Annotated in this window: 45 protein-coding genes and 2 tRNA genes (1 of these 47 running past the window's edge); 22 read left to right on the top strand and 25 right to left on the bottom strand. The window is 37.7% G+C overall.

What is annotated here, in order from left to right; all coding sequences use genetic code 11:
• A partial coding sequence (locus tag I5515_RS12315) for an aminotransferase class III-fold pyridoxal phosphate-dependent enzyme (protein ID WP_199967297.1) occupies positions 1 to 252 on the bottom strand: 252 nt, incomplete at its 3' end.
• A gap of 135 nt (positions 253 to 387) precedes the next feature.
• Between I5515_RS12315 and I5515_RS12310 the strand changes: the two genes are divergently transcribed.
• From I5515_RS12310 to I5515_RS12265, 10 genes are all read left to right on the top strand, one after another.
• Complete coding sequence (locus I5515_RS12310) at positions 388 to 810, top strand: Lrp/AsnC family transcriptional regulator (protein ID WP_199967296.1); 423 nt, start codon at positions 388 to 390, stop codon at positions 808 to 810.
• A gap of 269 nt (positions 811 to 1,079) precedes the next feature.
• Positions 1,080 to 2,513: a gamma-aminobutyraldehyde dehydrogenase gene (locus I5515_RS12305; protein WP_199967294.1), complete on the top strand. Its 1,434-nt coding sequence runs from the start codon at positions 1,080 to 1,082 to the stop codon at positions 2,511 to 2,513.
• Positions 2,514 to 2,538: 25 nt separating this feature from the next.
• On the top strand, positions 2,539 to 3,309 hold the full coding sequence (locus I5515_RS12300) for a nuclear transport factor 2 family protein (protein ID WP_199967292.1): 771 nt from the start codon (positions 2,539 to 2,541) through the stop codon (positions 3,307 to 3,309).
• A 58-nt stretch (positions 3,310 to 3,367) separates the two neighbouring features.
• Positions 3,368 to 4,087 carry a FadR/GntR family transcriptional regulator gene (locus I5515_RS12295; protein WP_199967290.1) on the top strand — a complete coding sequence of 240 codons (720 nt, stop codon included), beginning with the start codon at positions 3,368 to 3,370 and terminating at the stop codon, positions 4,085 to 4,087.
• A 65-nt stretch (positions 4,088 to 4,152) separates the two neighbouring features.
• Positions 4,153 to 4,860 carry a cache domain-containing protein gene (locus tag I5515_RS12290; protein WP_199967288.1) on the top strand — a complete coding sequence of 236 codons (708 nt, stop codon included), beginning with the start codon at positions 4,153 to 4,155 and terminating at the stop codon, positions 4,858 to 4,860.
• 196 nt (positions 4,861 to 5,056) lie between these two features.
• Positions 5,057 to 6,388, top strand: a complete 1,332-nt coding sequence (locus I5515_RS12285) for an APC family permease (protein WP_199967286.1) — start codon at positions 5,057 to 5,059, stop codon at positions 6,386 to 6,388.
• Positions 6,389 to 6,406: 18 nt separating this feature from the next.
• Entirely contained in the window at positions 6,407 to 7,852 is a 1,446-nt protein-coding gene (locus I5515_RS12280) for an NAD(P)/FAD-dependent oxidoreductase (RefSeq protein ID WP_199967284.1), read from the top strand.
• Between the two features lie 146 nt (positions 7,853 to 7,998).
• The gene (locus tag I5515_RS12275) at positions 7,999 to 9,357 is read left to right on the top strand and encodes an amino acid permease (RefSeq protein ID WP_199967282.1); all 1,359 of its coding nucleotides are present in this window, start codon (positions 7,999 to 8,001) and stop codon (positions 9,355 to 9,357) included.
• 381 nt (positions 9,358 to 9,738) lie between these two features.
• Positions 9,739 to 10,098 (top strand): hypothetical protein, encoded by a 360-nt coding sequence (locus I5515_RS12270; RefSeq protein ID WP_199967279.1) that lies wholly within the window; start codon positions 9,739 to 9,741, stop codon positions 10,096 to 10,098.
• 294 nt (positions 10,099 to 10,392) lie between these two features.
• Positions 10,393 to 10,863, top strand: a complete 471-nt coding sequence (locus I5515_RS12265; protein ID WP_199967277.1) for a hypothetical protein — start codon at positions 10,393 to 10,395, stop codon at positions 10,861 to 10,863.
• Between the two features lie 127 nt (positions 10,864 to 10,990).
• Here I5515_RS12265 and I5515_RS12260 read toward each other — a convergent pair whose 3' ends face one another.
• Positions 10,991 to 11,545 (bottom strand): TetR/AcrR family transcriptional regulator, encoded by a 555-nt coding sequence (locus I5515_RS12260; protein ID WP_199967275.1) that lies wholly within the window; start codon positions 11,543 to 11,545, stop codon positions 10,991 to 10,993.
• A 50-nt stretch (positions 11,546 to 11,595) separates the two neighbouring features.
• Here I5515_RS12260 and I5515_RS17605 point away from each other — a divergent pair, with 50 nt between their 5' ends.
• Complete coding sequence (locus I5515_RS17605; protein WP_265092294.1) at positions 11,596 to 11,718, top strand: hypothetical protein; 123 nt, start codon at positions 11,596 to 11,598, stop codon at positions 11,716 to 11,718.
• Between the two features lie 604 nt (positions 11,719 to 12,322).
• On the opposite strand, the gene I5515_RS12255 is transcribed toward I5515_RS17605, so the two are convergent.
• The 7 genes from I5515_RS12255 to I5515_RS12225 form a co-directional block, all read right to left on the bottom strand.
• On the bottom strand, positions 12,323 to 13,582 hold the full coding sequence (locus tag I5515_RS12255; protein WP_199967273.1) for a ParB/Srx family N-terminal domain-containing protein: 1,260 nt from the start codon (positions 13,580 to 13,582) through the stop codon (positions 12,323 to 12,325).
• 95 nt (positions 13,583 to 13,677) lie between these two features.
• Positions 13,678 to 13,953 (bottom strand): hypothetical protein, encoded by a 276-nt coding sequence (locus I5515_RS12250; protein ID WP_199967271.1) that lies wholly within the window; start codon positions 13,951 to 13,953, stop codon positions 13,678 to 13,680.
• A gap of 39 nt (positions 13,954 to 13,992) precedes the next feature.
• On the bottom strand, positions 13,993 to 14,325 hold the full coding sequence (locus tag I5515_RS12245; protein ID WP_199967269.1) for a hypothetical protein: 333 nt from the start codon (positions 14,323 to 14,325) through the stop codon (positions 13,993 to 13,995).
• A 245-nt stretch (positions 14,326 to 14,570) separates the two neighbouring features.
• Positions 14,571 to 14,768, bottom strand: coding sequence for a hypothetical protein (locus tag I5515_RS12240; RefSeq protein ID WP_199967267.1), 198 nt, complete (start codon positions 14,766 to 14,768; stop codon positions 14,571 to 14,573).
• Positions 14,750 to 14,857 carry a toxin C-terminal domain-containing protein gene (locus I5515_RS12235; protein ID WP_199967265.1) on the bottom strand — a complete coding sequence of 36 codons (108 nt, stop codon included), beginning with the start codon at positions 14,855 to 14,857 and terminating at the stop codon, positions 14,750 to 14,752. Before I5515_RS12235 ends, I5515_RS12240 begins: the two co-directional genes overlap by 19 nt.
• 166 nt (positions 14,858 to 15,023) lie before the next feature.
• The gene (locus I5515_RS12230) at positions 15,024 to 15,488 is read right to left on the bottom strand and encodes a DUF6334 family protein (RefSeq protein ID WP_199967263.1); all 465 of its coding nucleotides are present in this window, start codon (positions 15,486 to 15,488) and stop codon (positions 15,024 to 15,026) included.
• A 583-nt stretch (positions 15,489 to 16,071) separates the two neighbouring features.
• Positions 16,072 to 16,512 (bottom strand): DUF6334 family protein, encoded by a 441-nt coding sequence (locus I5515_RS12225; protein WP_199967261.1) that lies wholly within the window; start codon positions 16,510 to 16,512, stop codon positions 16,072 to 16,074.
• 218 nt (positions 16,513 to 16,730) lie between these two features.
• Here I5515_RS12225 and I5515_RS12220 point away from each other — a divergent pair, with 218 nt between their 5' ends.
• Positions 16,731 to 17,342, top strand: a complete 612-nt coding sequence (locus tag I5515_RS12220) for a hypothetical protein (protein WP_199967259.1) — start codon at positions 16,731 to 16,733, stop codon at positions 17,340 to 17,342.
• A gap of 143 nt (positions 17,343 to 17,485) precedes the next feature.
• Here the strand turns inward: I5515_RS12220 and I5515_RS12215 are convergent, their stop codons facing one another.
• Together I5515_RS12215 and I5515_RS12210 are read right to left on the bottom strand one after the other, a co-directional pair.
• A complete protein-coding gene (locus I5515_RS12215; RefSeq protein ID WP_199967257.1) occupies positions 17,486 to 18,364 on the bottom strand; it encodes a MetQ/NlpA family ABC transporter substrate-binding protein in 879 nt (292 codons plus the stop codon).
• 512 nt (positions 18,365 to 18,876) lie between these two features.
• Complete coding sequence (locus tag I5515_RS12210) at positions 18,877 to 20,625, bottom strand: FAD-dependent oxidoreductase (RefSeq protein ID WP_199967255.1); 1,749 nt, start codon at positions 20,623 to 20,625, stop codon at positions 18,877 to 18,879.
• 1,099 nt (positions 20,626 to 21,724) lie between these two features.
• Here I5515_RS12210 and I5515_RS12205 point away from each other — a divergent pair.
• Together I5515_RS12205 and I5515_RS12200 are read left to right on the top strand one after the other, a co-directional pair.
• Positions 21,725 to 22,042: a cupin domain-containing protein gene (locus tag I5515_RS12205; RefSeq protein ID WP_199967254.1), complete on the top strand. Its 318-nt coding sequence runs from the start codon at positions 21,725 to 21,727 to the stop codon at positions 22,040 to 22,042.
• Between the two features lie 4 nt (positions 22,043 to 22,046).
• On the top strand, positions 22,047 to 22,646 hold the full coding sequence (locus I5515_RS12200; protein WP_199967252.1) for a TetR/AcrR family transcriptional regulator: 600 nt from the start codon (positions 22,047 to 22,049) through the stop codon (positions 22,644 to 22,646).
• A gap of 333 nt (positions 22,647 to 22,979) precedes the next feature.
• Here the strand turns inward: I5515_RS12200 and I5515_RS12195 are convergent.
• The 3 genes from I5515_RS12195 to I5515_RS12185 all read right to left on the bottom strand — a co-directional run bounded on the left by I5515_RS12195 (position 22,980) and on the right by I5515_RS12185 (position 25,651).
• Positions 22,980 to 23,069, bottom strand: a tRNA-Ser gene (locus tag I5515_RS12195).
• A gap of 86 nt (positions 23,070 to 23,155) precedes the next feature.
• Positions 23,156 to 25,186, bottom strand: a complete 2,031-nt coding sequence (locus tag I5515_RS12190) for an NADPH-dependent 2,4-dienoyl-CoA reductase (RefSeq protein WP_199967249.1) — start codon at positions 25,184 to 25,186, stop codon at positions 23,156 to 23,158.
• 99 nt (positions 25,187 to 25,285) lie between these two features.
• Positions 25,286 to 25,651, bottom strand: a complete 366-nt coding sequence (locus I5515_RS12185) for a hypothetical protein (protein ID WP_199967247.1) — start codon at positions 25,649 to 25,651, stop codon at positions 25,286 to 25,288.
• Positions 25,652 to 25,878: 227 nt separating this feature from the next.
• Between I5515_RS12185 and argG the strand changes: the two genes are divergently transcribed.
• Positions 25,879 to 27,222, top strand: a complete 1,344-nt coding sequence (gene argG / locus I5515_RS12180) for an argininosuccinate synthase (protein WP_199967245.1) — start codon at positions 25,879 to 25,881, stop codon at positions 27,220 to 27,222.
• Positions 27,223 to 27,283: 61 nt separating this feature from the next.
• Here the strand turns inward: argG and I5515_RS12175 are convergent, their stop codons facing one another.
• Positions 27,284 to 28,546 carry a GGDEF domain-containing protein gene (locus I5515_RS12175; protein WP_199967242.1) on the bottom strand — a complete coding sequence of 421 codons (1,263 nt, stop codon included), beginning with the start codon at positions 28,544 to 28,546 and terminating at the stop codon, positions 27,284 to 27,286.
• Between the two features lie 149 nt (positions 28,547 to 28,695).
• On the opposite strand from I5515_RS12175, the gene pyrC reads away from it, so the two are divergent.
• The 3 genes from pyrC to I5515_RS12160 all read left to right on the top strand — a co-directional run bounded on the left by pyrC (position 28,696) and on the right by I5515_RS12160 (position 30,471).
• On the top strand, positions 28,696 to 29,730 hold the full coding sequence (pyrC, locus tag I5515_RS12170; RefSeq protein WP_199967240.1) for a dihydroorotase: 1,035 nt from the start codon (positions 28,696 to 28,698) through the stop codon (positions 29,728 to 29,730).
• Positions 29,715 to 30,377, top strand: a complete 663-nt coding sequence (gene rnt, locus I5515_RS12165; protein ID WP_199967238.1) for a ribonuclease T — start codon at positions 29,715 to 29,717, stop codon at positions 30,375 to 30,377. The genes pyrC and rnt overlap by 16 nt, the downstream gene beginning before the upstream one ends.
• Before the next feature lie 18 nt (positions 30,378 to 30,395).
• Positions 30,396 to 30,471: transfer RNA gene (locus I5515_RS12160), tRNA-Glu, on the top strand.
• A gap of 84 nt (positions 30,472 to 30,555) precedes the next feature.
• Here I5515_RS12160 and I5515_RS12155 read toward each other — a convergent pair.
• Positions 30,556 to 31,143, bottom strand: coding sequence for a DUF2726 domain-containing protein (locus I5515_RS12155; protein WP_199967236.1), 588 nt, complete (start codon positions 31,141 to 31,143; stop codon positions 30,556 to 30,558).
• A 295-nt stretch (positions 31,144 to 31,438) separates the two neighbouring features.
• Here I5515_RS12155 and I5515_RS12150 point away from each other — a divergent pair, with 295 nt between their 5' ends.
• Positions 31,439 to 33,553: a TonB-dependent siderophore receptor gene (locus I5515_RS12150; RefSeq protein WP_199967233.1), complete on the top strand. Its 2,115-nt coding sequence runs from the start codon at positions 31,439 to 31,441 to the stop codon at positions 33,551 to 33,553.
• 41 nt (positions 33,554 to 33,594) lie between these two features.
• Here the strand turns inward: I5515_RS12150 and I5515_RS12145 are convergent, their stop codons facing one another.
• From I5515_RS12145 to I5515_RS12120, 6 genes are all read right to left on the bottom strand, one after another.
• Positions 33,595 to 34,839 carry an NADH:flavin oxidoreductase/NADH oxidase family protein gene (locus tag I5515_RS12145; RefSeq protein WP_199967231.1) on the bottom strand — a complete coding sequence of 415 codons (1,245 nt, stop codon included), beginning with the start codon at positions 34,837 to 34,839 and terminating at the stop codon, positions 33,595 to 33,597.
• Between the two features lie 184 nt (positions 34,840 to 35,023).
• A complete protein-coding gene (locus I5515_RS12140; RefSeq protein WP_199967229.1) occupies positions 35,024 to 36,619 on the bottom strand; it encodes an ABC transporter ATP-binding protein in 1,596 nt (531 codons plus the stop codon).
• Complete coding sequence (locus tag I5515_RS12135) at positions 36,594 to 37,604, bottom strand: ABC transporter permease (RefSeq protein ID WP_199967227.1); 1,011 nt, start codon at positions 37,602 to 37,604, stop codon at positions 36,594 to 36,596. The genes I5515_RS12140 and I5515_RS12135 overlap by 26 nt, the downstream gene beginning before the upstream one ends.
• Entirely contained in the window at positions 37,604 to 38,656 is a 1,053-nt protein-coding gene (locus I5515_RS12130; protein WP_199967225.1) for an ABC transporter permease subunit, read from the bottom strand. Before I5515_RS12130 ends, I5515_RS12135 begins: the two co-directional genes overlap by 1 nt.
• A 31-nt stretch (positions 38,657 to 38,687) precedes the next feature.
• A complete protein-coding gene (locus I5515_RS12125) occupies positions 38,688 to 40,523 on the bottom strand; it encodes an extracellular solute-binding protein (protein ID WP_199967222.1) in 1,836 nt (611 codons plus the stop codon).
• A 15-nt stretch (positions 40,524 to 40,538) separates the two neighbouring features.
• Positions 40,539 to 43,754, bottom strand: coding sequence for a lytic transglycosylase (locus I5515_RS12120; RefSeq protein WP_199967220.1), 3,216 nt, complete (start codon positions 43,752 to 43,754; stop codon positions 40,539 to 40,541).
• A gap of 232 nt (positions 43,755 to 43,986) precedes the next feature.
• Here I5515_RS12120 and dnaQ point away from each other — a divergent pair, with 232 nt between their 5' ends.
• The 3 genes from dnaQ to nudC all read left to right on the top strand — a co-directional run bounded on the left by dnaQ (position 43,987) and on the right by nudC (position 47,881).
• Positions 43,987 to 45,363: a DNA polymerase III subunit epsilon gene (gene dnaQ / locus I5515_RS12115; protein WP_199967210.1), complete on the top strand. Its 1,377-nt coding sequence runs from the start codon at positions 43,987 to 43,989 to the stop codon at positions 45,361 to 45,363.
• 131 nt (positions 45,364 to 45,494) lie between these two features.
• Positions 45,495 to 47,138 (top strand): chemotaxis protein, encoded by a 1,644-nt coding sequence (locus I5515_RS12110; RefSeq protein WP_199967208.1) that lies wholly within the window; start codon positions 45,495 to 45,497, stop codon positions 47,136 to 47,138.
• Positions 47,138 to 47,881, top strand: coding sequence for an NAD(+) diphosphatase (gene nudC / locus I5515_RS12105; RefSeq protein ID WP_199967206.1), 744 nt, complete (start codon positions 47,138 to 47,140; stop codon positions 47,879 to 47,881). The genes I5515_RS12110 and nudC overlap by 1 nt, the downstream gene beginning before the upstream one ends.
• A gap of 28 nt (positions 47,882 to 47,909) precedes the next feature.
• Here nudC and I5515_RS12100 read toward each other — a convergent pair whose 3' ends face one another.
• From I5515_RS12100 to I5515_RS12090, 3 genes are all read right to left on the bottom strand, one after another.
• The gene (locus tag I5515_RS12100) at positions 47,910 to 48,773 is read right to left on the bottom strand and encodes an alpha/beta hydrolase (protein ID WP_199967204.1); all 864 of its coding nucleotides are present in this window, start codon (positions 48,771 to 48,773) and stop codon (positions 47,910 to 47,912) included.
• Between the two features lie 3 nt (positions 48,774 to 48,776).
• Positions 48,777 to 49,484: a BON domain-containing protein gene (locus tag I5515_RS12095; protein WP_199967202.1), complete on the bottom strand. Its 708-nt coding sequence runs from the start codon at positions 49,482 to 49,484 to the stop codon at positions 48,777 to 48,779.
• An 82-nt stretch (positions 49,485 to 49,566) separates the two neighbouring features.
• Positions 49,567 to 49,958: the 3' portion of a YraN family protein gene (locus tag I5515_RS12090; RefSeq protein WP_199967201.1), read on the bottom strand. The gene runs 10 nt beyond the window's last position; only the last 392 of its 402 coding nucleotides appear in the window; the start codon falls outside the window, past its right edge; its stop codon occupies positions 49,567 to 49,569.

The raw sequence follows: 49,958 nt of genomic DNA, 5'->3' as shown, positions 1-49,958 counted from the left end.
AACTGGTTCATTGGTATAACCATTGCCTACATGCCAAAGTTTTGTTGCTTGTTCTGTTAAAGCATTTACTGCCACTGGATGCGCATGACCTAATGCGTTTACTGCAATCCCGCCTGCAAAATCGATATATTCTTTATTTTCTTGATCCCAAATACGTGAACCTTCGCCGCGTACCGGAATGAAATTTGCCGGTGCAAAAACTGGAACCATCCACTCATTAAAGTCACTACGTGAAACTGCAAAATTATTCATCTTATCTAGTCCATTAAATTGAATTATTAGGCTTAATTGATGACCCTATTATTCAAAATCAAATTGATTCAAAAAATTTGTAATTTAGTAAAAAATGAATTATTTTTTACCAATTTGATAATTGACAATTACAATATGGATAACATTGATCAAATTATTTTAGGTTTACTTAAAGATAACGCACGAATGTCTGTTACCGAGCTAGCCGAAAAAGTTCACGTTTCACGAGCAACAGTTAAAAAAAGAATCGAATATTTAGAGTCTTCAGGCATCATTACAGGCTACACAGTGCGTTTTAAACCCAGTGCAGAGCGCAATGTAATTCGTGCATGGATGAGCATTATGGTTGAAGGCACCAAAGCACAATCTGTAATTAAAGAACTACGTCTAGAAAGTGCTGTTGAATGTTTGCATAAAACCAATGGTAAATGGGACATTCTGGTCGAGCTACGATCAGATACATTAGAAAACTTCGATAAAGTTTTAGAAAGAATTAGGAACATTTCAGGTATTTATAACAGTGAAACTAGCATTTTGCTTGCGAGTCATAAGACCTGATGATTCACTTTAATTTCAAATAATAAGAACGAAAAATTGATGAGCTAAGGACGAAACTTGGCTCATCTAGCTACTCTCGATTAGAAAATTATTCTCTAAATTTTTTAATTTTTTTAAATAATCAAATCAAAAACTTAAAATCCAATTTTGTTCAAACCGAAACTTTTTTCGCTCACTCCCCTCATTAAAGTATTTGACAGGAAAATTAAAACATAATACATATAGTTTTATATGTTATATGTTAAAAACCTAAGGACAAGGTATAAAAAATGGCTAAAACTCAACTCAAACACTTTATTAACGGCGAATATGTTGCTAGCAAAGGAAATGATTATTTCGACTTGGTAAGTCCGGTGACTGGTGAAGTTTATGCACAATCACCGAATGCAACTGAAGCTGAAGTAGACGCAGCTTATGCGGCTGCAAAAGAAGCATTTAAAATTTGGGGACGCAGCACACCTTCAACTCGTCAAAAAGCATTACTTAATTTGGCAGATGCAATTGAAGCAAATGCTGAACGTTTGATTGAAGCTCAAAGCCGTAATACGGGTCAGTTAAAACACTTAATCGCATCTGAAGAAGTGGGTGCATCGGCAGATCAAGTTCGCTTCTTTGCAGGCGCTGCCCGTTTACTCAATGGCACAGCTTCAGGTGAATATTTAGAAGGTTTAACATCTTCTATTCGCAGAGAACCAGTTGGTGTTGTGGGTCAAGTAACACCTTGGAACTATCCACTCATGATGGCTGTCTGGAAAATTGCTCCTGCTCTGGCTGCTGGTAACACTGTGGTACTAAAACCAAGTGACACAACACCAGAAAGTACGCTTTTACTTGCAGAAATTGCTGCGCCATTTTTCCCTAAAGGTGCATTTAACGTGGTGTTAGGACAAGCTCAGGTCGGTTCAAAAGTTGTATCGCATAAAACACCTGCGTTAGTTTCTATTACGGGTTCAGTCCGTGCAGGCTTACAAGTTGCCGCTTCTGCCGCAGCAAATTTAGCCAAAGCACACCTAGAGCTTGGCGGTAAAGCACCTGTGGTCGTTTTTGAAGATGCCGATATCGATAAAGCGGTTGAAATGATTGCTTTAACAGGCTATTTCAACGCAGGACAAGACTGTACTGCTGCAACACGTGTGATTGTGGCTGAAGCCGTTCACGATGAATTTTTAGCTAAATTAATTGAAGCTGCAAAAAATACACGTTTTGGTGAGCCAGATGATCAAGATGCACTTTATGGTCCACTCAACAATGCCAATCAATTAAAGAATGTTAAAGCATTTATCGACAACTTACCTGCTCATGCCAAAGTTGAAACAGGTGGAAAACAAGCGGACCGTCCGGGCTTCTATTTTGAACCGACGATCATTAGTGGCTTAAAACAACACGACGAAGCAATTCAAAATGAAATTTTCGGACCTGTAATTACTGTTCAAAAATTTACAGATGAAAATGATGCAATTGAAAAAGCCAACGATATTGAATACGGCTTAGCTTCGAGTATTTGGACCAAAGACCATGCGCGTGCAACTCGCCTGTCTCGTGAACTCGACTTCGGTACAGTTTGGATTAATACCCATATTCCGCTCACCGCAGAAATGCCACACGGCGGCTTCAAAAAATCAGGTTATGGTAAAGATTTATCAGGCTATGGTTTTGAAGAATATACCCGTGTTAAGCATGTAATGAGTTCAAATGAAGAATAAAAAAGAAATTTGAAAGGAGTTCAAAATGAATAAACAAGAAATGAAAGACTTTGTGAGTAAAGCGCACCACGAGTTATTTAATTTACACGACACCACTGCTCTGGATCGTTATTTTTCGGAAGACTTTATAGAACATTCACCGTTGGTTGCAAATGGTATTTCAGGCCTTCGCCAACTGGTAGAAGAATGTCCCGAAATGCAACATGAAGCCGTGCGCGTATTGGCAGATGGCGACTTGGTTGCAATTCATGGACGTTTTCAAGGCTTAGATGAAAACCCATTAGTGGGCTTTGATATTTACCGTATTAAAGATGGAAAAATTGTAGAACATTGGGATGGTCTTGTTGCAGAAGCAGCGCCAAATGTGAGCGGTAGAACACAATTAGATGGTCCAACCGAAATCGTGACGCATCATGATTCAGAGGAAAATCGTGAGATTGTGACTTCTTTCTTTAAGAAGTCATTAATTGATGGAAATTACGAAGCATTTGAAGAATACACCCATGGCGATCAGTTCATTCAGCATAGCCCTGACATTGGAGATGGTGTTAAGGCAGTGATTGATTTTTTGAACAATATCCGTAATGAAGGACAAGGTTTGGTATACTCCAAAACTCATCGCTCCATTGCTGATGGTCAATTTGTGTTGACACATTCCGAAGGAAGTATTGCTGGAAATCGACATGCCTATTTTGAACTCTGGCGTGTAGATAACGGCAAAATTGTTGAACTTTGGGATGCAATACCAGCTGTGCCTGAAGATGAACAGGCAGTCCATCGTTATGGCGTGTTTTAATTATTATTTATCCGCTTCATTAAGCTAAGTCTCTGACTTAGCTTTTAGAGAATTCGCCATGTCAGCATATACGATAATTTTTGCACCTATCGCTCAGGCAACTCGATCGGAACAAGTTGTAGAACGCTTGGAAAATGCAATTATCTCTGGATTGCTCAAAAGCAATGAACAACTCCCTAACGAGGCGGATTTAGCTCGCTTAATGGGTGTGTCACCCATTACCGTTCGTGAAGCTCTCAATACTTTACGCGTAAAAGGTCTTATTGATACAAAGCGCGGGCGAAACGGCGGAAGTTTTGTTTGTGAATTGCCTTCGGACTTACTCTTAAACAAACATCCCTTGCGTCAAGCTTCTAATGAATATCTGGCTGATCTAGGTGAGTTTCATAGTGCAATTTTAAGCCATAGTGCGTATTTGGCGGCTCAAAGAACCACTGAATACGAACTTAACAAAATCAAAGAACTGATCGAACAATTTGAACAAGCAGTTGAAGCCGACACGCGTGCTCAACTTGATTTACGCTGTTTGTTAACCCTCACCTCTTTTGCACAATCTGCGCGACTGGCAAATCAGGAATTAACGATACAAGCGGAATGGGCACCACTCATTGCAGTACTTTATCAAGATAATGATTTTCATCAACAGATCGTCAATCAATACCACCAACTTTTTTCATCATTCGTTCAAAGCAACGAAGATGAAGCTGTTACACAAGCAAGAAAAATTGTTTCGATGCTAACGGATCAAATGCTTCGATATAAGTTATCTAGCGAATAAAAATAATAAATCAGAGCACTTATAAAATATCGAGTTAGAAATATGGAATTTTAGGAGTTATAGGAATGACCCAACATCTAGATATAGAAGAGCTTCAAAATTTGTTAAAGACGGTGGTTGAGGAAACGACAGCCATTACAGAAAAACTGGCAGCTAAAGCGAGCAAAATTCTCTCTAAACATGAACCTGAAAAGACTAAAGATATTAAGCTTTCAGGTTCAGAACGTGCAGCTTTGCAAAAAGAAATTAAAAATGCACTAAATGAAAGCCATTACAGTCAAGGAATAGGCTTCGCAAGTTATAGTCCAGCAACGCAAGATGAACAAGATTATTGGACACTTGAATGGTGGTATAAAAAAGAAGACCAGTTACAGCAAGCAAAGCTTGAAAACTACCAAAATGCACAACGTTTTTTAGATTTTCGCTCATTTGAGTGGTTCCACAAACCCGCTCAAAATAAAAGCCCATGCATACATGGCCCTTATGTTGACTATATTTGTAATGGTGCTTACACCATCACCCTTGCTCATCCAGTCATGATTCGTGATCAATTTATTGGTGTGATTGCCACAGATATTTTAGTTTCGGCACTAGAAAAGCTGTTAATGCCTAAGCTGAAAAACATTAAACAAAAAGCCGTTGTACTCAACGATTCCTCTCGAGTCATTACTTCAAATGACGTCACCATCAGAACAGGGACCTTATTTAAGGAACAGACTGCTCAACAATTTACTTCACGTCCGTGCCAGTCGTTTCAATTGGTCGTTCTCTAAAGTGAAATAAACAGCATGAGTAAGTAACTTTACTTTTAGTGTGCCACCAAGGCGAAATAGCACTTTAAGCGCCTAGTTTTGTTCAAAATTCCTTCAAACAGACTCGTTTATTCAGGTCTTGGGGAACTTTTGGCCCAAAAATAGCATCGCCTTTCTGGATGAAAAGCAGAACAACAAAATTTTAGGTTGAAATGACATGGAAAATAAAACGTCTTCCTTAAAAAAATTGTCCCTTTGGCAAGTCACAATCATTGGTATTGCCTATATGACGCCAATGACTGTATTTGACACCTTTGGAATTGTCTCTGGAATTACCAATGGCCATGTGCCACTCGCATATTTACTCGCACTTGGCGCCATGCTCCTCACTGCATGGAGCTACGCAAGATTTAGCCGGAATTCAGAAAAATCAGGCTCAGCATATAGTTACACTGCCGAAAGCCTCGGTCCTAAAAGTGGTTTTTTTGTCGGTTGGTGTTCCCTACTCGACTATCTGTTATTACCCCTCATCAATGTTTTGCTTGCCGCAATTTATCTCACTGCCCTCATTCCAAGTCTGCCTTATTGGTTTTGGGTCATGGTGTCGGCTGGCCTCATCACGTTAGTCAACTGTTTCCGCATTCGCTTACTTGCCAACTTAAGCCTACTGTTTGTGTTTGCCCCCATCATACTCATGATCATTTTTGTTTATTTAGTGATTCGGGGTATTGGTTCGACTCAAGGTTATGAGCATGTACTTACTTTGGCTCCACTCTGGCATGAGCACCAATCCATCTTGCCACTTGTAGCTGGCGCCTCAGTTTTATGCTTTTCATTTCTAGGTTTTGATGCGGTCACTACACTTTCAAATGAAACGAAACAACCCACTAAGAATATTCCTCGCGCAGTCATGTTAACAACTCTTGCTGGCGGGTTCATTTTCTTTACAGCCGCTTGGTTTATTCAGCTTTATTTTCCAAATAATCTTCGCTTTCACCATCCGTCAGAAGCACTTCCTGAAATTGTGCTTTATGTCGGCGGTGCTTTTTTTCAATCCGTGTTCTTATGCGGGCAAATTATGAACACTGTCGCCTCAGGTCTTGCCTCACATGCCAGTGCTTCACGTTTACTGTATATAATGGGCTCCGACAATATTTTTCCCAAAAAGTATTTTGGGACAATTCATATCTCTTTAGGTACACCATTTTTTTCGGTTTTATTTGTTGGTCTTATTTCGATGTCCGCCGTTTTTCTAGACTTAGCACAAGTCGTAAGCCTCATCAGCTTTGGTGCTCTAGTGGCTTTTACCGCTGTTAATTTCTCAGTTTTCATGAAGTTTTATATTAAAGATAAACAACGCCTCGGATTTAAAAACAAATTTTTAAATCTCTTTTTACCGCTTTTATCAGTCATCAGCATTATTTGCCTCTGGCTTAACCTCGATTCATCTTCACTCACTTTCGGATGTTTCTGGTTATCTTTAGGCATTCTTTTATTTATCTATAAAACGATTAAAAAACAAAGTATTGCGATTAGTAATGCTTATTAATTTTTAAGGAACTCAAACATGAACATTATTTCTAAACCTCAGCTTTTAAAAGATGTGGAATATAAACCAAGCAAATCTCTTCAAATGGGTAAAGAGTGGAGCTGGTTAAATCCAAAACATGCGCAATTTAAAAATACAACAAATGAAGATGCGTCTATAGATAATCCAGCGAACTACTATGAAAGTTCACTCAATGACTGGCATACATTTGACAACTTAAAGGCTGACATTGAATGTGATGTTGTAGTTATTGGCGGCGGTTTATTAGGTTCATCTACAGCCTTACATTTAGCTGAACAAGGCGTAGATACCGTCATATTAGAAAAAAATCGCGTTGGTAGTGCAGCTTCTGGCAGAAATGGCGGGCAACTTACCCCTGGTTTGGCACGCTGGGAAGCTCAAGAAATGGCCGACCGACTCAGTTATGAAGATGCCAAAAAACTGTGGCATTTTACCTCTACTGAAGCCATGCAGCTTATTGACAACATCTCGGAAAAATACCAGCTCAATTTTGACCGAAAACATGGTCACATTACCGCCGCCGTTCATGAAGGACATTTGGTTGGCTTAACACAAGGCGCCGATGCGCGAAAATATTTAGGTGAAGACCATACCCGCATTGTGGGTAAACATGAACTTATGGACTATATTAAGTCTGATTATTATACAGGCGGTTTAATTGATGAATTAGGCGGACAAATCCATCCTTTAGCTTTAAACCGTGGTTTAATTTATGGATTTTGCCAAAATGGCGGTTCTGTTTATGAGCAAACAGAAGTCCTTTCAATAGAAGAAAAAGCAGATGGTATTTATGTTCAAACTGCCAATGCTGTCGTGAAAGCTAAAAAATCTGTGGTTTTAGCCGTTCATCATGCTTCGTTTAAACTTTTATCTGAGCAAAAGCAAACCACCATTCCGTTTTATACCTATGTCGCGACGACCGCTCCTTTAGAACTGGATACGAAAGAGCTGCTGCCATTTGGGCATCCAGTTTACGACACTCAGTTCCAGATTGATTACTATCGCCCTGTGTTTGATAACCGACTACTGTTTGGTGGCCAAGGCACTGGAACATGTTGGGGACCAGAGAAAACCTTAAATTATCTAGAGCATCGAATTAATACAGTTTTTCCGCAAATTAAAAATCTAGAAATGGATTTTGTGTGGAGTGGAACGACTGATTTAACTGTAAATGGCGCAGTCGATAGCCGTAAGTTTGGCGATAAATTCCCAATTTACGCTGTTCACGGTTGGAGCGGTCACGGCGTTGCACAGACAGTTCGTATTGGTAAAGCCATTGCAGATGATTTTGTTGGGCAATCTAATGATTTTGAAATGCTATATAAAATTGACCATCAAAATATTATGTTTGGACGCACACTTGCCCCTGTTGTCATTCCACTCGCTAAAAGCATGTATGGCATTGGAGCAATGATCAACCCAGGCAAAATGGTATCTTTCTAATTATAGAAACGTCATTTTTTCTCTCGAAGGATTCGTACAGGTTTGTGCGAATCTTTTTATATAAGCGCAATCTTACTTTTCAAACTAGGTTATCCCTAGCCAATCCATTACAATAGCGTCGGCTTTTTTAGACAGCGCATAGTATTTTGAGTAACTCAACTTCCCAATTAAAACGTGGACTTAAAAATCGTCACATCCAGTTAATCGCTATGGGTGGTGCTGTGGGCACAGGACTTTTTTTAGGCTCTGCACAAGTCATTCAGTCTGCTGGTCCTTCAATCATTTTGGGTTATGCCATTGTGGGTTTGGTTGCATTTTTAATTATGCGCCAAATGGGTGAAATGATTGTAGAAGAACCTGTAGTAGGTTCTTTCAGTTACTTTGCACAAAAATATTGGGGAAGATTCCCTGGTTTTTTATCGGGCTGGAATTATTGGGTTGTATATATTTTAGTAGCGATGACTGAACTAACGGCCGTTGCCAAATATGTGCATTACTGGTGGCCGCATATTCCTGCATGGATATCAGCATTATTTTTCTTTGTTTTGGTTACTTGTTTGAACTTAGGCAACGTTAAATTTTATGGTGAATCTGAATTTTGGTTAGCCATTATTAAAGTCGTTGCTGTCATTTCAATGATTGTGTTTGGCTTATATTTATTGCTTACAGCGGGTAGCGACTCTACAGCTAGCTTTTCAAACCTATGGCAGCATGGCGGATTTTTCCCTCATGGGTTTTCGGGTTTGTTTTATATGCTCGCTTTCTTAATGTTTGCATTTGGTGGTATTGAACTTATTGGTATGACCGCCGCTGAAGCTGAAAATCCTGAAAAAAGTATTCCACAAGCCATTAACCAAGTCATTTTTCGGATTTTGATTTTTTATGTCGCTTCCCTTGCGATTATTATGTCACTCATTCCATGGAATCAACTTGACTTAGGTGGTTTAGATAAAAGCCCCTTTGTAATGATTTTTAGTCAGCTTGGTATTGGTTGGGCAGCTCATTTACTGAACTTTATTATTTTAACTGCTGCACTTTCTGTCTATAACAGCGGTATGTATGCCAACAGCCGCATGCTTTATGGGCTGGCAGTACAAGGGAATGCACCTAAAGTTTTTGCAAAACTCAGCGAACAAGGTGTACCTAAACCTGCTGTGATCTTCTCTTCTATTCTGATTTTTGGTTGTGTATTACTCAACTATTTCATACCAGAAGAAGCTTTAAGCTATCTCATGTATATGGCTGTTGCAGCGTTGGTTTTAAACTGGGCAATTATTAGCTTTACCCATTTGAAATTTAAACGTGCGATGAAACTCGCAGGTAAAGTTGCCAAATTCCCAGCACTATTCTCACCTTTGAGTAACTATGTCGTTTTGATTTTCATTGGCATGATTTTATATATTATGTGGACTCAAGGCTTTGAAAAATCGGTGATTTTAATTCCAATATGGATTACTTTAATGCTGGGACTATATAAATTTTTAAGATTCAAAAAATCACTCTAATTTTCAAAAGGCTTATTCAAACAGAATAGGCCTTTTTTGTTTTAGGGACATAAAAATAATCTTTCCCTCACAGCAAATCTGATCAGGCCAAATATCTGTATCGTGTTTGATCAATCACAATTCACTTGGGTGCTCTTAAGGATGTGTTTTCGATATTGAAAGGCGATTAAGACATTTTTAAGAGATCATTATTAAAGTACAAGTGTTTACATGATCTATAAATATTTGTGCCAATGTTCAGCTAAAATCGTGGCTGACAAGGTATATCGTTGCGATCATCAATCAGGAAAAGACGCTACACCATAAGTACCACTTTTACTTACTTTACTGATTTTGTTCCATCCACTGCGTCGCTTAATGATGAAAAACAGGAAAAATTTTATGGAAAAAACGCTGCAATGCCCGAAGTGTGGTTCTACAGAAGTTGAAGCACGTGATCATGACAAACTGCTTAAAACCACTGGTGGTGTTTTACTCACGGCTGCGGGAACTACAGCGGGTACCGTAGGCGGTGCTGCAACAGGTGCTTCTATAGGGGCCGCAATTGGTACTGTGGCTGGACCATTAGGGGTGATTGTTGGTGGTACTGTAGGAACATTTGTCGGCGCAATCAGTGCAGGTATTACTGGCGGTGTAGTTGGCAATATTTTTGGTAAAAAAGCAGGCGTAATGATCGACAAAAATATCTTTCAAGACTACCGCTGCCTAAAATGCAAATACCGTTTTAAAGTAAAGAAATAATGTTTATCTAAATTTAGCTTAATTTTAAAGATTTTCTTATGCTTTAAAAAATAGGGAAGCCATCATTTTGGTTGCTTTCCTTCTCTATTTTTTCTTATCTTTCTCACTTCAAAAAATATTTTATATCTCCTCTCATCAACATTATATTTTTATGTACAGGCAGTATAGCTCAACAAAGAATAATCCAGATTAATCTAATTTTTAATGAAATGAACAATCAAAATCAGCAACTTACTTTACGCTACTTACAAGATATGAAAGAATTACGGCCTAATATAACTTCTGAAATTTAAAATGAAAAAAATATTATTTTTAAGTTTACTTAGTATGCTTAGCTCGTATGGTTTTGCAGCAGATAATAGTTCGGTTTATCGAGGAATTGGTACTGGCCCTGAAAACTTTCTAAAGTTTGACATACTTAAACAAAAAGGCTTCTTGGCCAAAAAACCTAATATTTCACGAGCAGACTATAACGATATATACAAACTCAAAAAAACCTATCAATTTATGGGACAAAACGTTGTATTAATTTCAGATGAATATATGTCTGAATATGTGGGCTGTTGTGTTAGTGAAGGTTGGGGAGCTGTATTTAAGCAAACCTCTAATTTGCAATTGATTGAGAAATTTGCAAAAACGAATCAATGTAAAATCTCTCCTATAAAACCAGTTAATGATTACTATGGATTTAAAATCCGTTCTCTACCAAAAGGTAATTACTATGAATTATCATGCCGCGAACGCGACCTAAATGAGTCCGAATAAATAGAAATTAAATTCTAAAAATAAAAAGCTAAACTATCAGTTTGGCTCAAAATCAAACTAATATAAAGTAAGTTAGATAGATGCTTTTGAAGTAAATATTCAAAGGCATCTTGCTCAAAACCACTATTCAAAAAACAGCTTTAAAAAAACAATCCAGCACCCTTTCCCTTTCATCTGCCTGATCTGAGCTTAAAAGCTGAATAATTGTTCCTTCAATCATATATAAAAACATTTTGGCATCTTGAAAGGTAGCATCGGTTTTTAGTTTTATAAGCTGGCTATAAATTTCATTCGTCAGCCATGTTCTGTACCTCACTGCGGTTTGATAGGCGCTCGGATAATTATTTTTAGTTTCAAAAATGGCTTTAAATATTAAGTAATACATCCCTTCTAAATCGGTATGTAAAAAATAAAGCTTTTTGAGTTTATCGGTCACGCTTGTGTCGTGGTCGTACTCGACCATTTCAATCACTTGGTCTTGGAGTCGCTGCTTTTGCACTATTAGAGAAATTTCAATGAAGCGTTGTTTAGAGGGAAAATAACTATAAAACGTCATTTTTGCCACTCCTGCTTCTCGCATAATTTTTTCGACACCAACAATGGAAAACCCATCGTGATGAAACAGATCAATTCCTTTATTTACAACTTCTAAAGCACGTGTTGAGAGAACTAAATTTTGCATAGTTTTACCGTTATAAATTCTTGTTGTATCTAAATGAGATAAAAAAGCCCGTGCCCTTTCTGGGAGAAAAAAAGGCACAGCAAAGCCGTAAAGACTGTGCTTGGCACATCTCAAGTTTTATTGTTGATGCAAGTTTTTTGAGCCGTAATGACTTAAAGTCTGAAAGCTTATAGGCCTTCAAACTGTTTAAAGATGATTTAAGTTGTGTCGTTATAGCTTTTGGCATCGAGAGCCAAGAAATAATGAGTGTGCAAAACCAACTCCTTTTTATAGGGAGTTCTGCCAAGACATTAAAATTATGGTGGCAGAACGAAAGAGGGTTCGCAGACTGGAAACAAAGGAACCAGCACACCCGAAGGTGTCCCCCTTCCGCCCTACCGTAGAGAAAAAGGGGGCGAACGAGTTCCCGACACACAAAACAAGAGTTTTGCATATCGACTTTGTTTTCCCGGTCTGCGACGACCGACTGGCAATGTGGCCAGCAGGCAAAGAATAGTGCCCAACCCTCTTACAGTCAAGCACACAAAATGACATTTGTTTTAAATTAGATCATTAAAAAGCAAGGTTAAATAATGAATAAGCTATTGTTAATTTGAGGTTTATAAAAATAGTAAAAATCTTAATAGCGTCTGTAAGGTGAGATGTTTAGGGTTTAGGTCAAACCAAGTAATTCTTTTTAATTTTTAAATCATCGATTCTAAAGTGACTAAACGCTAAGGATTTACTCATACAAAAAAGGAGCGACATTACTCGCTCCTTTTTCTTACAACTGAAGAGTTACCAACCCCAACACGTTCCTGTAGCTGGTTTACCACATGCCTTGTAATTTACGGCATACCAGATGCTACCACCTGTACGCGGTGTTTTATCTTTCTTAATTTCATCACGGGTCAAATCTGTAAGATTTGAAATTGAAGTTGCAGTAACAGAACCTTTAGCTGCATTTTTCACAAGCTGTAACGCGCCCAAATCTGCGGCAGTTGAAGTACCATAAATAATATCAGTCGGTTTGGTATTTCCCATTAATAAGGAATAATCAGCAACCGCTGCCTGATAGCCTGTTGCACTGCCCGACACAGTTAAGTCACTTTTTATTTCTGTAGATGCCAATACATCTGCAACACCATACACACTAGCATCGGTATGATAAAAGCTTAAAGGATGTACCAAGTTCTTGTCGATTTGCTTATTGAACCAATCTTCCCATAGAAATTCAGTATAGTCGGTTGCATTAGCAACTTTGCTATAACCAATATCACGCGTGAAATAGACCAATGAACGATATGGATTATTTTGCATACCATCAGGGTTTGTTGCAGTTTTGAGGCCTAAGTTTTTAGGTAATTGTTGATATGAAATCGGTTGATTCTTTCCATCTCTTAACCATGCTCGGCCATTCGCAAGCATTTTCACCCAAAACTCATCCGCCGTTTTACTATCACTATAGTTCCCAACAACTTTTACCCATACTTTAAGTTGACCACCACCATCTGGCAGTTCACGGAACTCTGTCATCGTATGATGGCCATCGGTCAGGTAAAGTCGCCCATCATAACCAACAACAACTGTTTTCAAATCAGCCGTTTCAGTACCTGGCTGTTCTTGGCAGTTAAATGTCTCTAATTGTTTTAAATTCGCCTTTTGCAGGTCTTGCAGACTTGCAAAATCATCACGACTTTTGGCACCAATCATTTCACAATAATCACTAAACTTCTTGCCAATGGTTTTATTTAAATAGACCAATTGATTGACTGGATCTGCTTGCCAAGTTGGGCGCTGTACATCCCCTTGCCAACGTCCTAATTTATAATAAATTTGATCATAACCAATTGCACCCTGCGTTGGGATCAAGTCATCAATCGCAACTTGAATTACATCATTGGATTTTGCCGTTAGAAAACGCTGGTCACGAGTATCTGTTGGTGTTGGGGAAACTGCTGTAGATTGTTGATCTTTGCTATCATTACAGGCAGTTATAGCCATCATGCTCGCAACAAGAAATACCGAACTTAGAATTTTATAAGATTTTTTCTGCATGACTGGAATCGACCCCGATAAATTGCTTTATTTTCAACCAATAGGGTTTCATCCAGATGACTAAGGGATGTCATTTTGATGAATATAGTTATAGATCAATCCATTAAAGTAACGAAAAAATCGTCAATAATATTATATTCCATATCAAAAATGGTCTTGTAATATGCTATTTTCAAATTATCTACCGATAAAACATCTATTTTACAAACATAGACCAATACTTCATATAGATCAGTTTCTAGGGTAATACTATCTAATTTAAAAACTAGAGAATTAACATCTTCGAATATATCTAAATCATGAGCGTTATTTTCATTAAAAAGCTTCCTTAACTTTTCTAATGAAATCCTTTCAATTAAAATATTATTCATTTCATATTTTCTTATAAGAATAATTTATTTACTCTAATTTCAACTATCACAATTGATTCTATAAAACATATCATCAAGAGTACCTGATGTCTTATCTTTAACAATATCTAATAATGCATCACGCAAACAATCAATCGACATTTCCTCTAAAATTAGCATATTAGATTGCCAAAAATAACAACCAAAATGACTATCACCAGTTGCTCTAAATTTTTTCATTAAATATTCAATATTTTTAAGCGTTACTGCTGTTCCAGCATATTTAATATTATCTACAGTAATATTAAAGTCTATATTTTGCTGAACCACATCAAAACTATCTAATTCATGCATAACCAATAGTTTAAATTCAGAACATTCATAAGTAAGCATTTTATAACTCATGGTTTTACTACTAAAATAAAAAAATCGCATTTTTCAGGTATAAAGAAAATAAATTATTTTTACTTTACTACCTTAAAAATTGATCCTATAAAATTTGTGGGAATTTTAAATTTTCTTTATTTTGATAAGGAAATATACCTTTTATCGGAGCTAATATCATAAAATTTAACCAGAATCTCCTAAACTCATAAGAATTTTAGTTTAATAACATGAAAAATTGATATTACCCCATATTAATCTTCACAATTCATTAATACACATTTTCCATCTATTTTTCCCACTAAACTTATTGGTTTAGATGAATCGCCTCCATCTAAAGATAACTCTACAAACAAATCTTTATTTTCAAAAGATTGAAGTTCTAATATTAATTGTTGGATCGTTTTCCCATTTGAAATCCAGTTCACCTTGCTTAAATCATTTTTAACCATAAGAGCTCGTCTCCAATTCTATTTAAATTTATATTATAAGTACCTAATCGTGTGTCATGAGAGGCCAACTTTTCTACAGATTTTGCCATTTTCAATGCTCCCCAATATGCTCATCACCTGAAAAATATGTGTGATATCCCTCAACCTCTAAATTATAGGTAGTTTCAACTCGATCTGTTTCCGTTATAGAAATATAATAACCCCCCTGCTTTTAACAGGAGCTTTTGTCAACACAGAAGTTATTTTCATCTCGTTTTAAAAATAACGGTCTATTCCGTAGTCTCTAAACTCATACATTAATCCTGAATAACTTGAAAAAAATGTGAGCGCAGAAAAAAAATGTCCACTTCCAGTAACTAAAGGATCATAAAAGGTTATTTTGAGGCCATCAGAAAAACCATTAGTATTTACAATATCATAGAAAGAACCTAAAGCATAACCTTTCAAATCCATGAAATCCTTAATAAATACAGTTGTCAGTGCACCTTTTTTGAAATCATTCACAACCCCAACTGCCATTGCATTATCGTCATAATTAACAGAAAAGACTATATAAAAATCTTTCACTTTGAATATAACTTTTTCAATTTCACCAACATTATCTACTTTATTTATAGATTGACCATTACTCTCATTATCGATGAATACATACACCTCATCTATAATCAAATTTAAATCATCTAGGCTATTGATAAAATCAAAAAATTTTTTAACTTCCAAAATCAACCTCACACTATCGATATTACAGCTACTTTCTTTTACCTGCTTTCTATCCTAAACGTTCTGCTTGCTCTAGTATCTTTAAAGTTCTTTTAAAATTTTCATTAGGAATTTACCTTTCATCTTTAAAAACTCTCCGACTGAAATCTGTTGTAAGGTTGAAGGAATTATACGAACATTTTGTCCTGTTCCCTCATTTCTTCTTACCACACTTGCTACAAAATCATTAATAACATATTCAAATGCTCTATATTATTTTAATTTTGTAGTGAGCTTATGCCGAGATTTAATCATTATATAACAGTAAGAATAATCATCTTTTCCAAGATAACTACTAAAATCTCCAAAGATTTTCAACCCGCTGCAAATCATTAAAATTATTTACTACAACTTTATTATCAACCCATATTTTTTTCAAAATAAATTCCATCAATAATTTCATCTTTTTCTTCTTCATAAATGTATTTACATAAGTTTAGTACAAACAATTTTCGATTATCCTAATTCTCAGATATATTTTTTAAATATCTTATCATATATAACTAATATTGAATAAATTTTATAGATACATGTATGAACTAAATCAGATATGTATCAATCCTGATTCTCTTAATTCATATTGCAATCCAGAAGCCAAAGCAACAATCGTTAATACAGCAAAAAATGGATTCGTCTTAGATTCTTTCAATGAATGATCATAAAGCATAAGCTTAATCCCATCTGTATATCCTCTTTCATTGATGATAGCGAACATTGTGCCAATTTCTAATCCTTGTAGACTTGATAAATTATTCGAACAGTGTTGTTGCATGGCCTTATTTGGCAAGCAAGAGTAGACCTTTAATTCAATTTCATCAAAATTATGATTAACTGTAATAGCCCAAAACTTTTTATTAATCTCAAATATTATACTTTCGACTGGGCCTTCAGAATTAGACTCCCCATCTACAACTAAATAGAGGTCATCTATTTTTCGAACTTCATCAATATTTTTAACTGCACCAAAAATACTGCTTTGCACCATATTCTTACCTTATTATCAAATTCCAATGCCAAAAATTACATATTTTTAAAATACCGCCCTATAAGTAATTTAATTTCTCAGACTACTACTATTAGCACAATAGCTTACTTTAAAATATGTTTTCTTTATAAAAATTTGATTAATTTTAATACTTTTATATAGTTATAACTCATGCCATAATCCAGACTTTTAAAAATAGATAAAACCTACTAAAGCCTATGTTGAATACGATTAAAAAGCTATTTTTCTTATGGTCTAATGGTGAGAGTGAAACAAAAAATGGAAAAAATGTTCAAATTGCAATGTCAATTTTTTTCTTATGTGGTCTTATTTTATATGATGGTTATATAGACTATGAAGCAATTTCAGGGGATCTTCCCCCTCATAGCCAAATCATTGTTATAAAAGGAAATTTCACAAAGCATGAGTCAAAGGGAATAATACATATTAAGCTTTCAGGTGATGTCATATATCCTGATAAAGCTGTAACTTATTACAATGTACCTTATATATTCTATAAACAAGAAGAAGTATATATTAGTAGATCTGCTTTCTCATTTACATACAATTTCTTGAAAGATCATCCTAATGAACCTGTCATTGTATATGGTTTCACATTAGAAAATGGAAGTGGAAATTTTTATCCACTTAAAATTATGAATATACAAGGTATGGTTTACCCCTCAAATTTTCTTAATGATCTACTCTCTAAACGTAAATATTATTTAAGAACACTCATTTATAAAATTTTCTTTTTTTCCTTAAGCACGTTCGCATTTATGTATTTAAGCTTTAAAGCCATTAGAGAAAATCAAACTAGCAATGTATAAAGCCAAATTACTTTATTAATGTAATTATTAAACTTTTACTACTTAGTTTATATTAGATAATAAAATTACAATATTTCCAATAAAAAAGCTAAGCCCCGATACCGAAGCTTAGCTTTGCAAAATAATTTTAATTAAAAAATTACTTATTTGATTTCTGCAAATTCAGAAACAGGTTTGTTGACTTCAACTTTTGTACCGCCGAATTTTTCGCTCACAAACTTTTGAACTTTAGGTAAGTGGTAAAGCTCACCAAGTTTCGTATAGATCGGATCATTTTTGTTGGCTTCCGCAACACCCAATAAATTGACATAAAGCTTAGTAGATTGGTCTACAGGTTCGCGGAATATTGAGTCTTTCAGTACGTTTAAACCACCTTCAAGTGCTAATGTATTACCCAATACAATTGCATCTACATCGTTTTTAACACGAACTGCCGTCGTCATTTGAATTGGTTTTAATTGCAAATTTTTAGGGTTTTCAGCAATGTCGTTGGTAGTCCCTTTTACAGGGTCAAAGTTCGGCTTAAGTTTAATCAGTTTAGCGGACTGTAATAAAGTTAATGCGCGAGCTTCATTGGCTGTATCGTTTGGAATCGCGATTGTAGCGCCTTGCGGGAACTCATCAACAGTTTTAACTTTATTTGCATAAAGTCCCATTGGCTCTAAGTAAGTTGTCGCAACAGCAGCAACTTTCGCTTTATTTGAAGAATTGTAAGCTGCCAAGTAGTTAAATGACTGGAACGCATTTACATCTTGTTCACCACTTGCAACAGATGTATTAAGCACAACATAGTCAGTCAAATTGGTCACTTCAAGTTTAATGCCCGCTTGAGCAGTTTCAGGAAGCGTTGCAACATATTTCCATACATCAGTATCTGAACCTGTTGAAACCAGTTTAATCGTGCGAACTGATCCTGTTTTGTCTTTGCTTGTTGCTGTATTTTCAGTTTGTGCAGGTTGTTTATTACATGCAGTCAGTGTCAGTACAGATGCGCTGAACAGTACACTAAATAATTTCTTCATAGATACATCCTAAAATAGGAAACGCCTACTCTGCAAAAGAGTGAGACATTCTCAAACATTGGGTCAAAATATAATATTTGGCTAGAAATAATTTCCAGATATAGGGTTTAGAAGCCTGAATTCAGCCTTATTTCTTCCTTGAACTTGCTCGCTGAACAATAGAATTATGTTTTGAATCAGTTTCTAAATATTGGCTCATCATATATCAATAAATGAATATTCTACAAATAACTTGTTCAATTCTGATATATAGACATATTTAAAGTAAAGTACTGAAAATAAAAAATATATTATAGAAATAAAACAATTTTGATCAAAATATACACTTATTTGATTTATATGAAATTTTTAGGATTTGTTATCAACATTTAAGCTAAAGAGTGGTTTAATTTATATTCTTTGCATATAAGAAGCCCCTGCTTTTAACAAGGGCTTTTAGAATTTTACGAATGCTGTGAGCAACCGAACTTAATAAAATAATTTTCAATAAATTTTAGTTCATTAATGATCAACTAACTCAAACTAAGTATTGATGAGATAGCACTGTGCAACTCATCATCCGCAGATTCAATTTTGTTGCTTTGCCAAGCAATATAGCCATCTGGTCTGATCATTATGCAAGCATTTTCATCAGGCCCCCAAGAACGAGAAAGTTCGCCATAAGAGTCTTCGACATCTCTTTTCGGACCTACCTGTATAACTTTAATATCTAAATTAAACCGTCTATTCAGGTTATCTACAGCACCCTTCCATTTATCGCCTTGTAACCAACAGAACAGCGTAAATTTTCCATTTCCAATTAAGTCTAAGGTTGATATTTTTCTATGATTTTTTACTAACCATATATGAGGGAGTTTATGACCAGAAGTAAACGAGCGATAATAATACAGATCTTCATCTCTACAAGAATCTATTTTATTTTCAATACTATACTCTGCTCCAATAATTGCAGATGAATTATAGCGTACGTTTGTTTCTACACCTAAAGCAGCAAATTCATAAGCTTTATATTCAATCGCAGATCTTAAATCATGACGTTTCACAGCACCTTTTTCATTACTTTCACTTAAGGCGTTTATGCTTCCTTGCATCGTCTCGGTACTGTACTTCCCATCTAACTCTAAAGCAGAAAATATTGCTGAGAACTCTTTAACACTTTGATTTGCACGCTTAACAATTCGCTCACCAACAGGTGCTCTTTCATCATTAAAACTGTCTAATAAACCACTACCCGCTTTGCCATTTAATACAAATGCTAATTTCCAACATAAATTATAAGCATCTTGTATAGAAGAGTTCGAACCTAGTCCATTAGAAGGCGGATGGCGATGGACAGCATCACCAATACAGAAAACTCGACCTTTCGAATATTGCTCTGCATACATTTCATTTACTGTCCACAGCGACTTACTGCTTATAGATATTTCAATGTCGTTATCACCAATAAGCTGTTTGCAAATCGCAATCGCCTCATCATCGCTAAGAGATGGCTCTTCTTTTTCAATGTCATAACCCCAAACAATCTGCCATTCATTCCAAGGTCTGACCATGCGCAACAACCCTAACCCGATTCCTCCAATGTTTGCTCCCGGTTGTATAATCCACCAGAGGTAGCCAGGTCGATACGAGACATATTTTGTTAAATCGGCTTTAAAAATAATGCTGAGGCTGCCACTTTTCCCCATTTTACCAGTCATAGGTAAATCTAAATCTTTTACAACTTTACTGCTCGCACCATCAGCCCCGATTAAATATTTACATCGGATGAGGTATGTTTCTTTAGTTAATCTATCTAAAACAGTGACTGTTACACCGTCCTCATCTTGTACGTGAGATAAATATTCCGTATCAAATCTTGGATGGCTCCCTCGTGATGCTGCATTTGAAAGCAAAATAGGTTCAAATAGGTGTTGAGGAAGGTCACATTGCTCACAGGGACTAGCTTTAACATATTCTGAGATTCGTTCTGGATGATTCATTCCATAAGGAAAACGTCCAATTTCATCACCTGTTAAAGCGGTGCAATAAACAACATCTCCCATAACTTCCTTTGGTGCTGCTTTTGCTATTACTTCATCAGATATCCCTAAATCTCGAACTATTTCCATTGTTCTTTGGCTTATATAATGGGCACGAGGACTATTTGCCAGCCATCTATATTTAGTTATTATGATATTTCTGATTCCATAAGTACTTAACATCAGTGCAGCAGAAGAACCAGCTGGACCACTTCCAACAATTAAAACATCAGTTTCTAACATTTTTATCCTATTACTTACATATTATTAGTAGCTAAATAGCTATTCCATACATCTAAAGAAAACAACCATCTTGGATATAATATTGGTTCTAAGAACTTTTTAGGCCAATTGATAATAAAGCCTTTATAACCTTAAATATCAAATAAGCTTCTGCCTCATTTTTTAAAACTCCTGTAGTTTGTTCATATATTTCCACATTAAAACTTACTTACTAAATCATAATAAAAATGACAGCCACCTAAAATATATCGAAAAATATTTATTTATTAATTTTGAGAATTTTAAAATTCTACAATTATTCTTAAGATTTAAAATCTCCTATAATTTCCATGGTCATCAATCATCTAGAAAAAAAACTCGCCAGCTCCACCTACACTTTGCTTAATGCTATAAGTAAGAGCTAATCTATAAAAGACATTAATCAGATTTTTGATCAAGATTACTTATATCTTTTATAGTTCAAATTTTTAATAAATAAGGTGCAGTTAAAACCTCTAGATGATTTAAAATTTAAAATAAATATAACATTTGAGGTTTATCCATTGCATTGGCAAATTTATGCAGATTATATCTTTCGAAAAAAATAAAAATCCATCTAATTTTTATCCATCCTTTAATAATAAAGAAAAATCACTATATAAATATTTTTAAATTTATATGAATAGTACTGACTATAAAGCCACAGAATTATTAATTAAAATTTAAATATGCCACTCACTAAAAAAATAGTAAAAACAGTTATTCACAATACTAATTATAATATTATTAAGGATAATAAATTACTCTTGCGACAATATTTATATTTAGGAGCATTAAAAAATATCGTATTAGGTTTAATTGTTCTAAACAATTTAATAAATGAGTCCTAAATGACTGCCGATTTCATACCGATGCTTGATACGCTCCGAATTACCACGGCGACCTACAACATTTGATAAATCAGACAAATCAATACGATTGCACAGTTAGATAAACTGACCATTGCTGCCAAATACAATCATAAATTCTCGATCTTCCACACTAAAAATTCATCTCACATTGACATCCTAACAAACGTTAGTTAGATTAACTCAAATTCAATGATCTAAGTAATTACATAATGATTTTGGTTCAACAAAAAGATCGTATTTGGTCTGAAAGTGGTATCCCCGGAGTTCAAACTTGTCCAACTTGGGCTAGTAAGAATGGTGATGGAAGCTATTTGGCAAAATTTCAGGCGGGAGCGAGTTTTCCTAAACACACTCATATTGGATGGGAGCAAATCATTGTTCTGGAAGGTGTGATCCGCTTCAATAGTGTCGAAATGCAGACTGGAGATGTATTGCAAGTTCAGGGTACCGATGAACATGAGGCATTTGCACTAGAGGATACTCTCCTATTCGTTACACATCATGGCGGCATTGAACTGACGGACTAATATTATGGTATCCACTAAGAAGACCCATCCACAACTGACGCGGGAAAAAATACTGGGTGCCGCAATACACCTATTTCAAAGACATGGATTCAGTGGACTTGGCATGCGACAAATCGCTGATTGTTTGCAGATCAAGGCACCCAGTCTCTACTATCATTTTGAGTCTAAAGATGATTTGGCACGAGGCGCTCTTCAGCAGTACCGAGAAGAACAAGCCTCTCAATTGCGCGAAATTGAAAAACTGGATGGACTAACCGAAAAACTGCATGCGTACTCCGAACTTTTCGCAGAGATGCTGAACGATCAAAACCGCCTATGCCTGTATTTGGTGATGGTTCGGGAAGCTTCCTTCCAACAAGAGCCATGTCTAAGTGAACTGCGACTGTTCGCCAAACAAAATATTGATTGGCTGGAGGATATTTTTTACAAAGCAAAAAAAGATTTACCTCAAAGCATCGGGTCCGAGCGAAATATGGCGGAAATCGTATTTGCTTCTCTAGAAGGCATCATGGCGACCTCTCTAATTGATGAAAATCCATGTGAATCCTTCCGCTCAAGAACTAGATCCCTTATCAACATTACGTTGTTCACAACGACTCAATAAGAAAAATAGGCTCCCACGGTTCTAGAACACGCATTTTAATCATTACTGGTTAGATGCTCGGATCTTGACGGCGAGGGCCTGTAATTAAGATCTTATGCGGTAGCAGACAGTAGTTATCGCGTTCTTGCTAATGATCGTAGCAAATATGATGGCCGGAAAGTTTACTCGCTGCCTAGACATACCACATATCATGGCCCTTGGACGTGCATTCACAGGAACTGGTTATCTGTTAATAATGCTGATCAGCTCCAGCATATTGATCGTACCAATTGAGTTGAGTGGTAAATAGCAGATATAAAAAAAGCCCCTGCTTTCACAGGGGCTTTTCGAATTTGGCGGAAGCGGTGAGATTCGAACTCACGGAGGACTCACACCCTCGTCGGTTTTCAAGACCGGTGCATTAAACCGCTCTGCCACGCTTCCATGTGCGTAAGAATACAAAGCTTATTCATTTTATTCAAGAAAAAAATCATCGCTTTGTGTTCAAGTGCGTATTGTTTCATCAACTATTACAATTGAGCAGCTAATTCTGCTCCTTCTTTAATCGCACGTTTCGCATCTAACTCTGCTGCGAGCTTTGCACCACCAATAATATGGTAGTTCGCTAAAGTCGACTCACCTTCTTTTGGCATCAAGTCTTTTACCGATTCTTGACCTGCACACACTACAACCGTGTCTACACGTAAAAGCTGGTCTTGACCATTATGCTCAATCCAAAGCCCTTCATCGGTGACCGCTTTATATTGCACACCACGAAGCATCTGTACGCCGTGTTTTTTAAGCTGTGCACGATGTACCCAACCCGAAGTCTTACCAAGACCAATGCCCAATGGTGTGGTTTTACGTTGCAATAAATAAATCTGACGAACTGGAGGCTCAACCTGGGCAGGTTGCATGCCGCCTTCAGAAATATAGTTCGGATCAGGGTCTACACCCCACTCACGTTGCCACTCGGCTAAAGGTTGAGGTTGTGGTTGATGTGGCGGTTTAAGTAAAAACTCCGAGACATCGAATCCAATGCCACCTGCACCAACGACAGCAACTCTTTGTCCAACTTCTGCACCTTTTAACACTTCCGCATAGGAAAGGACTTGTGGTGCATTGCTTCCTTCAATTTTTAATGCACGAGGGATTACACCAGTTGCAACAATTACTTCATCAAAACCTTCGCGTTCAAGCTGCTCACGATTCACGCGAGTATTTAAACGTACATCCACCCCTGTTTTTTCGAGTTGGACTTTAAAATATCGAATAGTTTCATGAAACTCTTCTTTACCCGGTACAACCTTGGCAAAGTTGAATTGACCACCCACATCAGTGCTTGCTTCAAACAAAGTGACTGCATGACCACGGCTTGCTGCAACAGTTGCTGCTGACATTCCTGCTACGCCACCACCAACTACCGCAATGCGTTTAGGCTGCTTGGTTTTTAAATAAACCAGTTCAGTTTCATGACCTGCACGTGGGTTAACTAAACACGACACACGCTGATTTTTAAAAGCGTGGTCTAAACACGCTTGGTTACAGGCAATACAAGTATTAATTTCATCAACACGATTGGTAGCAGTCTTGTTTACCCAAAAAGCATCGGCCAATAATGGACGAGCCATTTGAACCATATCCGCTTTCCCTGCTGCCAAAATTTCTTCAGCAGTTTCAGGCATGTTAATACGGTTTGACGCAATAATTGGAATTGAAATATGTTGTTTTACATGCGCAGTATAATCAACAAAAGCTGCACGAGGCACAGACGTTACAATGGTCGGTACACGTGCTTCATGCCAACCAATGCCTGTATTTAATAAAGTTACACCCGCTTTTTCTAAAGCCTTCGCAACAGTAACCACTTCTTGCATGGTATTACCGTCATGAACCAAATCGAGCAATGACAAGCGGAAACAAATAATAAATTTCTCACCGACTTTGGCACGAATAGCTTTTACGACTTCAACTGGAAAACGCATACGGTTTTCAATTTCACCACCCCAACGGTCGGTACGACGGTTCACATGGCTACTTAAAAACTGATTAATTAAATAACCTTCCGAGCCCATAATCTCGACACCGTCATAGCCCGCTTTTTTGGCAATGTCAGCACAATGTGCATAGTCGTCAATCGTACTTAAAATATTTTTGTCAGATAGCTCGCGTGGTTTAAATGGTGAAATTGGCGATTTGATCGGACTAGAAGACACTACAAAAGGTTGATACCCATAACGACCGGCATGCAAAATCTGCATTAAAATTTTTGAACCATGTTTATGTACCGCATGGGTAACTAAACGGTGCTGTGGAATATCGCTTAAACCATTCATGGTTCCACCGACCGGTAATAGCCAGCCTTGACGGTTCGGAGAAATACCCCCTGTAACAATCAAGCCAACGCCACCTTTTGCACGCTCTTCAAAATAAGCTGCCAGTTTTGGATAGTTATAAAAACGGTCTTCTAACCCCGTATGCATGGATCCCATCACCACACGGTTTTTAATGGTGGTAAAGCCTAAATGTAATGGTTTTAATAAATTGGCGTAACTTGTCATGCTGCGTCCCAATAGTTTTTTGCAACTTGTTGCATAGTACTTTAATACTTTTTTGAATTGTTATGATGACCAGACGTATTTTTTTACGTGTTGAAATTGTCAATTATTCGAACTTGTGTCAGCTTTTTGATTTTCAATGGGTAATTGAAACGTTGAATTTTTTTCCCATTTAAATAAAGAGAAAAATAACATCACTGCTGCAATAGTAGTTCCTATAGGAAACATATTAAGCAATAAAAGAGATAACACAATTGAGCCAATACGGCTGCTTATAGTTCCAGTTTTAACACTTCTAGCGCATAGGAATTGAATAACGATTGATACGATAAGCCCTAAAAGACTACCAATAAAGTATTTGGGCATGTGCACGAATATATTATAAATCGCATAAACAAGATCTGAAATTAAAATAAACGCTGCAACACGATGCAATGTCGATAGAGTGTGATTTTTATCTACTAACACTTATTTTTATTCCCCATATACTTTTAATTAAATGTTTATGTTTATGTTTATGTTTATCGAAAAACTTTATATTTTTCCGATGTTAATCTATTTTTTAAATGGAAAAAAGATAATTCCGTCTTTAACAGAAAAAAAATCGATTTGAAAAGTGATATAGTACTGAGCGAATAAATTCTCTTGGCCACCGAAGTATTAGGGTGCCTATTTCGAAATAGTTAGGACTAGCAATGACTGATAATGCAACGATCTTGCAGCATGTACCAGTAGGCAAAAAAGTTGGGATTGCCTTCTCTGGAGGCTTAGACACTTCAGCTGCTTTATTGTGGATGAAACAAAAAGGTGCAGAGCCTTATGCATATACTGCAAACTTAGGCCAGCCTGATGAAGATGACTACGATGCGATTCCAAAAAAAGCAGAACAATACGGCGCTGTAAAAGCTCGCTTAATTGACTGCCGCTTACAGCTTGCGCTTGAAGGTATTGCTGCAATTCAGTGTGGTGCATTCCATATCAGTACAGGTGGTGTTCCTTATTTCAATACGACTCCACTCGGTCGTGCAGTAACAGGTACCATGTTAGTTACTGCAATGAAAGAAGATGACGTAAACATCTGGGGTGACGGTTCAACTTATAAAGGTAACGATATTGAACGTTTCTATCGTTATGGTTTGTTGACTAACCCAAATCTTAAAATTTATAAGCCATGGTTAGATCAGAACTTCATCGACGAACTCGGTGGCCGTGCAGAAATGTCACAGTTCCTGATCGACAATGGTTTTGACTACAAAATGTCAAAAGAAAAAGCGTACTCAACTGACTCAAACATGTTAGGCGCAACTCACGAAGCAAAAGATCTTGAATACCTAAACGCTGGTATCAAAATCGTTGACCCAATTATGGGCGTTGCTTTCTGGAAAGATGATGTTCAAATCAAGCCAGAAGAAGTAACTGTACGTTTTGAAGAAGGTGTACCTGTTGCATTAAACGGCCAAACTTTTGACAATCCGGTTGAGCTTATTCTTGAAGCAAACCGTATTGGTGGTCGTCATGGTTTAGGTATGTCTGACCAAATCGAAAACCGTATTATCGAAGCTAAATCTCGCGGTATTTATGAAGCACCGGGTATGGCCCTTCTTCATATTGCTTACGAACGTTTAGTTACTGGTATTCATAACGAAGATACGATCGAACAATACCGCATTAACGGTTTACGTTTAGGTCGTTTGCTTTACCAAGGTCGCTGGTTCGACTCTCAAGCACTTATGTTGCGTGAAACTGCGCAGCGTTGGGTTGCGAAAGCGGTTACTGGTGAAGTGACTCTAGAGCTTCGTCGTGGTAATGACTACACGATCATGAACACTGAATCTCCAAACTTAACGTACGAAGCTGAACGTTTAACAATGGAAAAAGGCGATTCAATGTTCTCGCCTATGGACCGTATTGGTCAGTTGACTATGCGTAACCTAGACATTACCGATACACGTGCAAAACTTGGTATCTATACAGATGCTGGTTTACTTTCAATCGGTCAAGGTTCTGCTATTCCTCAATTAGACAGTAAGAAAAAATAATTTTCTTATAGCGTCAAAAAAGGCCACCTATTAAGGTGGCCTTTTTATTTTTAAAATTCATTCAGGCAATTTCAGATAATTGTAAAGGTTGATAATAAATTTGATTGCGACCAAGCTCCTTTGCCCGATATAAAGCTTGATCTGCGGCGTGAATTAACTTCTCCTGATTTACTTTCAAGTCCTCTGTATAAACAGTAAAACCTAAACTAATCGTTACATGCCCAGAAACTAAAGATGCAGCATGAGGAATAGCCTGCGCCTCAATGGCTTTGCAAATATTTGCAGCCACCGCATACGCTCCCTGAGCGGGTGTTTTAGGTAAGAGCACGACAAACTCTTCGCCGCCATATCGTGCAACAAAATCAACATGGCGAATTGAGTTTTTAATCACAGAGGCAATGGTCGAAATGACCTTATCCCCCATCTGGTGCCCATAAAAATCATTATACTTTTTAAAAAAATCAATATCTATAAACAAAACCGCCAAAGGCCGTTGTTCTTGTTTTGCCCGATAATAAAAAAAGTCAAACATCTCATCGAAAGTACGTCTATTAGAGATTTTAGTCAGCGCATCTTGCTGACTTAAATGAAGCAATTCCGAAGCTTCAATACGTAGGATCTGTTCGTTCAGTTCTGCAAGCTGATTATTTAAAAAGAGACTTCTTTCCCTAGATGAGAGCATGGTACTAATTGAAAACCCTAAAATACAACTGCCAAATAACGCCCTTCCCAAAGCAATATAATCACAATTCACATGTAAAAAAAGCAACAGTGAAAATACGCAAATGGCAGCTCCCAAGCCCACATAGAGCATATGCAAAGGCTTTATGCCGCTCAAAATAAAACCAAGCATATATAAAAAAGAAAGCAACAACATCGACTGATTTTTAAGTGCAACATTTCCTACGCTAAGCAGGAGCATTGCATTAAAAATAATGGTTAAAAAAACAATACCGCATGCTGCAATATAAAAATATTTAGTGAGTTTCTTAAACTTTGCAAAAACCCAAAATAGCAACAATGCACAAGCAATATTAATGGCGCTGAGGATGCAATAAATAAAATCCCAAGTAATGTAAGATACCCCAATAACTAAATAGTCTGTAGGTAGAGCCAGCAAAATAAAGATGAGATAGGTTAAGACACCGCTTGCTAAAAACTTTGAGATATTTTGCTTAGTACGTTCAAGATTTAAATGCCAGAATTTTTGTTCTAATTGATCTGGCAGTGGTGTATTAGCATAACGGTGAGTATGTAACGTTACTAAATATTCTATTTCTTCTTTTAATTTGAGTAATTGATGTACATTTCCCCTATTTGCCACTACCCGATTCCTACATACTACATATTAACAAAATATAACATTATTTTTTAATGCCCTATTGGCTTTATTTTGCCATTTGTCCGTAATTCTCGTTACCATTTTCACACTTTATCGATTATCATTTGTTTTATTTCGAAGTTTGAACTGCCTTGGACTCTATTACCCTGCTCCAGCCAGATGATTGGCATGCACATTTACGTGATGGTTTAGCATTAAAACGTACCGTACCTGATTTGGCTAAACAATTTGCCCGCGCGATTTGTATGCCGAACCTTGTTCCGCCTGTTAAGACGGTGGAAGAAGCCTTAGCTTACCGCGAACGTATTCTTGCTCATGTTCCAGAAGGTCTCAATTTTGACCCACGTATGGTGCTTTATTTTACTGACTTCACTTCACCGGACGAAGTTCGTAAAATTAAAGAATCTGCGCATGTAAATGCAATTAAACTTTACCCAGCAGGTGCTACCACTAACTCCGATAACGGTGTAAGTGACATTCGTAAAGTTTATGCAGTGATTGAGCAATTAGAAGCACATCAAGTTCCATTATTACTTCATGGTGAAGTGACTCATAATCACGTCGATATTTTTGACCGTGAAAAACGTTTCTTAGATGAAGTTTTATCGCCGTTATTAAAACAATTTCCGAAACTTAAAGTCGTGCTTGAACACATTACGACAAGTGATGCTGCACACTTTGTTTTAGAACAAGACCGTAATGTGGCTGCAACAATCACACCACAACATTTATTATTTAACCGTAATGATATGTTAGTCGGTGGAGTTAAACCCCACTTTTACTGTCTACCAATTTTAAAACGTCAAACGCATCAGACAACTTTGCTTGAAGTTGCAACAAGCGGTAATCCTAAATTTTTCTTGGGTACAGACAGCGCACCTCACTCTCAAAATGCAAAAGAAAATGCGTGCGGCTGTGCAGGCTGTTATAGTGCACCTAATGCAATTGAACTTTATGCTCAAGCATTTGACCAAGTAGGTAAATTAGAACGCCTAGAAGGGTTTGCTAGCCACTTTGGTGCAGACTTCTACGGCCTACCACGTAATACTTCTACCATTACTTTGGTAAAAGAAGATAACCTCGTTCCAGAATCTTTTGATTATTTAGATGATCAAAAAATTATCCCGCTGCATGCCGGGAAAACGCTGCAATGGAGAAAAGTGTGACACAAGAAACCTCTGTCCCGGTCATTGGCCAACGTTTTCGTGGCTTCTTACCTGTTGTTGTTGACGTTGAAACGGCAGGTTTTAATGCCCAGACAGATGCATTGCTAGAAATCGCGTGCATTCCAATTGTGTATGATGCTCAGGGACAATTTGTCCCTGGTCCAGCATTTCATGCGCATATTAACCCGTTTGAAGGGGCTAACCTCGACCGCCGTTCGCTAGACTTTATTGGCATTGATCCATTCAATCCAATGCGTATTGCAATGGCTGAAGATGAACGGACTGCATTACGCCGTATTTTTAAATCGGTCAATGACGTTCGTAAACAGCAACATTGTACTCACGCAGTGCTGGTTGGTCATAATGCTCACTTTGATCTCGGTTTTGTTCAAGCAGCGATTGCACGTACAAGCACAAAAAACCAGAACCCATTTCATAGTTTTTCAGTCATGGACACTGTGACGTTAAGTGCTGTTATGTTCGGTCAAACTGTTCTTGCTAAAGCCTGTATTCAAGCTGGAATTGACTTCGATGGCAAAGAAGCACACTCCGCTTTATACGATACTCAGAAGACTGCTGAACTGTTTTGCTATATTTTGAACAAACTGTCTCCTTACCTACTTGACAGTTTGGTGGCGGCTTCTTAAGATACCGCCATCCTCAACGTCCCTATCGTCTAGAGGCCTAGGACATCGCCCTTTCACGGCGGTAACCGGGGTTCGAATCCCCGTAGGGACGCCATATTCTTTCTATAAAGAATCATTTCTTTAAATTATTTATCTCACTTCAAATTTCATCCATGAGATAAATTTTTTATTTTCAAAATCAAGGCTTCAACTTTACTTCATCAAAATGTTGAGTGAGTTGTACATTTGGATCATCTTTCTCAATAATTATTGCATCAGCAACTAACTTTGTTTTTGTTAAATCTGCCTCTATTGAAACTTGGCTTAATGATACTTTTGAAACATTGAAATCAGTATGTATTTGTACAAGGTCTGGTGTTCTTTTATAACGTACAACTCTAAAACCTGCTTCCCGAATTAAAGCATCTCGTTCTGCATCAATTTTTTCTTTCCCCTTATGGCTAGAATCATCTAACTCAACAATAGCAACAATATTAAATGCCCTATCTAACACAACAAAATCAGCAACTTTGCGATTAAACAAATTACGTGTCGCATATCCTTGTGCTGTCATAAAAGCACTAAAAGCAACTTGTGCCAAAATAATATGTTCAGGCAAAGCTTCTCTTAGCTTTATAAAAGTCGATTGTTCATTCATGGTAATGATACGTTTTCCCTTAATTGGGCTGCGTTTTCCATTCCTGTCTTTGCTTTCCCCTTTCTTTAAAATACTTAAAATTACCAATATAATTATGACCAACAAAACCATGCCGACAAGCATAGACATTAGACTTCCCCCTTGATAAAAATAAAAACCAACTGATCTTAAAAAAATACAATTTAAAAAAATTAGCTATAAAATATTTAATTGATTTTAAAGCTATTGTTTATGCATATAACGAACTATTTTAGACTGAAATTTAGAGTTATTTAAGGATTTATATTTTTAACTCTCAAAATTTATATTTCCTAATAAAATACACTTGTGCAAATTTATCACTGATTCTGTATTCCTTTTACACACAGTTACACTATAATAATTCTTATTTTCATACTGATATTTATTATCAACAAGGTTTTAAATGGATCTTAAGCTTCGTCTCCTCTCCCTCAGCATTGCTCAACTCTGTTGTATCTCAACTGCTTTTGCAGAAACAGATAACTCTTCAACGACTCTGGCAACTATTAAAATTAAAGCCCAACAGGCATCTGACCAAACCTATAAAGTCGATAATTCGAGTAGTGCAACACGCAGTGAAATTGCCTTAAAAGATACCCCTCAGTCGGTCAGTGTAGTAACCCAAAAAGCAATAGAAGATATTGGAGCAACCCGCTTAATTGAAGCGCTTGATTTAGCTGGGGGAGTTACTCGTGCTAATAACTTTGGAGGTCAAGGTTTAACGGGCTTTAACGTCCGTGGCTTTACCAGTGGCGAGTTTTATCGAAATGGATTCCCAATTAACCGTGGTTATCCAAATGCGCCAGATAGCAATACAATTGAACGCGTAGACGTTTTACGTGGTCCCTCTTCAAGCTTATATGGCCGTGGTGATCCTGGTGGTACTTTTAACTTAATTTCAAAAACACCAAAGTCTGAGCAACAAACAACTTTAGGTGCTCAGCTTAACAGTGAAGGTTTATACCGCACCACTGTAGACACTACAGGCACCATTCCAAATGCAGAAAATATCGGTTATCGCCTAAATGTAATTGCAGAAGGTGGTGATAGTTATCGTGACCATGTCGAATCCAAACGTTATGGAATTACGCCAGTCATTCAATGGCAAGCGACTGATGCAACTAAAGTCACTTTTGAAGCCGATATTTTACGAAATCAACATCCGCTTGACCGTGGGCATACGCGTTATCCTGCACAGAAGTCTTTTAATAGTTCACCAGAAACCTATTTATGGGAAACAGGTAAATACAGCAACCGACTCTACAATGATAACAATATGACTCAATTACGAGTTGAACATGACCTTGGTAATGACTGGAAGCTCAATGCTGGTGTGCAATATTTAAATGGCAAATTACATGGCTATGCAGTAGAAGCAAATGGTATTCAAAATGACGGAGAAACCCTAGGGCGTAATTACAACTACCGCGAATTAAAATGGCAAGATACCGATGCTCAAATTAACCTAACAGGTAAATTCCAGCTTTTAGGTTTAGCAAACACCTTAGTGACTGGGCTTGAATATGAAAACTATGATTACAAATCATACATCATCCGTTCAAGTGGAGATATCGGTAGTTATCCTATTAATATTTATGACCCTGTTTTAGGACAGCCTCTGCCTGAGCTTAACCGTGTGACGACACATGACCGTGAAAACTTAAAAACAACTGCCCTTTTTATACAAGACCAAGTCGATTTAAGTGAGCGTTTAAGCGCGTTATTAGGCTTACGTTTTGAACATTACGAACATGATTATAAAAACCTATTACCAAATACTTCGAACTGGAATACGAGTCACAATGCGTTTATTCCACGTTTAGGTTTAGTCTTTAAAGCCAACGATGACCTTTCAATCTATAGTAATGCTGCAAAATCTTTTAAGCCAAACACTGGTGCTAGCCGTAATGGAGAAGGGTTTGACCCTGAAGAAGGCTTAGCTTACGAGTTAGGCTTTAAATGGCAAGCAATCGATAATATGTTATCGATTGATTCCGCTATTTTTTACGCCAACAAGGAAAATGTTTTAACCCTAGATCCTGTTGATTCAGCCTATAAAGTGGCAGCAGGTAAAGTTCGTAGCCAAGGTGTTGAGCTAAATATTGCAGGACAAATTACGCCTGCTTGGAAAATTATTGGTGGATATGCCTATACAGATGCAGAAGTGACTAAAGACAATAGCCTGCAAAAAGGAACTGCTCTAGCCAACATTCCAAAGAATAGCTTTAACCTTTTAAATATTTATGAATTTCAGGATGGGCCTTTACAAGGCTTAGGTTTAGGTATCAATCAAAAATATATTGATAAGCGTGCAGGTCAAACAGCCAATAGTACCTACACTATGAAAGGCTATGCGGTTACAGACCTAGTTTCTTATTATCAGGCAACACCAAAACTTCGTCTTAACTTAGATGTGAAGAATATTTTTAACAAAGTTTATGATGAAAGTGCTTTTAATTTATATGCCTATCCGGGTGAATCACGTACGGTTCAATTGGGTATGAGCTATACGTTCTAAAATAAATGCTCCATTTCAACAGTTGAAATGGAGCATCAAATTTATGCTGACTTACGTGAATTCACACGCCCTTGAACAACAGCCTTAATATTGCCCTTGGCGTAATTTAAAAACACAATTAAAGGTGATAGTTTTGGATTTGGCTTTTTACCCTGCCCAATTGCTTTAAATTGTGCTGCGTACCAAATGATTTCCATAATCGCCATTTTATCGACAAAAGGTAAACCCGTTTTAATTGGTTTTACTGCGTAGCGAACATCTTGGCCTGCGATTAAACGGTCCGTTAAATCTGTTTCAACAGCAAGTGGACGAGCAATACCAATAAAGTCACATGCACCACTTGCCAGAGCAGCATTCATGCCTTCTACTGTACGGAATCCCCCTGTTACCATGAGTTTACATTTAACATGTTGGCGGATCTTTTCAGCAAAATCTAAGAAATAAGCTTCACGAGCAATGGTACTAGTTTTACGTTTATCAGCCTTAACACCTGCCATTGCTGGTGCTTCGTAAGAACCACCTGAAATTTCGATCAAATCAATACCAGCCTCATCGATAGCTTTAAATACTGAAATCACATCTTCTTCGCTAATACCACCACGCTGAAAATCGGCAGAATTGAGTTTAACCGAAATGATAAAGTTCTCTGAGGTTGCTTCACGTACCGCTTTATAAACTTCTAATAAGAAACGGGTACGGTTTTCAACGGAACCACCCCATTGGTCAGTCCGTTTGTTGGTTAATGGCGATAGAAACTGGCTAATTAAATATCCATGTGCGCCATGTAATTGCACCCCTTCAAAACCCGCTTTTTCGCAAACACGAGCCGCCGTCGCAAAGCGTTTAATAATATCCAGAATTTCTTCATGTGTAAGAGCACGTGGAGTACCAAACATAGTCGCTAAAGCAGGACTAAAAGCAACTGCCGAAGGTGCGACTGTTTCTTTATTTAGTCCTTTTGGGCACTGACGACCAGGGTGAGACAATTGAATCAGTTGTACCATTCCATATTGTTTACCGACCGCTGCCCATTTTTTTAAACGCTCTAAGTCACGCTCAGTTTCAATAACCACAACACCTGGTTCGTTTTTGGCTTCCACATTGACCATGACATTCCCTGTAATGGCACAGCCTAAACCACCTTTAGCCCATGCACCGTACAAGCCTAAATGTAAGTCATTTGGCTGACCTTCATAATTTGCAAGTGCCTCACTCATTGCACCTTTAATAATCCGGTTTTTAAATGTGATATTTCGAATTGTGATTGGTTGTGCAATCTGGCTCATGGTTAACCTCTTTTAATATTTTAGAGTAATTACTCTAATTTAGATGAGTTATAGGTCATGTCAAGGGAAAATCGATAACTGACAATAGCACATGTCAAATTTAAAAAGTATAAAAAACTGCAACTTTTTGCATTAAAAACTTTAATAATATTTATGCTCATAAAAAAATTTTTATTAAAATAAATTAAAGACTTACCGAAATTAATTGCTTGGTATATTCAGTTTTAGGGTCATTAAATAACTGCTCAGTGAGCTGATATTCCACAACTTTTGCATGCCGTAATACCATAACTTTATGGCAAAGTGATTTAACAATATTTAAATCATGACTAATAAAAATATAGCTTAACTGCTCGGTCTGTTGTAGGCGCTTTAATAACTGGATAATGGCTTTTTGTGTAGTCCGATCTAATGCGGAAGTAGGTTCATCTAAAATTAAAAGCTGAGGCTCAACCACCAATGCCCTTGCTAGAGCTACCCGTTGACGTTGCCCTCCCGAAAGCTCATGTGGGTAACGATGCTGAAAATCTATATTCAACTCAACCTTATCTAAAACAGATTTAAGGCGCTCTTGAGTTTGTACATCTGGTAGGACATTTACTTTTAAGCCTTCAGTAATAATCTGCCCCACTGTCATCCGCGGATTCAAACTACCAAATGGGTCTTGGAACACAATTTGGAAATTAGACCTTGCAGATCGTAAAACTTTTGAAGGTAATTGATTTAAATCTTGGCCTAAAAAAATAATCTGGCCTTCACTTTTAATGAGTCGGACCAACGCGAGGGCTAAAGACGATTTACCTGCACCGCTTTCCCCCACAATGCCAAGTGACTCACCTTGAGCTAGTTCTAAACTTAAATTCTCAATTGCCGTAATATATCCCTGAATACGGTTCAAAATCCCTTTCCTAATCGGGAATTTCACGCTGAGCTGATGAACGAATAAAATATTATTTTCTATTTCAAGCGGCGCTGCATTTCCAAAATCATGTTCTAATAATTGCTTGGTATAGGCTGTTTTAGGATGTGCAAAGATTTGTTTAAGGTCCCCTTGCTCAACAACACGCCCTTTTTGCAGCACTACAAGCTCATCGGCATATTGACGAACTACATTTAAGTCATGGCTAATTAAAATAAGAGCCATCCCATATTTCGCTTGTAAAGATTTTAATAGCTCTAAAATCTGAATCTGTAAAATGACATCAAGTGCCGTAGTAGGTTCATCGGCAATCAAAATTTTGGGTTGCAGTGCCAATGTCATCGCAATCATGACACGTTGCCGTTGGCCACCTGAAAGCTCATGAGGATAGCGCTTTAAAATCTTTTCAGGTTCACTAATTCCTACATCTGTTAGCAAAGCAACAACTTGCTGTCGAACTTCAATTTTTGAAAAACCTGATAAAACAAGGTTTTCTCCTACAATCTTTTCAACCCGATGCAATGGATTTAATACGGTAGCAGGCTCTTGAAAAATCATTGCGATTTGCCGACCACGAACAACAGATTGAGCTTTTTCATCCATTTCTAAAATATTTTTGGGACCAACAAAAACCTGTCCTATTAATTTTAAGTTTTCGGGTAATAGCCCCATCATAGCCAAACAGCTCATAGATTTACCCGAACCACTTTCCCCCACAATCGCGAGTGTTTCTCCAGCTGACAGTTCAAAATTAAGATCGTCTAATAAAATCTTTTGGTCTTGCGTTTGAATTGAAAGATTTTCCACCTTCAATAAAGTAGAAATCAGACTAGAATTATTTTCTTGGGTCAAATGCATCACGAGCTGCCTCCCCAATATAGATTAATAATGACAAAACAATAGCCAAGCTAAAAAAGCCTGAAAGTGCGAGCCACGGTGCATCTAGATTATTTTTACCCTGTAGCAATAACTCGCCTAAGGATGCGGCATCGGGTGGCAATCCATAGCCCAGAAAATCAAGAGCAGTTAAAGCGCTAATATTCGTTGTTAGAATAAATGGTAATTGTGACAAGCTTGAACTGATGGCATTTGGTAAAATATGCTTAAAAATAATAACGCGATCCGTTACCCCTAATGCTTGAGCCGCTCGAACATAGTCAAGTTGACGAGCTTTTAAAAACTCAGCTCTGACCATTCCAACTAGGAATGTCCAGCCAAAAAACAACATAATAAAAAATAGCCAATAGACATTCGGTACAAACATACTGACTAAAATCATCACCATAAATAGCATGGGCAAGCCATTCCAGACTTCAATCAAACGTTGTCCCAATAAATCTATCCAGCCACCGTAGTAACCTTGAATCGCTCCTACAATAATGCCGAATAAAGCAGAACAAAAGGTTAATGCCAAACCAAAAAGTAAAGATACTCTTAAGCCATAGAGAATACGGGCAAAAACATCTCGTCCCTGATCATCTGTTCCCAACCAGTTTTGCTTAGAGGGTGGCGATGGCACAGGAACGGCCAAATCTAAATTAGGAGTTTGGTAAGAAAAACGAATGAGTGGCCAGATCTCCCATCCTTTAGCATTAATCAACTCTTGCACTGCAGGGTCTTTATAGTCTGTTTCTGTTTCAAACACACCACCAAATGTGGTTTCAGGATAGGCCTTAACTACTGGCAAATAGTAAGAATCTTCATATTTCACCAATAACGGTTTATCGTTAGCAATTAATTCGGCTGCTAATGACAAAACCAAAATTAGACTAAATAAAATAAAACTGGCAAACCCCAACTTATGTTGCCGAAACCGCTGTAGTCTTGTTCGCGTAATCAGAGACATTATTTGCCTCCTTGCGCATCAAAATGAATACGTGGATCAATCCACTGGTACAGAACATCGCAAATCAAACGTAAAATTAGACTAAATAAAGTAAAGAAAAACAAAACCCCAAAAATAACAGGATAGTCCCGCTGGACAATTGCTTCAAAGCCCAACAACCCTACTCCATCGAGATGGAAAATAATTTCTACAAAAAGGTTCCCAACAAAAAAGATACCTGCCAAAGCCTCTGGCAGCCCCGCCAATACCACTAAAATGGCATTACGAAATACATGTTTATATAAGACCTGCTGGCTATTTAAACCTTTCGCATAGGCAGCCAATACATAAGGTTTATTTAATTCTTCTAAAAATGAATATTTAGTTAAGTACGTTAAACTCGCAAAACCGCCTAAAACCATGGTAATTAAGGGCAATGTCAGGTGCCATAAATAGTCTGTAATCTTGCCCACCAATCCAAGCTGGCTAAAATTATCTGACACAAGATTTTGCAAAGGAAACCAATGCAAATAAGAGCCACCTGCAAAAAAAACAACCAGCAATATCGCAAACACAAAACTTGGTACGGCATACCCCACCACAAGCAATAAAGAAGTGGTCTGATCAAACAAAGAGCCCTGTTGTCTTGCTTTTTTAATGCCCAGAGGAATAGAAAGTAAATAAATCAGAAAAGTGCTGACTAGTCCAAGTGAAATAGAAACAGGCATTTTTTCCCATAATAATTGTATAACTGGCTTATCTTTAAAAAAACTTTGCCCAAAATCTAAAGTTAAATAGCCTTTTAGCATTATAAGAAAACGCTCTGGTGCAGAACGGTCAAAGCCATAATGTGCCTTAATTTGCTCAACCATTTCAGGGCTTAAACCTTGTGCTCCCTGATAATAGGTTTCTGAACCTAATGCACGGCCAATTCCTACACCACTTTGTGCCTGATGGATTGCTTGTTCAACTGGCCCACCCGGTGCAATTTGCACAACCACAAAGTTAATCAATAAAATGACAAATAACGTCGGGATGATTAAAAGAAGTCGCTTGAGAATATATGAACCCATATAACAGGATTTCCTTTATGGCAGGTGCTTTTTATTGTTGATGTAAATATTTGGCAACTTTTTTGGCTTTATTTGCATCACTCCACCAGTAATCTATCCCAGAAGAAAGCAACGGTTTAACTTGAGGTTGTTGATACATATTCCAGTAAGCATACCAGTTTTCACCTTTACCATAGGTCGGAATTTGATAATATCCAGCTTTAAGCAATCGATCGAGAATACGAGTATAAATAATCTGTTGCTCACGATCTTTGCTTGCAACAAGTTTGGAAATGACTTGATCAATCACGGGATTTCGAATACCCGCATAATTATAATTCCCCTCTTGAGCGGCTGCCACACTCCCCCAAAACTGACTCTGTTCATTACCTGGATTAAGAGATTGCGGCAAGTTCATTGTGGTCATGTCAAAGTCATAACGGCGCGTACGTTCTAAATATTGTGGCGCATCGACTTGACGTAAATTGACCTGAATACCTAATTTTTTCAGGTTACGAACAAAAGGCATAAGCGTTCTTTGCTTGCCATCTTGCTGAATCAAAAATTCAAGCTGAACTTTTTTCCCTTCAGGTGTAAATAACTGCCCATCTTTAACGTTATAACCCGCTTGTATCAGTAACTGCCGTGCAATTAATAAATTCCGACGGTTAAATCCACTTGCATCCGACACTGGGTATTTCCAGTCTGCTAAAACACCCTTTTGCATCACTGGAGATAACTTGGGTAATAACGGTTTTAACAACTCCAATTCAAATTTTGAAGGTCGACCGGTTGCGGCTAATTCGCTATTTTCAAAATAACTTTGAAGGCGCTGATATTGGCCATAAAATAATGCTTTATTCTGCCATTCAAAGTCATAGGCATACGTAAGGGCTTGCCTTAGACGAATGTCATTTAAAGGCTTCCGTCTCGTGTTAAAAACATAACTTTCGGTTGCAATCGGATTATGGTGCCGAAATTTATATTGAGTGACTAAACCCGCTTTTACTGCCGGAAAGCGATAGTCCATTACCCATTTTTTAGGATTAGTCTCTTCATGTAAGGTATATTGCCCTGATTTAAACCCTTCAAAAGCAATATCCCAATTTCGATAATAGACATATTTCAATCTGTCGAAATTATAGCGCCCCTTATTAATAGGCAAATCTTTTGCCCAATAATTTGGATTTCGTTTATAGCTAATACTTCTACCCGCATCAACTCGTTCAACTACATAAGGTCCCGAGCCAACAATAGGTTGCAAAGTAATTCGGGTAAAATCCTTTTTTTGCCAGTCTGTTTTTGAGTAAATGGGCAAGGTCGCCAAAATAAATGGCATTTTAGGATTATGAGCAGACTTAAAACTAAACTTTACTTGATGTGGGTTTATCACTTCCGTTTTTGCCAAATCAGCAAGGTACATTTGTAGCCCTAAATTTGATTTTGTCTGATAGGCATCAAAACTAAATTTAACATCTGCCGCGGTTAAAGGCTGCCCATTACTAAAACGAGCCTTAGGGTTTAAATAGAAAGTTACTGACTGAGTTTTGTCCGGATCATAACTCACTTTCTCTGCCAAAAGAGGATATAAAACCCCGACCTCATCTAGCGATTGGGTCATTAAAGAATCAAAAAGATAATTAACACCTTCTGTGGCATTCCCTTTGCCATTCATACTATTGAGGTTATCAAAAGTTCCTTGGGCCGCCTGACTTAACAAACCACCTTTAGGCGCATTAGGGTTTGCATATGGCATCGCCATCATTCCCAAATATTTGGGTTTGGAATGAATCGCAATGTATGAGGTGGTTTGCTGCGCTGAAAAGACAACATGAGAAACGACACTGAGCCCGACTAGCAGGCTCAGTTGAAAATATAATTTATGCATAAGTTGCTAATTATTTTATAAATTAGGCACTTTAATGACATCGCCAATGCGAAGCTGAGTAGAAGGCGTTAAATTATTCAGCTCAGCCAGTAAATTGGTTTCTAAACCATATTTGCTGGCAAGACCAATTAATGTATCACCGCGCTTTACCTTGTATTCCACAACAGTTTTTGGAATAACAATATTTTGACCGCGCTGTAAGTTAGCACTTGCTTTCAAGGCATTCATTTCAGCAAGTTCACGCACTGAAATTCCTGCACGACTCGCAATACTATTTAAGGACTCACCAGATTTCACAGTATATTTTTCAGTGTTTTTACCAGCCGCAACCGTTTTAGCTGAGGTCTTGGTATCAACTTTAGCTGTTTCAACTGTAGGTACATCACCTGTTAGCTTTAAATGCTGTCCTACACGCACACTGCTGTTACGAGGCAAGCCATTTAATGCTGTAAGGTAATCTAACTGTAGATGATAGCGATTGGCGATGCTTCGTAAATTATCACCAGATTTAACTGTATAAGTATCTGGTGTTTCATCTTTAGCATTTTTAGTAGTAGAAGCCTTGCTCGGTGCTTCAACTTCACCTGTCAATTTTAAACGCTGACCAGCACGGACACCTGCCGTACGAGATAAACCGTTTAAATCAGCTAAATAGCTTGTTTGTAAGTTATATTTAGCTGCAATCGCATGCAAACTATCACCCGACTGTACAACATAGTGGTCTGGAACACTTACACCCGCAGGTACTTTCAAGTTTTGCCCAAGTTGTACATGACTACTAGCTTTTAAGTTATTCAGTTCTGCAAGTTCAGTTAAGCTAATTTTAGACTTGGTCGCAATACTTGATAATGTATCACCACGCTGCACTTTATAACTTTCAGTCTTATATGATGGACCTGCTGCAAGTTTTTCATATTTACCAGAAGCTTTGTTGTCATCACCTTCATCAACAGCAATTTCTTTTGCAGGTACATTAATTTTCTGACCGACCATTAAATTACTACCAGCTGACAATCCTGGTGTCAGTTCTGCTAACTCTTGATTAGAGAGTGCATAACGGTCTGCAATCAATTTAAGGTATTCGCCGCGTTTAACTGTATAGCTCTTTGTCGCAATACGACGTGCACTTGCCTGAACTGCTTTAGCCTCTGCCTTAGCAGAATTACGATTGCCTTTAGGCTCTTTCAAATGCAGTTTCTGACCAACAAACAAACCATCGGTCACTGATAAATCGTTATATTCAGCTAATTGTTTTACTGACAAATTAAACTGATTAGCAACACCACTTAAACTGTCGTTAGCCTCAACTACATATACATCCGGCTTAGCAGTACTTTTCGAAGCACTTTGGGTCTCTTGTGGTTTGGCATCATAAAGATAAAGCGTTGATCCTACATATAACGTCTTTTCAGGATCAATCTGGTTCCACTTAGCAACATCACGCCAGTTCACTCCGTTTTTCATCGCAATAACAGCTAAAGTATCACCCGGTAAAACAGTATAGGTACTACGCTTACCTTTAGGTTGTACAACCACTACATCAGTATCAGTCTTAATGTAAGGTTTGTCTTTATTACGCTGTGCCTCTTCAGAATTCGCAACACTTGCATCTTCTGTTAGAGTTTTTGGATAAGCAAAACCTTTGCTGACCTCTTTACCTTGCTGTTCTGCAACTGACTGACTTGTCTGAATTGCAGTTAACCTAATTTTGCCATCATACGGATCGACAATTTCAGTTCCTTTAGGCGCAATTGCTTTTAATTCAGCAACGACTTGATCTTTTTCAGCTTGAGTTGCTTGCGGTTGCAAAGCTTGATCTACAGTTTCTTTTACGCCTTCAGCGCGAACTGCCGCTAAAATCTTTTCACGTTCAGAAGCCGAAATTGGTGGTTCCATTTTAACAGGCTTCGTAATGTTAGCTGCATTGGTCACAGCTACAGGAATACGCGGTGCACTCGGTACATCCGCCGATGCGGCAAAGGCAGCCAACGCATCTGAACCACGTGGTGTAGATTTTGAAGTAGCTGAACTTGTCTTCACTGGTGAAGAAGGTTTAACTGGCTGAACTTGCGTTGTAGGAGTCGGTCTTGTTGTCACTGAAGTAGAAGGACTAACTGTCGTCGGTTTAGACGGTGAAGTTACATTTGCCCACCAACCTGAGCTACCACCCGATTTTGTTCCTTTTAATTTATTATCAATTGAAGGGCTTAAATCTGCTGGAATCAAAATACGCATTGGACTCGCAGGGTCTACTGCTTCACCGCGATAGCCTGGGTTCAATGCATAAAGTTCCGCGCGGCTTAATCCTGCTACAGAAGCAATTTCATTTAAACTTAAAGGCGCAGATAAAGTCACTTCACGGAAATGGGGTCTATTTGCAATTGGTGGTAGTTCTACACCATAAGCCTTTGGATTTTTAATAATTTGAGCAACAGCTAAGAAACGTGGAACATAGTTCATCGTTTCTGCAGGCAATTTTAATGACCAATAGTCAGTTGGTAAACCAGCAGCTTGGTTGCGGTTAATCGCCTGTTGAATACGTCCTGGGCCAGCATTATAGGCTGCCAAAGCAAGTTCCCAAGAACCGAATTGATTATATAGGCTTCCCAAAAATTCATAAGCTGCGCGAGTCGACTCAACGACATCTCGACGCCCATCATACATACCTGTTTGTTTTAAGCCATAAATACGACCAGTGCTTGGAATAAACTGCCATAGCCCCGCTGCTGCTGCGCTACTTGTTGCAGCTGGGTCATAAGAACTTTCAATTACTGGTAATAACGCAAGTTCTGTTGGCAATCCACGGCGTTCAGCTTCTTTCACTGTATGGTACAAATAACGACTGGCACGAGCACTCAAGCGATCAAGGTAAGGCTGACGAGAAATAAACCAGCTACGCTGAGCTTCAATACGTGAATCCCAATGATTCAAATCCATTTTGAAACCCACGGACATACGCTTCCAGACATCACCATGCTTTAAAATAAGCAGACGATCACCTTCTACAGCACGCATATCAGTTGCTGAAAGTAAGTCTTCCAAAGAGTCAAGACTACTTGCATCTAAATAACCTGCACCGCTGACCTGCTTAGATTTTGAGGTTTTTGCAGATTGTGGAGTCGATGAACAGCCTGTTGTAATACCCAACGCAGCTAAAGCAGAGCTAAGCACGGTAATTTTAAACAATGATGCCGCAGATGGCTGCCACACAGATGTGGTTGGTTTATACATAAAAACTTCCAAACAACTCGCGTAATATTTTTTGGGGTCTGCCCACAAACCCTAGGTCTTCGATGCCATTGTAGTAAAGCATGCAAGATAGACAAGGCAATAATTTAATGTCATTTGCATGGAAATGTTACAAGAAATTAAAAAAACCTTGCCTTGTAACGATGGAACCGAACTTTTTGCGTATACAATACACCATATTCAGTTCTTTTTCTTTTAGTTTAGGTTTCGATTTATGTCTCAAACAATCACACTGTATGTTGATGGTGCATGTCGTGGCAATCCTGGTTTAGGTGGTTGGGGCGCATATGTCATTACCGAGCAGGGTGAACATAAATTATTTGGCGGTGAACCTGATACAACCAATAACCGCATGGAGCTCACTGCTGCTATTGAAGGCGTCTCATTTTGCCCAACCGATGCTCACTTAATTATCTGGACAGATTCAAATTACGTGAAGCAAGGGATTACCGAATGGATTCATGGCTGGAAAAAGAAAAACTGGAAGGATGTAAAAAATCCTGACCTTTGGCAAAAATTAGATGCTGTCTGTGCAGGTCGAAATATTGAATGGCATTGGATTAAAGGCCATGCTGGACATGCTGGCAATGAAATGGCTGATGAGCTTGCAAATATCGGAGCCGATCAAACTGCACTGCAAAAAAAAACAGTTCAAGTGACTGCACTGCAAGATATAAAAAAGCCTGAACAGGATTGGTTGCTCGACGACCCTTTTGGGTTTGATATGGCAGAAGTAACCGAAGAAGATAATATTGATCTTGAACAGTCCGAAGAAGTTGAGATGATTATTGTGGATGAAGAAGTTATTGAAGTTGAACCTGCTGAGCAAGAAAGTAAGCAACCAATCAATAATATTCACCCCCAAGTTGTTGTAACCGAAGCCAAGCTAAAATTACAAGGCCCTCGACAACTGATTCTTGATACAGAAACCACTGGTTTTTACTTTCAGGATGGTGACCGAATTATTGAAGTGGGCGCCATTGAAATGATTAACCGGAAACTCACCGGTAGCTCGATTCATATTTATATTAATCCGCAAAAACCAGTGGGCGACTCAGAAAACATCCATGGTATTAGTGATAATTTCTTAAAAGATAAACCACTCTATGCAGACATTGCCGACACGCTTTTTGATTATCTAAAAGGCGCAGAGATTATTGCCCACAACGCAACCTTCGATATGAACTTCCTTGATATGGAGTTTAGACGCGCTGGCCTTCCCGCGCTTTCTGAAGTATGCGAGGTAACAGATACTTTAGCTTTAGCGAAAAGCAAACATCCAGGGCAAAAAAACTCGCTTGATGCCCTTGTAAGACGTTATGAAATTCCAGCACGTGACCGTACTTTCCACGGTGCATTACTCGATGCTGAAATTCTTTCAGATGTTTACTTGGCAATGACAGGTGGGCAAGTTTCTTTTGATATAGATGCCTTATCTCAAAGTGAAAATAGCCTGAACACTGCAAATAAAACGAGGGTTCAAATTGACCTACCAGTTATTCGTCCTTCTGAAGAAGAGCTAAATACACATGAGACTTGGGTCAAAGAATTTGAGAAAAAACATGGAGAACCTTGCCTTTTTGCAAAATAAATTTTTGATTCTTTAACGTTTTTAGCTTTTCCCCTTTGTAAGTTAAGTTATATTAGTCGCATAGATTTTTAGCTCAAATTATCGAGCACTACGAATATAACAATTGATTTATTTTGCAAAGGGGAACGTTTATGTCTGAGCATACTTCGATTCATTTCGATCCAACAGCTTTACTCATCATTAAACATGAAATTGATCGCTCAATAAAACTGGTTGAAGGCGCTGTAAGCACTTTAATTGAAGAGCAAACACTCCCTTTTGGTATTGATGATGCATTAGAACAATTTAAACAATGCACTCAAGTCCTCCGTTTAATTGATATCCCCTATCTTGCAAAAATCACTCAATATTCAACTGAGCTCATGCAAAAAATTATTGCTAAGCCAACGCAAATTAACACAGATGATGTCGTTGCACTGAGTGAAGGCACGACCATGGTAAAAAGATATATTGAGTTTATCTGTTTGCGTGAATTACAAGTCCCTCAGTTTCTTCTTAACACCTTAAACAATTTAGAATTAGCTTTAAATAAACCACTCACACCCTCTGGACAAGCGATTGCTCCGTTACTTGCAAATACTTCGCTTGAACTCCCATTACCTGAAGTATTCATTACTGAAAAAACTCAGTTTATCCATCAACTCTATAAGTTATCTCTGCATCAATTTTTAAAAAAGACAGAATCTAATCATAATTTTCAAGCTTTTAAACTGATTGGTACCTATTTGGTCAGCATGGCAAACCATCAGCCAAGCCAACAATATTGGCAACTCGTCAATAATGCTTTTAACTATATTGATAACCTGCTTTTAAATGATTCACGTCTACGTGTACTCATTAATATTGAAAGTTATATTGGTCAGTTCTTAAAAACCCCAGAAACTTTTAAGCCTGATTTGGCTGCATTTGCAGATATTTTAAGTATCGTTATCTCTCAAGAACATGAGGTTGCTTACCATATTCGCAACCAACTCCATATAGGCGATGAAATACTAACAGATACGCAACTCCTTGTTTTAAGCCGCCATCTTTTTGGTCCTGACTTCGATACCATGCATGCAGTCAGCCAATTAATTTTGAGCGAAATGAACAAAGTACGTAATGATATTGAATATAACTATCAAAATATGTCGACTGAAAAAGCGCAGCAATTACAGACAAGCCTTTTACAGCTAGCATATACATTTAAACTACTTAACCTTGACGAAGCCTCATCTGAGCTTTCTCAACAAGCTAGTAGTTTAAGTCAACTCAATATATTAAGTAATGATAACTATGCTCAACAGCTCATGAACAGCATTTTGTCTGCCATGAACTCAATTGGTATTTTGGTACGCCAATATACGTCTAGTCGTTTACAACTTCATGTGAATAACACGAATATTTCTTTAGATCGCCTTGATGAGGCACACCAAGCCTTACTCACAGAGACAAAAAATTTAATTGATTTTATTTGTCAGAGTCTTACATTGTATGCAAATGATCAGACACAAAATATTGAAGCAATTGCAGGTTCATTAAAAGAGCTAGCGGGTGCAGCCGAATTTTTAGGAAGCACGATTCAACAAGATGCTTTATTTCAAACTGCTCAATTTGTTCAGCAACAACTTGAACAAAACAAGCCTTTTAATACAGATCAAATTCACTGTATTTTTAATGTATTAGCAGGCCTTGACATGTTGGTTGACAATTTAAAAAATAAACAACCTGTTCTACAATCCATGTTTAATGTAGCATTGTCGAGTAGTCAACAACTTCAAAAAAAGGCAGCTTAATGTCTGAATTATCACTTGCTTATATTTTTCATCATCAACAATTACTGGTTGATCAAAACCTTCAACTACCCAAAGTCGAAAAGTTAGCAAGTGATTTACTTTTCACTCATGATGAGCAGGTCATTGCACGTGACTTGCTTGCTGAGGAACCTATCCCCGAAGGCTTACAACTGGTTCCAATTCGCCAACTCATTACAAGTTGGTCTAAAGAACAGTTCTTACAAGCAAGCCGCGCTGTACAGTTACTTGAATGGCGACGCAATCATAAGTTTTGTAGTCACTGCGGACACCCGACAGAAGTTCATCCAACTGAATATGCAATGGTGTGTCCTTCTTGTCGCTATCATCAATATCCTCGTGTAAACCCGTGCATTATTACGGTCATTACTCGAGGTGATGATGAAATCTTGCTGGCGAAGTCAGTCCATAACAAAACCAACATGTATGGTTTGATTGCAGGTTTTGTTGAAGTGGGTGAAACGCTTGAAGAAGCAGTACAACGCGAAGCTTTTGAAGAGGTAGGCCTAAGACTCAAAAATGTTCAATATATGTCAAGTCAACCTTGGCCCTTCCCAAGTAACCTTATGGTTGCGTTTAGAGCAGAATATGACTCTGGTGAAATTAAGCTGCAAGAAGAAGAAATTGCAGATGCACAATTCTTCAAAATTGATCAATTACCTGAAATTCCGTTTAAAGGAAGTATTGCTCATTCAATGATTATGCAGATTACCCAAGCAGGGTAATCTGTTGTGTTTTAAGCAATACTTTCGCTTAAAACACTTCTTCAAGAAAATGCAAAATCGTTCTTTTAGTCCTGAAATAATGACTAATAAAACTAGAAAGACTGGCCAAAATTGTAATATGTCCAGTTTTAGGAATCACGGCGATATGGCTGTGATTTCCACTTTGTCTTAAAGCTCGGTCCAAATCTAACGTATTTTCTTTGCCTACAAGCTGATCATTTTCAGCCATAAGTAAGTAATGTTTAATACTATTTTGGTTGACGAAATAGTATGGCATCACTTCTTGATAAGAAATACTTTGGTCAAAAGCATCTTCGGCTAGGGGATCGCCTTTGTAGTCAAAATGATATGGGCCAGCTAAACCAAAAATCGCTTTGATATTGCCCAAACATTGAATAGTGTTTGGTTTTGGATGATAAACAGCAGACATGACATTAAATGCCCCTGCTGAATGCCCCATAAGTACAATATTTTCTGTAGAGATTTCCAGCTTTTCTTGGTTTTGATGCAAATAATTCAATGCCTGAGTCAGGTCATCAACAAAACTTGGGAAAATATTTTTAGGTGCTAACTGGTAGTTAATCACAGCAACGTCATAACCTTCTTTGGCAAATGTCTCACCAATAAAAAGATAATCTCGTTTATTACCATGCTGCCAAGCCCCACCATGCACAAAAACAATGAGAGGCTGATGAGTTAACTTTTTAACAGATCGGTAAATATCCAAGCGATGGCGAGGCTTTAGACCATAACGAACATTTGGAACCTGTTCAAAACCATCTTTTGGCGTAAAACGATTTAAAGCAAAACTCCCCAAATCATACAGGCGGAACTCTTTATAGAGAGTTCGCGCCTGTTCAATTTTGCTTTGCAGTTGTTCAATCAGATTCATAGATTACTGTGCAGTCGAAGCAGGATCTGTTTGGTCAGGATCAATTGCAACAGGTGTTTGAACTGTTGGCTGAGCAATGACGTTATTAATAATTGGTGTAGCCGTTGCGCTACCTGTACTTGCTGCTGGAGCAGGCGCCAAATCAACATTATCAATTAAAGTAACAATTTTGGTAACGTTACCAACGTTTTGTAAGACGCTGTTTAAATCGTTAATTTCAGCTGTATTTAAACGGCCCATTACATAAAGTACGCCGTCTTCGGTATGTACAAGAACCTTACTATCAGAAACTACAGGTGCCTTCATTAAAAGAGCACGCGTATTTGCTGTTACACCCGCATCTTGCATAATGGTGTTATAGCTGACTTTGTTACCCACCGTAATATAGTTATGTACGGCTTTCACATCACTCATGGCTTTAAGATTATCTTCTGCCAATTGTTTCAAGTATGGGTCTGGCACTTGGCCAGTTAATAAAACTGTACTATGGAAACTTTCGATATTAATACGTGACTGCTTGAAACGTTGATCAAGTTTATAAATGTTGATATTTGCTGTACGTTTAATTGAAGAGTCAATGAATACTTGGCCCAGACTGCGGACACCGCTATCTGTGCCCACTGGAGCTGTGCCTGTTCCACCAGAAATAAAACTTGCGCAACCTGATAAACTTGCGACACAAAGCATTGTTACAGCAATACGTTTTAACACTCCACCAGACTCCTATCAATTTCTTGGCTTGGCTCGATCATAAAGCATCAGATTTTAATTTGCTCAAAAGAGTAATGAACTCTTAATCCAAAGTAAATGCATTTTCGATCCATTGCAGATCATAATGGAATTTTGAAAAGTCTTGCTGTACTGTTTTTGCAATTTTCTGTGGAAAATCAAAACAAATCACATCAAAACGACAATAAAAATCCTGATAAGATGGATAGCGCTGTAAAAATCGCATCGCAGTTTTGATAATTTTCTTCTGTTTTGTCCACGTTACCATTTCACAAGCCTGCCCATAATTTCCTATGGTGCGCGCTTTTACTTCAACAAAAACTAACTCTTGCCCTCGTTTGACGATCAAATCAACTTCGCCACGGCGTGAATGGTAATTACTTGTGACCCACACATAGTTTTGCGTTTGCAAAAGATTTAAAGCTGTTTGCTCTGCCCATTTCCCCAACTGCTGTG

The sequence above is a fragment of the Acinetobacter calcoaceticus genome (assembly GCF_016508255.1).
GTDB classification, from domain to species: domain Bacteria; phylum Pseudomonadota; class Gammaproteobacteria; order Pseudomonadales; family Moraxellaceae; genus Acinetobacter; species Acinetobacter calcoaceticus_E.
The sequence above is the reverse complement of the archived record's forward strand: the minus strand, read 5'-3'. Positions and strand labels throughout refer to the sequence as shown.

Excerpts from the sequence above, each read along its gene's own strand:
- I5515_RS12310 (WP_199967296.1), top strand. The coding sequence starts at position 388 with ATGGATAACATTGATCAAATTATTTTAGGTTTACTTAAAGATAACGCA.
- I5515_RS12305 (WP_199967294.1), top strand. The coding sequence starts at position 1,080 with ATGGCTAAAACTCAACTCAAACACTTTATTAACGGCGAATATGTTGCT.
- I5515_RS12300 (WP_199967292.1), top strand. The coding sequence starts at position 2,539 with ATGAATAAACAAGAAATGAAAGACTTTGTGAGTAAAGCGCACCACGAG.
- I5515_RS12295 (WP_199967290.1), top strand. The coding sequence starts at position 3,368 with ATGTCAGCATATACGATAATTTTTGCACCTATCGCTCAGGCAACTCGA.
- I5515_RS12290 (WP_199967288.1), top strand. The coding sequence starts at position 4,153 with ATGACCCAACATCTAGATATAGAAGAGCTTCAAAATTTGTTAAAGACG.
- I5515_RS12285 (WP_199967286.1), top strand. The coding sequence starts at position 5,057 with ATGGAAAATAAAACGTCTTCCTTAAAAAAATTGTCCCTTTGGCAAGTC.
- I5515_RS12280 (WP_199967284.1), top strand. The coding sequence starts at position 6,407 with ATGAACATTATTTCTAAACCTCAGCTTTTAAAAGATGTGGAATATAAA.
- I5515_RS12270 (WP_199967279.1), top strand. The coding sequence starts at position 9,739 with ATGGAAAAAACGCTGCAATGCCCGAAGTGTGGTTCTACAGAAGTTGAA.
- I5515_RS12265 (WP_199967277.1), top strand. The coding sequence starts at position 10,393 with ATGAAAAAAATATTATTTTTAAGTTTACTTAGTATGCTTAGCTCGTAT.
- I5515_RS12260 (WP_199967275.1), bottom strand. The coding sequence starts at position 11,545 with ATGCAAAATTTAGTTCTCTCAACACGTGCTTTAGAAGTTGTAAATAAA.
- I5515_RS12255 (WP_199967273.1), bottom strand. The coding sequence starts at position 13,582 with ATGCAGAAAAAATCTTATAAAATTCTAAGTTCGGTATTTCTTGTTGCG.
- I5515_RS12250 (WP_199967271.1), bottom strand. The coding sequence starts at position 13,953 with ATGAATAATATTTTAATTGAAAGGATTTCATTAGAAAAGTTAAGGAAG.
- I5515_RS12245 (WP_199967269.1), bottom strand. The coding sequence starts at position 14,325 with ATGCTTACTTATGAATGTTCTGAATTTAAACTATTGGTTATGCATGAA.
- I5515_RS12240 (WP_199967267.1), bottom strand. The coding sequence starts at position 14,768 with ATGGTTAAAAATGATTTAAGCAAGGTGAACTGGATTTCAAATGGGAAA.
- I5515_RS12235 (WP_199967265.1), bottom strand. The coding sequence starts at position 14,857 with ATGGCAAAATCTGTAGAAAAGTTGGCCTCTCATGACACACGATTAGGT.
- I5515_RS12225 (WP_199967261.1), bottom strand. The coding sequence starts at position 16,512 with ATGGTGCAAAGCAGTATTTTTGGTGCAGTTAAAAATATTGATGAAGTT.
- I5515_RS12220 (WP_199967259.1), top strand. The coding sequence starts at position 16,731 with ATGTTGAATACGATTAAAAAGCTATTTTTCTTATGGTCTAATGGTGAG.
- I5515_RS12215 (WP_199967257.1), bottom strand. The coding sequence starts at position 18,364 with ATGAAGAAATTATTTAGTGTACTGTTCAGCGCATCTGTACTGACACTG.
- I5515_RS12210 (WP_199967255.1), bottom strand. The coding sequence starts at position 20,625 with ATGTTAGAAACTGATGTTTTAATTGTTGGAAGTGGTCCAGCTGGTTCT.
- I5515_RS12205 (WP_199967254.1), top strand. The coding sequence starts at position 21,725 with ATGATTTTGGTTCAACAAAAAGATCGTATTTGGTCTGAAAGTGGTATC.
- I5515_RS12200 (WP_199967252.1), top strand. The coding sequence starts at position 22,047 with ATGGTATCCACTAAGAAGACCCATCCACAACTGACGCGGGAAAAAATA.
- I5515_RS12190 (WP_199967249.1), bottom strand. The coding sequence starts at position 25,186 with ATGACAAGTTACGCCAATTTATTAAAACCATTACATTTAGGCTTTACC.
- argG (WP_199967245.1), top strand. The coding sequence starts at position 25,879 with ATGACTGATAATGCAACGATCTTGCAGCATGTACCAGTAGGCAAAAAA.
- rnt (WP_199967238.1), top strand. The coding sequence starts at position 29,715 with ATGGAGAAAAGTGTGACACAAGAAACCTCTGTCCCGGTCATTGGCCAA.
- I5515_RS12155 (WP_199967236.1), bottom strand. The coding sequence starts at position 31,143 with ATGTCTATGCTTGTCGGCATGGTTTTGTTGGTCATAATTATATTGGTA.
- I5515_RS12150 (WP_199967233.1), top strand. The coding sequence starts at position 31,439 with ATGGATCTTAAGCTTCGTCTCCTCTCCCTCAGCATTGCTCAACTCTGT.
- I5515_RS12145 (WP_199967231.1), bottom strand. The coding sequence starts at position 34,839 with ATGAGCCAGATTGCACAACCAATCACAATTCGAAATATCACATTTAAA.
- I5515_RS12135 (WP_199967227.1), bottom strand. The coding sequence starts at position 37,604 with ATGTCTCTGATTACGCGAACAAGACTACAGCGGTTTCGGCAACATAAG.
- I5515_RS12130 (WP_199967225.1), bottom strand. The coding sequence starts at position 38,656 with ATGGGTTCATATATTCTCAAGCGACTTCTTTTAATCATCCCGACGTTA.
- I5515_RS12125 (WP_199967222.1), bottom strand. The coding sequence starts at position 40,523 with ATGCATAAATTATATTTTCAACTGAGCCTGCTAGTCGGGCTCAGTGTC.
- I5515_RS12120 (WP_199967220.1), bottom strand. The coding sequence starts at position 43,754 with ATGTATAAACCAACCACATCTGTGTGGCAGCCATCTGCGGCATCATTG.
- dnaQ (WP_199967210.1), top strand. The coding sequence starts at position 43,987 with ATGTCTCAAACAATCACACTGTATGTTGATGGTGCATGTCGTGGCAAT.
- I5515_RS12110 (WP_199967208.1), top strand. The coding sequence starts at position 45,495 with ATGTCTGAGCATACTTCGATTCATTTCGATCCAACAGCTTTACTCATC.
- nudC (WP_199967206.1), top strand. The coding sequence starts at position 47,138 with ATGTCTGAATTATCACTTGCTTATATTTTTCATCATCAACAATTACTG.
- I5515_RS12100 (WP_199967204.1), bottom strand. The coding sequence starts at position 48,773 with ATGAATCTGATTGAACAACTGCAAAGCAAAATTGAACAGGCGCGAACT.